Origin of the sequence: Microbacterium sp. MMO-56, assembly GCF_037146215.1 — a bacterium.
Classification (GTDB): domain Bacteria; phylum Actinomycetota; class Actinomycetes; order Actinomycetales; family Microbacteriaceae; genus Microbacterium.
The window spans coordinates 229,544-274,407 of the sequence record NZ_JBBCVW010000004.1; the positions used below are offsets into that span (position 1 = coordinate 229,544).

General features: G+C 70.7%; 42 protein-coding genes (1 of these 42 cut by a window edge). 35 read left to right on the forward strand and 7 right to left on the reverse strand.

What is annotated here, in order from left to right; all coding sequences use genetic code 11:
* On the forward strand, positions 1-558 hold the 3' portion of the coding sequence (locus tag WFI00_RS05750; protein WP_336630518.1) for a PaaX family transcriptional regulator. It extends 339 nt beyond the left edge of the window; only the last 558 of its 897 coding nucleotides appear in the window; its start codon lies beyond the left edge, outside the window; it ends in the stop codon at positions 556-558.
* A gap of 275 nt (positions 559-833) precedes the next feature.
* On the opposite strand, the gene WFI00_RS05755 is transcribed toward WFI00_RS05750, so the two are convergent.
* Together WFI00_RS05755 and WFI00_RS05760 are read right to left on the reverse strand one after the other, a co-directional pair.
* Positions 834-2,024, reverse strand: a complete 1,191-nt coding sequence (locus WFI00_RS05755) for a 4-hydroxybenzoate 3-monooxygenase (protein ID WP_336630519.1) — start codon at positions 2,022-2,024, stop codon at positions 834-836.
* 76 nt (positions 2,025-2,100) lie between these two features.
* Positions 2,101-2,859 carry an IclR family transcriptional regulator gene (locus WFI00_RS05760; RefSeq protein WP_336630520.1) on the reverse strand — a complete coding sequence of 253 codons (759 nt, stop codon included), beginning with the start codon at positions 2,857-2,859 and terminating at the stop codon, positions 2,101-2,103.
* A 44-nt stretch (positions 2,860-2,903) separates the two neighbouring features.
* Here WFI00_RS05760 and WFI00_RS05765 point away from each other — a divergent pair, with 44 nt between their 5' ends.
* A complete protein-coding gene (locus WFI00_RS05765) occupies positions 2,904-3,344 on the forward strand; it encodes a DUF3054 domain-containing protein (RefSeq protein WP_336630521.1) in 441 nt (146 codons plus the stop codon).
* 23 nt (positions 3,345-3,367) lie between these two features.
* Positions 3,368-4,021: a nucleotidyltransferase domain-containing protein gene (locus WFI00_RS05770; protein ID WP_336630522.1), complete on the forward strand. Its 654-nt coding sequence runs from the start codon at positions 3,368-3,370 to the stop codon at positions 4,019-4,021.
* A 33-nt stretch (positions 4,022-4,054) separates the two neighbouring features.
* Here WFI00_RS05770 and WFI00_RS05775 read toward each other — a convergent pair whose 3' ends face one another.
* Both WFI00_RS05775 and WFI00_RS05780 read right to left on the reverse strand, forming a co-directional pair.
* The gene (locus tag WFI00_RS05775) at positions 4,055-5,224 is read right to left on the reverse strand and encodes an MFS transporter (protein ID WP_336630523.1); all 1,170 of its coding nucleotides are present in this window, start codon (positions 5,222-5,224) and stop codon (positions 4,055-4,057) included.
* A gap of 231 nt (positions 5,225-5,455) precedes the next feature.
* On the reverse strand, positions 5,456-6,373 hold the full coding sequence (locus tag WFI00_RS05780) for a LysR family transcriptional regulator (RefSeq protein ID WP_336630524.1): 918 nt from the start codon (positions 6,371-6,373) through the stop codon (positions 5,456-5,458).
* A gap of 134 nt (positions 6,374-6,507) precedes the next feature.
* Here WFI00_RS05780 and WFI00_RS05785 point away from each other — a divergent pair, with 134 nt between their 5' ends.
* The 8 genes from WFI00_RS05785 (at position 6,508) to WFI00_RS05820 (ending at position 14,796) form a co-directional block, all read left to right on the forward strand.
* Positions 6,508-7,536, forward strand: a complete 1,029-nt coding sequence (locus tag WFI00_RS05785) for an amidohydrolase family protein (protein ID WP_336630525.1) — start codon at positions 6,508-6,510, stop codon at positions 7,534-7,536.
* A 22-nt stretch (positions 7,537-7,558) separates the two neighbouring features.
* The gene (gene ligK / locus WFI00_RS05790; protein ID WP_336630526.1) at positions 7,559-8,266 is read left to right on the forward strand and encodes a 4-carboxy-4-hydroxy-2-oxoadipate aldolase/oxaloacetate decarboxylase; all 708 of its coding nucleotides are present in this window, start codon (positions 7,559-7,561) and stop codon (positions 8,264-8,266) included.
* 1 nt (position 8,267) lies between these two features.
* A complete protein-coding gene (locus tag WFI00_RS05795) occupies positions 8,268-9,257 on the forward strand; it encodes an amidohydrolase family protein (protein WP_336630527.1) in 990 nt (329 codons plus the stop codon).
* A 2-nt stretch (positions 9,258-9,259) separates the two neighbouring features.
* Complete coding sequence (locus WFI00_RS05800) at positions 9,260-10,663, forward strand: protocatechuate 4,5-dioxygenase subunit alpha/beta (RefSeq protein WP_336630528.1); 1,404 nt, start codon at positions 9,260-9,262, stop codon at positions 10,661-10,663.
* Positions 10,660-11,625 carry a Gfo/Idh/MocA family oxidoreductase gene (locus WFI00_RS05805; RefSeq protein WP_336630529.1) on the forward strand — a complete coding sequence of 322 codons (966 nt, stop codon included), beginning with the start codon at positions 10,660-10,662 and terminating at the stop codon, positions 11,623-11,625. The genes WFI00_RS05800 and WFI00_RS05805 overlap by 4 nt, the downstream gene beginning before the upstream one ends.
* Positions 11,622-12,611 carry an aldo/keto reductase gene (locus WFI00_RS05810; RefSeq protein ID WP_336630530.1) on the forward strand — a complete coding sequence of 330 codons (990 nt, stop codon included), beginning with the start codon at positions 11,622-11,624 and terminating at the stop codon, positions 12,609-12,611. Before WFI00_RS05805 ends, WFI00_RS05810 begins: the two co-directional genes overlap by 4 nt.
* Positions 12,608-13,324, forward strand: a complete 717-nt coding sequence (locus tag WFI00_RS05815) for a substrate-binding domain-containing protein (RefSeq protein WP_336630531.1) — start codon at positions 12,608-12,610, stop codon at positions 13,322-13,324. The genes WFI00_RS05810 and WFI00_RS05815 overlap by 4 nt, the downstream gene beginning before the upstream one ends.
* 164 nt (positions 13,325-13,488) lie before the next feature.
* Positions 13,489-14,796 carry a C-glycoside deglycosidase beta subunit domain-containing protein gene (locus tag WFI00_RS05820; protein WP_336630532.1) on the forward strand — a complete coding sequence of 436 codons (1,308 nt, stop codon included), beginning with the start codon at positions 13,489-13,491 and terminating at the stop codon, positions 14,794-14,796.
* A gap of 20 nt (positions 14,797-14,816) precedes the next feature.
* On the opposite strand, the gene WFI00_RS05825 is transcribed toward WFI00_RS05820, so the two are convergent.
* On the reverse strand, positions 14,817-15,758 hold the full coding sequence (locus tag WFI00_RS05825; RefSeq protein WP_336630828.1) for a LysR family transcriptional regulator: 942 nt from the start codon (positions 15,756-15,758) through the stop codon (positions 14,817-14,819).
* Positions 15,759-15,980: 222 nt separating this feature from the next.
* On the opposite strand from WFI00_RS05825, the gene WFI00_RS05830 reads away from it, so the two are divergent.
* The 12 genes from WFI00_RS05830 to WFI00_RS05885 all read left to right on the forward strand — a co-directional run bounded on the left by WFI00_RS05830 (position 15,981) and on the right by WFI00_RS05885 (position 27,641).
* Entirely contained in the window at positions 15,981-17,282 is a 1,302-nt protein-coding gene (locus tag WFI00_RS05830) for an ABC transporter substrate-binding protein (protein ID WP_336630533.1), read from the forward strand.
* Positions 17,283-17,366: 84 nt separating this feature from the next.
* Complete coding sequence (locus WFI00_RS05835) at positions 17,367-18,326, forward strand: carbohydrate ABC transporter permease (RefSeq protein ID WP_336630534.1); 960 nt, start codon at positions 17,367-17,369, stop codon at positions 18,324-18,326.
* A 1-nt stretch (position 18,327) separates the two neighbouring features.
* Entirely contained in the window at positions 18,328-19,164 is an 837-nt protein-coding gene (locus WFI00_RS05840; protein WP_336630535.1) for a carbohydrate ABC transporter permease, read from the forward strand.
* Between the two features lie 55 nt (positions 19,165-19,219).
* Positions 19,220-20,014 carry a TIM barrel protein gene (locus tag WFI00_RS05845; RefSeq protein ID WP_336630536.1) on the forward strand — a complete coding sequence of 265 codons (795 nt, stop codon included), beginning with the start codon at positions 19,220-19,222 and terminating at the stop codon, positions 20,012-20,014.
* Positions 20,011-21,540 (forward strand): GMC oxidoreductase, encoded by a 1,530-nt coding sequence (locus tag WFI00_RS05850; RefSeq protein ID WP_336630537.1) that lies wholly within the window; start codon positions 20,011-20,013, stop codon positions 21,538-21,540. The genes WFI00_RS05845 and WFI00_RS05850 overlap by 4 nt, the downstream gene beginning before the upstream one ends.
* A gap of 96 nt (positions 21,541-21,636) precedes the next feature.
* Complete coding sequence (locus WFI00_RS05855; protein ID WP_336630538.1) at positions 21,637-22,047, forward strand: C-glycoside deglycosidase beta subunit domain-containing protein; 411 nt, start codon at positions 21,637-21,639, stop codon at positions 22,045-22,047.
* On the forward strand, positions 22,044-23,144 hold the full coding sequence (locus WFI00_RS05860) for a sugar phosphate isomerase/epimerase family protein (protein ID WP_336630539.1): 1,101 nt from the start codon (positions 22,044-22,046) through the stop codon (positions 23,142-23,144). The genes WFI00_RS05855 and WFI00_RS05860 overlap by 4 nt, the downstream gene beginning before the upstream one ends.
* 11 nt (positions 23,145-23,155) lie before the next feature.
* The gene (locus WFI00_RS05865) at positions 23,156-24,190 is read left to right on the forward strand and encodes a sugar phosphate isomerase/epimerase family protein (RefSeq protein ID WP_336630540.1); all 1,035 of its coding nucleotides are present in this window, start codon (positions 23,156-23,158) and stop codon (positions 24,188-24,190) included.
* Between the two features lie 23 nt (positions 24,191-24,213).
* The gene (locus tag WFI00_RS05870) at positions 24,214-24,996 is read left to right on the forward strand and encodes a nuclear transport factor 2 family protein (protein ID WP_336630541.1); all 783 of its coding nucleotides are present in this window, start codon (positions 24,214-24,216) and stop codon (positions 24,994-24,996) included.
* 9 nt (positions 24,997-25,005) lie between these two features.
* Complete coding sequence (locus tag WFI00_RS05875) at positions 25,006-25,422, forward strand: C-glycoside deglycosidase beta subunit domain-containing protein (protein WP_336630542.1); 417 nt, start codon at positions 25,006-25,008, stop codon at positions 25,420-25,422.
* A gap of 26 nt (positions 25,423-25,448) precedes the next feature.
* Positions 25,449-26,609 carry a Gfo/Idh/MocA family protein gene (locus tag WFI00_RS05880; protein WP_336630829.1) on the forward strand — a complete coding sequence of 387 codons (1,161 nt, stop codon included), beginning with the start codon at positions 25,449-25,451 and terminating at the stop codon, positions 26,607-26,609.
* A gap of 27 nt (positions 26,610-26,636) precedes the next feature.
* Entirely contained in the window at positions 26,637-27,641 is a 1,005-nt protein-coding gene (locus WFI00_RS05885; protein ID WP_336630543.1) for a sugar phosphate isomerase/epimerase family protein, read from the forward strand.
* A 62-nt stretch (positions 27,642-27,703) separates the two neighbouring features.
* Here the strand turns inward: WFI00_RS05885 and WFI00_RS05890 are convergent, their stop codons facing one another.
* Both WFI00_RS05890 and WFI00_RS05895 read right to left on the reverse strand, forming a co-directional pair.
* Positions 27,704-29,113 (reverse strand): hypothetical protein, encoded by a 1,410-nt coding sequence (locus WFI00_RS05890; protein ID WP_336630544.1) that lies wholly within the window; start codon positions 29,111-29,113, stop codon positions 27,704-27,706.
* A 19-nt stretch (positions 29,114-29,132) separates the two neighbouring features.
* On the reverse strand, positions 29,133-30,413 hold the full coding sequence (locus WFI00_RS05895; protein ID WP_336630545.1) for an ROK family protein: 1,281 nt from the start codon (positions 30,411-30,413) through the stop codon (positions 29,133-29,135).
* A 101-nt stretch (positions 30,414-30,514) separates the two neighbouring features.
* On the opposite strand from WFI00_RS05895, the gene WFI00_RS05900 reads away from it, so the two are divergent.
* The 12 genes from WFI00_RS05900 (at position 30,515) to ilvD (ending at position 44,215) form a co-directional block, all read left to right on the forward strand.
* Positions 30,515-31,552 (forward strand): Gfo/Idh/MocA family protein, encoded by a 1,038-nt coding sequence (locus WFI00_RS05900; protein ID WP_336630546.1) that lies wholly within the window; start codon positions 30,515-30,517, stop codon positions 31,550-31,552.
* A complete protein-coding gene (locus WFI00_RS05905; protein ID WP_336630547.1) occupies positions 31,549-32,310 on the forward strand; it encodes a hypothetical protein in 762 nt (253 codons plus the stop codon). The genes WFI00_RS05900 and WFI00_RS05905 overlap by 4 nt, the downstream gene beginning before the upstream one ends.
* Before the next feature lie 76 nt (positions 32,311-32,386).
* Entirely contained in the window at positions 32,387-33,364 is a 978-nt protein-coding gene (locus WFI00_RS05910) for a fumarylacetoacetate hydrolase family protein (RefSeq protein WP_336630548.1), read from the forward strand.
* Complete coding sequence (locus WFI00_RS05915) at positions 33,361-34,350, forward strand: cyclase family protein (RefSeq protein WP_442928297.1); 990 nt, start codon at positions 33,361-33,363, stop codon at positions 34,348-34,350. Before WFI00_RS05910 ends, WFI00_RS05915 begins: the two co-directional genes overlap by 4 nt.
* Positions 34,351-34,386: 36 nt before the next feature.
* A complete protein-coding gene (locus WFI00_RS05920; RefSeq protein ID WP_336630549.1) occupies positions 34,387-35,520 on the forward strand; it encodes an FAD-dependent monooxygenase in 1,134 nt (377 codons plus the stop codon).
* Positions 35,517-36,524 (forward strand): amidohydrolase family protein, encoded by a 1,008-nt coding sequence (locus WFI00_RS05925; RefSeq protein ID WP_336630550.1) that lies wholly within the window; start codon positions 35,517-35,519, stop codon positions 36,522-36,524. The genes WFI00_RS05920 and WFI00_RS05925 overlap by 4 nt, the downstream gene beginning before the upstream one ends.
* Positions 36,521-37,507 carry a fumarylacetoacetate hydrolase family protein gene (locus WFI00_RS05930; RefSeq protein ID WP_336630551.1) on the forward strand — a complete coding sequence of 329 codons (987 nt, stop codon included), beginning with the start codon at positions 36,521-36,523 and terminating at the stop codon, positions 37,505-37,507. The genes WFI00_RS05925 and WFI00_RS05930 overlap by 4 nt, the downstream gene beginning before the upstream one ends.
* 16 nt (positions 37,508-37,523) lie before the next feature.
* On the forward strand, positions 37,524-38,459 hold the full coding sequence (locus tag WFI00_RS05935; RefSeq protein ID WP_336630552.1) for a VOC family protein: 936 nt from the start codon (positions 37,524-37,526) through the stop codon (positions 38,457-38,459).
* A gap of 40 nt (positions 38,460-38,499) precedes the next feature.
* Positions 38,500-39,018, forward strand: a complete 519-nt coding sequence (locus WFI00_RS05940) for an RpiB/LacA/LacB family sugar-phosphate isomerase (RefSeq protein WP_336630553.1) — start codon at positions 38,500-38,502, stop codon at positions 39,016-39,018.
* 141 nt (positions 39,019-39,159) lie between these two features.
* Positions 39,160-40,662 carry an MFS transporter gene (locus WFI00_RS05945; protein ID WP_336630554.1) on the forward strand — a complete coding sequence of 501 codons (1,503 nt, stop codon included), beginning with the start codon at positions 39,160-39,162 and terminating at the stop codon, positions 40,660-40,662.
* A 42-nt stretch (positions 40,663-40,704) separates the two neighbouring features.
* Entirely contained in the window at positions 40,705-42,309 is a 1,605-nt protein-coding gene (locus tag WFI00_RS05950) for a GMC oxidoreductase (RefSeq protein WP_336630555.1), read from the forward strand.
* Positions 42,310-42,313: 4 nt separating this feature from the next.
* Entirely contained in the window at positions 42,314-44,215 is a 1,902-nt protein-coding gene (gene ilvD / locus WFI00_RS05955; protein ID WP_336630556.1) for a dihydroxy-acid dehydratase, read from the forward strand.
* Positions 44,216-44,864: the final 649 nt, after the last annotated feature.

A 44,864-nucleotide genomic window follows, 5' to 3' on the forward strand; every position in this document is an offset into this window, starting at 1 on the left:
ATCTTCTTCTCCATCCCCGAGACCGAGCGGCCGCTGCGCCACGCCGCACGCACCCGCCTGCGGTGGCTCGGGTACGCCCCCCTCTACGACGGCGTGTGGATCTCGCCGTTCGACACGGCGGACGAGGCACGTGCGGCGCTGGCCGAGCTCGGCGTGTTCGACGCGTCCTCGCTGCGCGGACCGCTGCGGATCGCCTCGGGCGATGCCCCGACGCGTGCGTGGGACCTCGGGCCGGTCCGGGATGCGTACGACGAGCTCCTGGCCCGGCTGGCGAGCGACTCCGCCGCCGACCTCGAGGAGGAGGCGGCTCCGGATGCCGCCGCCCGCGCCTTCGCCCGCCGCATGTCGCTCATGCTCACGTGGCAGGCCTTCCGGCAGGGCGATCCCGGGCATCCCCTCGCGCTCCTGCCCGACGGATGGCCGCGCCCCGCCGCCCGCGCGGCGTTCGTCGCGGCGTACGACGCCCTGGGCCCCGCGGCCGAGGACCGGATGCGGGCGCACATCGCCGACATCAGCCCCGACCTCGCCCGTCGGGTGACCTCGCAGCGCCTCGGCTGACGCCCTCCGCGCCGGCCCCGCCCGTCGAGACCGCGTCCGCCCGTCGAGACCGCGTGCGCCCGTCGAGACCGCGTCCCGCCGTCGAGACCGCGGATTACGCACGGGGTTTCGACGCGTGGCGGCGGTCTCGACGCGTGAAGGGGGTCTCGGGGCGCGCGGGGTCTCGACAGGCGCGCGGGGTCTCGACAGGTGCGCGCGGTCTCGACGCGTGAGGGCGGTGTCGACGGGCGGGGCGGGTGGAGGCGACGCGGGCGGATGCTCGGACGCGGGCGGGCTCAGACGGCGGAGGTGGCGAAGGGCCAGCCCGTGTAGGCCTCGGCGAGGAAGGTGCGACCGGCCTCGGACTCGACGACGCTGCGCAGCTCGCCGGCCTGGCGGTGACGGTCGAAGTCGGTGGCGTCCGGGGCGGTGTGCAGCATGCTGGTCATCCACCACGAGAAGTGCTGTGCCTTCCAGATGCGCTGCAGGGCGAGGTCGGCGTAGCCGTCGAGGCGGCGCTCGTCGCCGCGGTTGAGCAGCGCGTCCAGAGCCTCGGCGAGCAGCACCACGTCGGCGACCGCCAGGTTCATGCCCTTCGCGCCGGTGGGCGGCACCGTGTGCGCCGCGTCGCCCACGAGCGCCGCACGTCCGCTGCGCAGCTCGCGCGCCACGAAGCTGCGGAACCGCAGCACGTCGCGCTGGAAGATCCGTCCCTCGGCGAGGGTCGTACCCGGCACGCGCGCCTGCAGGGTCTCCCAGATCTGCTCCTCGGAGAGCGCGTTCGGGTCGGTCTCCGGGTCGCACTGGAAGTACATGCGCTGCACTTCGGGGCTGCGCTGGCTGATGAGGGCGAATCCCTCGGCGGAGTTGCTGTAGATGAGCTCCTCGGCGCTCGGGGGCGCCTCGCACAGGATGCCGAACCACGCGAACGGGTACTCCCGGAAGTAGCCGGCGTTCGAGGCTCCCGCGACGACGGGGCGCACGACCGACCGCGATCCGTCGGCGCCGACGACGAAGTCGGCCTCGATCTCGAGCGGCGCGCCCTGCGCATCCTCCGCGACGATGCGCGGCCGATCCGTGTCGGCCCCCTCGACGCGGTGCGCGGTGACGCCGAAGCGGAGGTCCTGCCCGGCGCCGAGACGGAGCGAGAGGAGGTCCTTCAGCGCCTCGTGCTGCGGGTACAGCCAGACGCTCCGGCCGACGAGGCCCGGGAAGTCGATGCGGTGCGGCTCGCCGTGGACCCTCAGCTCGACGCCGTCGTGACGCTGGCCGACCGTGTGCACACGCGTGTTCGGATCGATCGCGGTCAGCAGGTCGACCGTGCCCTGCTCGAGGATGCCGGCGCGGATCGTGGACTCGATCTCGTCGCGGGTGCGCTGGTCGATGATGATCGAGTCGATGCCCGCGTCGGCGAGCAGGTGCGACAGGATCAGGCCCGCGGGGCCGGCGCCGACGATGGCGACCTGTGTGCGGACGGTGGTGCTCATGACGTCTCCTTCGACGGGTGATGCGGCTGGCGACCAGTGTGCCCGGCGGCTCGCAATCCGGCCGGAAATATCCCGTTCAACGGGATGTCGTGGCGGCGCGCAGGTCCGTCTCGATAGCGCTCGCCGCGTCGCGCAGGGCGCGCAGGGCGTCCTCCACCGGCGCGGGCCGGGGCAGGACCACCGACAGCGCGGCGATCACCTCTCCGCGATCGCGCACGGGGACGGCCACCCCGGTCGACACGGTCTCGATCGACCCCGGCGCCACGACGTGACCCGTGCGGCGGATGCCCGCGAGCAGCGCCCGCAGCGCCACGGGGTCGGTCACGGTCTCGCGCGACAGTGCGCGCAGGGGCCCCGCGAGCACCCGCTCGCGCAGCGCCGGGTCGGCGTGCGCGAGGAGCACGAGGCCGGACGAGGAGGCGTGCAGGGGGAGTCTCCCGGCGATCCGGGTGATGTTCGCCCCGGCATCCGGATGCGAGAGCCGCTCGAGGAACAGCGCCTCGTCGTGCTCGAGCACCGCGAGCTGCGTGTGCTCGCGGATCGCCGTCTGCACGCGCGCCATGTGCGGCAGGGCGGCCTGTCGCAGCCGCAGCGCCCGCGAGCCGCGCAGAGCGAGCTCCCACAGGCGCATGCCCAGGCGGATGCGACCGTCCTCGTCGCGGTCGAGCAGTCCCGCCTCGGTCAGCTCGGCGACGATGCGGTGCGCGGTGGAGGACGGAAGCTCCGCGCGACGGGCGATCTCGCTCGCCGTCTGCACCGTGCGGTCGGTGTCGAACGTGTCGAGCACGCGCACGATCCGCTCGGTCATCGAGTCGCCGGAGCGGGAGTTCGCCACGGGGGTAGCCTCTCACGCGGTGGCGCCGACCGTACGCTGGATGCATGACCGCGCAGCCGTCCTCCACAGCCCGCCCCGTGCCCGGCGATCCGGGCGGACCCGGTGCCTCCCACGCGCCCGTCGCCGTGCGCGCCGTCGTCGTCTCCGCGGTGATCGACGCCGCCCTCGTCGTCGTCTTCGCCGCCATCGGGCGTGCGAGCCACGGCGAGGACGTGCTCGGGGGCCTCGTGATCACCGCCTGGCCGTTCCTCGCCGCGCTGGCCCTCGGCTGGCTGATCGCGCTCGCCTGGCGGGCGCCGGATGCCCCGGTGCGCACGGGCCTGCCGGTGTGGGCGGTGACCGTGGCCGGCGGGATGCTGCTGCGTGCCGCGAGCGGTCAGGGTGTGCAGGTCGCCTTCGTCGTGGTCGCGGCGATCGTCCTGCTGCTGTTCCTCGTCGGCCGCCGAGCGGTCGCGCGCCTCATCCGCCGCGCGCGCCGCCCCTGACCGCCGCGCGGTAGCCTCGTCGCATGTCCACCCCCGCCCCCGCCTCCGACGCGGAGAACTGGCGTCCGCTCGACGTCGCCGGCGTCGTCCGACTGCTGCAGGACGCGCCCGTGCGCTGGTGGCTGTCGGGGGGAGCGGCCCTCGATCGGTGGCTCGGGCATCCGATCCGGCCGCGCACCAACATCGACGTCAGCGTCACCGCGGGAGATCTCGCGGGTCTCGTCGCCGCGCTGCCGAGCGGGGTGTCGGCCTGGGCGACCGTCGGCGACGATCTGGTTCCGTACGCCGACGCGCCGGGCGACGCCGATCTGCAGCCCGTGCTCGTGCGCGACGAGGCGGACGGCGGATGGATCCTGCAGGTGAACGTCGAGGACGGCGCGCCGCGCGCCTGGGTCTACAAGCGGGATCCGCGCCTGCAGCTGCCGTGGGCCGACGCGGTGCTCGACCTCGACGGGGTGCCGACCGGCGCGCCCCAGGTGCAGCTCGTCTGGAAGGCGCTGCGCCCGCGCCCCGACGACGACCTCGACAAGGATGCCGTGCTGCCGACCCTCACGCCCGAGGCGGTCGCCTTCTACGAGACGGCGCTCCTGCGCATCCACCCGCACTCGACGTGGTCGATCCACGTGCGCAGCCCGTTCGCGCCCGCCAAGGCGAGCTGGAACAGGCCGCGCGCGTAGGGTCCGGCCTCGAGACCGGGCCCGACGCGTCCCCTACTCGCCCGTGTCGACGGCGTGCGGCACGAACGCCAGGGCGATGACGGCCAGCACGCCCGCGACGGCGAACACGTAGAACCCGGCGGGGTAGGCGATGCCGGTGGCGACGAGCGTGCCGGTGACGGCGGGGCCGACGATGGCGCCGATGCGCCCGATGCCCGCCGCGAACCCGAGGGCCGTCCCGCGCAGGCGCGCCGGGAACAGCTGGCTGACCCACGCGTACACGAGCACCTGCGCGCTGAAGACGAACACGCCCGTGACGAACACCGCCGCGTTCAGCAGGAGCGGGTTCGGGATCTGGATGCTCAGCACACCGAGCAGCACCGCAGACGCACCGAACCACAGCAGGACGATGCGCTTGGCACCGTGCTTGTCGGCCAGGAAGCCGGCGAGGAAGAGCCCGGCGACGGCGCCGAGGTTGAGCACGAGCAGCAGCGTCAGGCCCGTGCTGACGGGGTAGCCCGCGGCGGACATGAGCTGCGGGAGCCACGTGTTCAAGCCGTACACGAGCAGCAGGCCCATGAACGAGGCCACGCCGATGCACAGCGCGATCAGCGGATAGGGCTTGCGCGTCAGGTCGCGGAACCGTGCCCGGGGTGCGGCGACCGGAGCGTCCGCGCCGGCTGCCGGTGCGCCGCCGCGTGCGGCACCGGGGAGGGATTCGGGCAGCTTCGCCCACAGCAGCGGCAGGAGCGCGAACCCGGCGAGCCCGCCGACGACGAACATGAGGCGCCAGTTCGGGACGATGGCGATCGCGAGCAGAGCCGTGGCGACGGCTCCGACGTGGTACCCCGTCATCGTGCGGGTCGTCGAGGTTCCGGCGGTGCCGGCCCGGGCGTAGTCGTTCATGTAGGCCAGGGCGGCGGGCAGGCACGCGCCCAGGCCCAACCCCGCGAGGAGGCGCAGGAGCGAGAACACCGCGACGTTCGGCGCGATCGCGATCGCGAGGGTGAACAGCGAGAACCCCGCGACGCAGGCGATCAGCAGTCTGCGGCGCCCGAACGTGTCGGACAGCGGGGCGATGAACAGGGCCCCGAGGCCGACGCCGACGAGCGAGATCGTCGCGGCGAAGGTGGCGCCGACGGCGTCGAACCCGAGCTCGCCCGTCGAGATGAGGGTCGGGATGACCGTGCCGAGCACGACCAGGTCGAATCCGTCGAGGACCATGGCGAACCAGCAGAGCCAGACGGGCCACCGGGAGCGGCTCGCGCCGGACGGGGCGGACGGGGTGGACGGGGATGACAACGATGACATGAGGACCTCGGCACTTCGTCGTGGGGAGTCCGAGCCGCTGCTGCGGCCGGTCGGGAAGTAGTATTCACGGCCCATCCGAGACTGAGCGATCATTCCCGTTGAACGGAAAGGCTCAGGATGCCCCGGAGGGCGGGCGCGGGAGGCTCAGGCGTCGTCGCCGCGCCGGTACTCGCCCGCCGCCACCGCGTCGAGCACGAGTCCCCGGAACCACCGCTGCACGGGCGACAGCCCCGCCTCCCGCCGCGAGTAGAGCGAGACCGGCGCGCTCTGGCCCGGCCACGGCAGCTCGGCGATCCGGAGGGCGGGGAACCAGCCGCAGAAGACCTCGGCGACGTGCCGGGGGAGGAGGACGACGAGATCCGTGGCCTGCAGCACGGCGGGGACCGTCGCGTACTCCTCCACGGTCAGCGTCACCTGCGGCATGAGCCCGTGCTCCGTCAGCGCCTGCAGCGGGAAGACGTGTCCTCCGCGCGCGGATACCCGCACGAAGTGGCGTCCGCGGAACATGTCCGGCGACACGGCGGGCAGGGGATGCTCCTCGGACGAGAGCGCGACGTACTCGACGGCCCGCACGCGCGTGCGCCAGACCCGGGGGCTGTCGATCAGCGACACGGTCATCGCGAGGTCGACGTCGCCGCGGATGAGGCCGTCCTCGACCTGGTCCGAGTCGAGTCTCTCGACCTGCAGGTGCGGCCGGGCGCTCTCCTGCGCGAGGGCGGCCATGATGGGCGGCAGGAAGGTCTGCTCCCCGATCGAGGTCAGCCCCATCCGGATCTCGCCGGTGAATGCGGCGGGCTCGAACGCGTCGGGGTCGGTGACCGTGCGCTCGATCTGCGCGAGCGCATCGTGCAGCGGGCCGAACAGCTGGGTCGCCTTCGCGGTGGGGACCATGTCGTGCCCCTCCCGGCGGAACAGGTCGTCCCCGAACCGATCGCGCAGGCGCCGGAGCGTGTAGCTGACGGTCGGCTGGGTCACGTGCAGTGACTCGGCGGCCGCGGTGACGCTGCGCAGCTCGTAGAGGACCACGAAGGTGCGCAGCTGGTTGAGGTCCGCGATCGCCATCCATCGATCCCATCTATGAGCGGAGCGAGCAACATCTATTGGACTGTATACACCGTGCGACCTAGAGTCGAGCACATCACCGGGCCGACGACAGGCCCCCCAGTGACCACCCCGTGACGAGGAAGCCACACACGTTGATCATCGACATCCACGGCCACTACACGACCGCCCCCGCCCAGCTCGGGGCGTGGCGGGACCTCCAGATCGCCTTCGCGAACGGATCCGGCGAGAAGCCCGATCCCGCCGTCCTGCGGATCGGCGACGACGAGATCCGCGAGACGATCGAGGCCAATCAGCTCCGCCTGATGGACGAGCGCGGCAGCGACGTGACGGTCTTCAGCCCGCGGGCCTCCTTCATGGCCCACCACATCGGCGACCTCGAGGTCAGCGAGACCTGGGCCCGCATCTGCAACGACCTCTGCGCCCGCGTGAGCGAGCTGTTCCCGGACCGGTTCATCCCCGGCGCGATGCTGCCGCAGTCGCCCGGCGTCGACCCGGCGACCACGGTCGCCGAGCTGACCCGCGCCGTCGAGGAGCTCGGTGCCGTCGCGGTGAACCTCAACCCCGACCCCTCGGGCGGCCTGTGGACCGCGCCCGCCCTCACCGACCGGTCCTGGTACCCGGTCTACGAGAAGCTCGTCGAGTACCAGATCCCCGCCATGGTGCACGTCTCGACCTCGTGCAAGAGCGTGTTCCACACGACCGGCGACCACTACCTGAACGCGGACACGACCGCCTTCATGCAGCTGCTCAAGGGCGACCTGTTCCGCGACTTCCCCGACCTGAAGCTCGTCATCCCGCACGGCGGCGGCGCCGTGCCGTACCACTGGGGTCGCTTCCGCGGTCTCGCGATGGCGCTCGGCAAGCCGGAGCTCGAGGAGCACCTGCTGCAGAACGTCTTCTTCGACACCTGCGTCTACCACCAGCCCGGCATCGACCTGCTGACCCAGGTGATCCCCACCGAGAACATCCTGTTCGCGAGCGAGATGATCGGCGCCGTGCGCGACATCGATCCGCGCACCGGCCACTACTTCGACGACACGAAGCGGTACGTGGACACCACGCCGAATCTGTCGGACGACGAGCGCGCCCAGGTGTTCGAAGGCAACGCCCGCCGCGTCTACCCCCGCCTCGACCGCGCGCTCGCCGCCCGCGGCCTCTGATCGGATCCGGAGAAGAACCGCCATGACCACGACACCGCAGCGACTGAACGATCTGGGGATCGTCCGCACGAACATCACCCGTCCCGACCCCGACGACGTCGCCCGGCTCTCGCAGTTCGGCGTCGCCACCGTCCACGAGGCGATGGGCCGCGTCGGGCTCCTGCGTCCCTACATCCGCCCCGCGTACTCCGGCGCCGCGCTGTGCGGGCCCGTCGTCACCGTCCTGCTGCAGCCCGGCGACAACTGGATGTTCCACGTGGCCGCCGAGCAGGTGCAGCCGGGCGACGTGCTCGTCGCCGGGTGCACGACCGAGAGCGAGGACGGCTTCTTCGGCGAACTGCTCGCCACGTCGCTGACGGCGCGCGGCTGCGCCGGTCTCGTCATCGACGGCGGTGTCCGCGACGTCGCCGACCTCGAGAAGATGGACTTCCCCGTGTTCTCCCGCGCGATCAACGCGAAGGGCACCGTGAAGGCGACCCTCGGGTCGGTGAACATCCCGGTCGTCGTCGCGAACGCCCTCGTGAACCCGGGCGACGTCGTCGTCGCCGACGTCGACGGTGTCGTCGTCGTGCCCCGTGACCTCGTCGGGGCCGTCGCGGACGCCTCCGCCGCCCGCGAGGCCAACGAGGAGTCCAAGCGGCAGAAGTTCCGCGAGGGCGTCCTCGGTCTCGACCTGTACGGCATGCGCGCGCCGCTCGAGGCCGCCGGCCTGACCTACGTGGAGGACTGACATGGCGCGCGGAGAGGTGACGGGCGGCTTCGAGAAGACCCCCGGATGGCTCGACTGGTACGACGGCCCCTCGACGCCGACGTTCCGTCTGCCGGAGGGTGCGGTGGACGCCCACTGTCACGTGTTCGGCCCGGGCGCCGAGTTCCCCTACGCCCCGGAGCGCAAGTACACGCCGTGCGACGCATCGGCGGACGAGCTGTTCGCTCTGCGGGACCAGCTCGGCTTCGCCGGCAACGTCATCGTGCAGGCGACGTGCCACGGCGCCGACAACAGCGCCCTCGTCGATGCCCTCGAGCGCGCCGGCGAGCGCGCCCGCGGGGTCGCCACGGTCCGCCGCGACGTCACCGAAGAGGAGCTGGCGGCGCTCCACGCCGCCGGCGTCCGCGGCGTGCGCTTCAACTTCGTGAAGCGGCTCGTCGACCGCGTGCCGACGGATGCCCTCGAGGAGATCGTCGCGAAGATCGCGCCCCTCGGCTGGCACGTCGTCATCTACTTCGAGGCGGAGGACCTGCCGGACCTCTACGACTTCTTCTCCGCCATCCCGACGGACGTCGTCGTGGACCACATGGGCCGCCCCGACGTCACGAAGGATCCGGAGGGGCCGGAGTTCGGCCTGTTCCTGCGGTTCCTCCGCGAGAACCCCAACGTGTGGACCAAGGTGACCTGCCCCGAACGGCTGAGCGTCACCGGCCCGCGCGCCCTCCCCGGCGACCTCGCCGGGGCGTCCGATGGCGAGCAGCACGCGTATCGCGACGTCGTGCCGTTCGCCCGTCGCGTGGTCGAGGAGTTCCCCGACCGCGTGCTGTGGGGCACCGACTGGCCCCACCCCAACCTCAAGGACCACATGCCCGACGACGGCCTGCTCGTCGACGGGATCCCGCAGATCGCCCGCACTCCGGAGCTGCAGCGCAAGCTCCTCGTGGACAATCCGCGGCGGCTGTACTGGCCCGGTGTCCCGTTCGACACCGGCACATCATCCGAAGGAGCATGATCATGGCACTCGACAAGCCCTACAAGAACGTCCCCGGCACCATCATCTTCGATGCCGATCAGGCCCGGAAGGGCTTCCACCTCAACCAGTTCTCGATGTCGCTGATGAAGCCGGAGAATCGGGAGCGCTATCTCGCTGACCGCGAGGGGTACCTCGACGAGTGGCCCCTGTCGCCGGCGCAGCGCCAGGCGGTGCTCGACCTCGACCTCAACGCGATGATGGCCGAGGGCGGCAACATCTACTTCCTGTCGAAGATCGGCGCGACCCACGGCATGAGCTTCCAGCAGATGGCGGGCTCGATGACGGGGATGAGTGAGGCTGCGTATCGGGACATGATGATCGGTGGTGGTCGCCGTCCCGAGGGTGTGCGCCTCAAGGACCTCGACGGGTGGACGCCGCCGTCGAACGAGAAGTCCGAGGTGATGCGTCCGGATGCTCCGGCGCGGTTCACGTCGGCGCTGTTCACGTCGCATGTGCCGGCGATCGGTGCGGCGATGGATCTCGGCAAGACCGAGGAGCCGTATTGGAAGAAGGTGTTCTCGGGGTATGAGTGGACGCGGACGTGGGCGAAGGAGAACACGCCGGATGTCATCATCCTCGTGTACAACGACCACGCGACGGCGTTCGATTCGAACATCATCCCGACGTTCGTGCTCGGGACGGGGTCGCACTATCCCGTCGCGGATGAGGGGTACGGCCCCCGGCCCGTGCCGGATGTGAAGGGGTACCCGGAGCTCGCCGCGCACATCGCGCAGTCGGTGATTCAGGACGACTTCGATCTGACCTTGGTGAACGAGATGGTGGTGGACCACGGGTTGACGGTGCCGTTGTCGCTCGTGTTCGGGGATGTGGAGGAGTGGCCGTGCCGCGTCATCCCGCTGCCGGTGAACGTGGTGCAGTATCCGGTGCCGTCGGGGCGTCGGTGCTACGAGCTGGGCAAGGCGATCCGCCGTGCGCTGGACAAGTGGGACGGTGAGCCGCTGAACGTGCAGATCTGGGGCACGGGTGGGATGAGTCACCAGCTGCAGGGGCCGCGCGCGGGCCTGATCAACGAGGAGTGGGACAACGCGTTCCTCGACCACCTGATCAACGACCCGCTGGGTCTGACGGAGTGGCCGCACATGGAGTACGTCGACGAGGCGGGCTCGGAGGGCATCGAGCTGGTCGACTGGCTGATCGCGCGCGGCGCGATGGATGACCAGTTCGGCGGCGGCGCGCCCGAGGTGAACCACCGGTTCTACCACGTCCCGGCATCCAACACCGCCGTCGGCCACCTCGTCCTCGCCAACCCCACCGCCGTCGTCGACACGGCCGCCGCCGACGCGGTCGAGGTTGCCGTCGAGGAGCGCACCGACGAAGCTGAGATCACCCCCGAGCAGGCCCGAGAAGCGGAGGTCCCCGCGTGAGTGACAGAGTCCGAGTCGCCGTCGTCGGCGCCGCCGGAGCGTTCGGCATGAAGCACCTGGACGGTCTGGCGAACATCCCCGACGCCGAGGTCACGGTCGTCAGCGGCACCCGACCGGAGCCGACCGAGGCCGTCGCCGCCCAGTACGGCGTGCCGCACGCGGTCGTGGGGCTCGACGCCGTGCTCGAGCGCGACGACGTGGACGCCGTCATCCTCGCGACCCCGACGGGACTCCACGCGAGCCAGACGCAGCAGGTGCTCGCCGCCGGCAAGCACGTGCAGGTGGAGATCCCGCTCGCCGACTCGCTCGCGGACGCCGAGGCGACCCTCGCCGCCGCCGAGGCATCCGACCGCATCGCGATGGTGGGGCACACCCGGCGGTTCAACCCGTCGCACCAGCTCGTGCACCAGCGCATCGAGGCGGGCGAGTTCGCCGTGCAGCAGATGGACGTGCAGACGTACTTCTTCCGCCGCTCCAACACGAACGCGAAGGGCGAGCCCCGCACCTGGACAGACCACCTGCTGTGGCACCACGCGGCGCACACCGTCGACCTGTTCGCGTATCAGGCGGGGCGGATCGTGCAGGCGAACGCGATCCAGGGGCCGATCCACCCTGAGCTCGGCATCGCGATGGACATGTCGGTGCAGCTCAAGAGCGAGACCGGCGCGATCTGCACCCTGTCGCTGTCGTTCAACAACGAGGGTCCGTTCGGCACCTTCTTCCGCTACATCGGTGACACGGCGACCTACATCGCCCGCTACGACGACCTGTACACCGGCAAGGACGAGCAGATCGACGTGTCGCACGTCGCCGTCAGCATGAACGGCATCGAGCTGCAGGACCGCGAGTTCGTCGCGGCGATCCGCGAGGGCCGCGAGCCCAACTCGTCCCTGCGCCAGGTCATCGACTGCTACCGCGTGCTGGGCGCTCTCGAGGAGCAGCTGGAGGGATCGCCCGCGTGACGTTCCCCCCGATCGGTCTGGGGTGCATGAACCTCAGCCACGCCTACGGTGTCCCGCCCAGCGAGGAGGACGGGCTCGCCCTCCTCCGCACGGCGCTCGACGAGGGCGTCCGGATGTTCGACACCGCGACGCTCTACGGCGCGGGCCGCAACGAGGAGCTCGTCGGGCGGGCGCTCGCGGGTCGGCGCGACGAGGTGCTGCTCGCCAGCAAGGGCGGCATGGCGATGGTGGACGGGGTGAAGGTCATCGACGGGCGCCCCGAGACGCTGCGCGCGCAGGTGGATGCCTCGCTCCGGCGCCTCGGCGTCGACCACATCGACCTGTACTACCTGCACCGCTGGGACAAGACCGTGCCGATCGGAGACAGCGTCGGCGCCCTCGCCGAGGCCGTCGCCGCCGGCAAGATCGGCGCGATCGAGCTCTCCGAGGTGTCGGTCGCGCGGCTGCGCGAGGCGCTTCGCGTCGCGCCCATCGCCGCGGTGCAGAACGAGTACTCCCTGTGGAGCCGGAACCCCGAGCTCGGGATGCTCGAGGAGACCCAGCGATCCGGAGTGGCGCTCGTGGCGTTCTCGCCGGTCGGGCGCGGCTTCCTCGCGGACGGCGTCGGTGACCCGGAGCTCCTGGCCGAGAAGGACATCCGCCGCGGGATGCCGCGCTTCCAGGGTGAGCACTGGGCGGCCAACGCGGCGCTGCTGCCCGCCTGGCGCTCGCTCGCCGCCGAGGCCGGCGTCGCGCCCGCGCAGCTGGCGCTTGTGTGGCTCCGCACGCGCGGGCCGCACGTCGTGCCGATCCCCGGGACGACGAGCATCGCGCACCTGCGGGAGAACGAGGCCGCCGCCGCGCTCACGGTCGACGCGGACATCCTCGCGCGGGCCGGAGCGCTCATCGACACCGCGACCGTCTCGGGACCGCGCTACGCGCCCGCGGCCGCCGCCGAGGTCGACGCCGAGAGCGTAGACGGCGCGCCGACAGGCGGCCGCGCGTGAGGGCGATCTCGTCGATGGCGACCCGCGGCGTCCTGTCCGCCCTCGCCGACGCCGCGGCGGACGCCGGGCTCGGCCCGCTCGAGATCGAGTCGGTCGGCGGGGTCGACGCCGCCGACCGGGTGGCGGCGGGCGAGTCGTTCGACCTCGTCTTCCTCGCGTCGGGAGCGCTCGCCCGGCTCGCGGAGGCCGGCGCGCTGGACGCCGCGACGGTGACCCCGTTGCTGCTGTCGCAGACCGCGGCCGCGGTGCCGGGGCGCGGCGTCACGTCGGCCGCCGCTCCCGTCGGCCCCGACGGCGAGGTCGAGACGGCCTTCGCAGACGCGGCCGCGACGCGCGAGGCTCTCCGCTCCGCCGCGCGGATCGGCTACTCGACGGGGCCGAGCGGGACGGCCCTCGTGCAACTCGTCGAGGAGTGGGGTCTCTCGTCCGAGCTGGCCGACCGCCTCGTGCGGGCAAAGCCCGGCATCCCCGTCGCCCGCTCGCTCGCCGAGGGCGACGTCGACCTCGGGTTCCAGCAGCTGAGCGAGCTCGTCGGGGCCGACGGTGTGCGCATCCTGGGCGTCCTCCCCGAGGACTGCGCGATCGACACCGTGTTCGGCGGGGCGGTCGCGTCCACGGCGACCGATCCGGCGGCCGCGGCGGACGTCCTCGCGTTGTTCGCGCGTGCCGCGGCGGAGGGGATCGCGGGCGCGCACAGCTTCCGGGCGGTGTAGCGGCGGGTCGCTGCGGGCATCAGTCTTCGATATGCGCGCATCGCGCCTTCTTATGTAGCAAACAAACCTAACGGCATACGATGAGGGTGGGTCCGCCGATTCCGTCGGGACCTCGCGTCGACGTCGCCGTCGCGTCGGTTCGCACATATGGAAGAGAGCACCGGATGCTTCTGGAACGAGACATCCTGCAGTCCCGGGGGTTTCGCAACGTCTACGAGGACGGCGTCGCCGTCGGATTCCAGCTCGCGCTGCGAATGCCGTCGTACCGCGGTATGGCCGCTTCGCTGATCGACGGCGTCGCCGTGCGCGTCGGCGGCCTCGTGGACGTCGGACCGGACGTGCCGCTGTGGACTCTGCAGGGCGCGACCTACACGCTCTCGCAGCTCTGGGACTCGGAGGGCGTGCGCTGGCCGCTCGAGGACGCCGCGATCGTCACCGTCCCCTTCCCCGGAGGGCTGCCCGACGGCGCCCACGAGGTGTCGATCGACCTGCGTCTGCGGATGTCCTACATACCCATCGAGCACCAGCCGTCCACCTACCGGGAGACGCGCGTCATCACCCTCTCCCCAGAACGCGACGGAGCAGGAGGGCCTTTCCGCTACGGCGTGAGCCTGTACAGCTTCATGCACGACTTCGGCACGGTCATGGACCTCGAGACGGCGCTCGCGCACGTCGCGGACGTCGGCGCGACCGGCGTCGAGATCCTCGGAGAGGGGCACGTGGCGGCGTATCCGGAGCCGTCGACGGCGTGGATCGACACCTGGTTCGAGATGCTCGAGCGGTATCGGCTCGAGCCGACGAACTACGGCTCGTGGATCGACAGCCGTCTGCACTCGAGCGGTCCGGGGGCCCGCGAGTTCACCGCCGCCGAGGGTGCAGCGATGCTCCAGCGAGACCTGAGAATCGCGAAACTGCTGGGGTTCCGCTTCGTGCGCCCCAAGATCGGCGTCGTGTCGAGCGATCTCGTCCCGCATCCCGCGTGGACCGGATCGGTCGAGCGGAGCCTCGACCTCGCCGCCGAGCTCGACGTCGTCATCTGCCCCGAGATCCATTCCCCGACACCGATCAGGCACGAGGTCGTCGACGACTACATCGACCTCATCCAGCGCACCGGGACGTCGCACTTCGGGCTGCTCCTGGACACCGGCATCTTCCAGGACCGACCTCTGCCGCTCCGCCCGGGCGAGCTGCCGGGGCGCCGCCCCGCCTTCCTGGACGGGATCGCCGTCGACCCCGCGCACATCGCCGACATCGCCGAATACATCGTGTTCATCCAGGCGAAGTTCCACGACATCGACGACGGGCTCGTCGATCAGCAGATCCCGTGGGAGCCGGTGCTGAAGGCTCTGAAGGATGCCGGCTACTCCGGCTACCTGTCGAGCGAGTACGAGGGCGAGCGGGCTCCGTGGCGCGCGATCGAGCAGGTCCGGCGCCAGCACTCACTCCTGCGCCGCATCGCCGCGTCGCTCTGATCGGGCGACGCCGTGCGCGGTCAGCGCGCGGTCGCGGTCTCGCGTTGGAGGATACGTCCCGCATCCTGCAGCCGGTCGCGCATCCACGTGTGCTCAGGGTCGCGGGTGTGGGACGGGTGCCACCACAGCGCGTTGACGAGATGGGTCGGCACGAACGGCAGCCCGACCTCCCTCAGCCCGCCCATGCGCCGCAGATGCGGTGCGAGTGAGGCCTGGACGAGGCCGATGCGGTCGGTGCCGCTGAGGAAGTGACCGACGGAGAGGAAGCTCTCGACGACGACCTCGATGCGGGTCTCGATCCCCAGCTGCTGGACCTGGCGTGCCGCAGAGGTGAACGCGGAGCGGGATTGATAGGTCATCACCCAGGGGAGGCGCGCCATGTCCTCCATCGAGAGGGTCTCCCCGACGCCGGCGTTCTCCTCCGACACGACAGCGACCCACTCGTCGTGCCAGAGGTCCTGGAACGGCAGATCCGAGACGTGGCCGTGCGGCAGCACCATCCCGTCCGCCGAGCGCAGTCGGTTCGCCGCGTCCTCGACGATCGCCGGGTTGTGGAGGCTGAAACGGAAGCGCACGCCGGGCGCCCGCTCTGCGGCGAGCCTCGACACGATCGTGCCCAGCGTGACGAACGCGTAATCCGATCCGTAGATCGAGAACTCGCGCGTCGACTCGGCGGGACTCCAGGCGGCTTGGCTGTCGAACACGCGTCGCGCGGCCTCGAGCGCGGTCGTGGTGTGCTCGGTGAGGCGGAGCGCGAAGGGCGTGAGTTCGTACGTGTTGCCGCGGCGGGCCAGGATCTGATCGCCGAAATGGGTCCGCAGCCGGCTGAGTGACGAGCTCAGCGCGGGTTGGCTCAGGTGCAGACGCTCGGCGGCGCGCGTGACGCTCCGCTCCGTCAACAGGGCGTCCAGCGCGACGAGGAGGTTGAGGTCGAGTCGGGACAGCTGGGCGTGATCGGTCACCACGTCGTGATCCTTCGGGCCGGGGGTTTCGGGGGCGCCAGTGTATCAACGACGTCTATATCGACGCTGAGTGTCATGCGTGAGGCGGATGCCGCAGCCGCCGAAACGTCTTATGTACCGCATCCACATAACTTATGTGCAAATGTGGCGCATGTCTCCGATACTGGTCACACAGCAGGTGCCCAACGCCGGGCGCCGACAACGACGTCAGAAAGGCTGCACATGTCTCAGCACCGTCAGACGGCTCTCCGACGGGGCGCGCTGGTCGCGATCCCCGCCGTGGCCGCACTTCTCCTCGCCGGTTGCTCCGGTTCCGGCAGTGGAACCGAGACGCAGAGCGGCGACGACTCGGCCTCCTTCTCCTTCACCTTCGCCACCTCGAACAACCTCGAGAGCCCGTACGAGACGCTCTCGAAGGAGTACATGGAGGCGAACCCCGGCGTCACCATCACCACGAACCCGACGCCGAACGACAAGTACGGCGAGACCATCCGCACGCAGCTGCAGGCCGGCAACGCCTCGGATGTCATCCAGACCACGCCCGGTTCCGGCGACGCCCGCGGACTCATCGGTCTCGCCGATGCGGGCTTCCTCGAGCCGCTCGGCAAGACCGCTGCCGACCTCGTGCCCGCCGACGGTATGTCGCTGTTCCAGATCGACGGCAAGACGTACGGCCAGCCGCTCGACTTCACGATCGGCGCGATCGTCGCGAGCCTCGGCACCGCGAAGATGAACGGCATCGACGAGTTCCCCACCACGATGGACGACCTCTACGCGGACTGCACGGCGCTGCAGGGGGCGGGCAAGTCCCTGATCGCACTCGCCGGCGCGGCGGGGCCGAACGCCGGTCTGACGGCCCAGGCCATCTCCGCCACCCGCGTCTACGCGCAGGACCCCGACTGGAACCAGCAGCGCGCCGACGGAAAGACGACCTTCGCCGCCAGCGCGGGCTGGAAGGACACCCTCCAGACGATCCTCGACCTCAACAAGGGCGGTTGTTTCCAGCCCGGCGCCGAGGGCGGTGGATTCGACGCGATCACCAACGGCCTGGCACAGGGCACCTCGGTCGGCAGCTTCATCCCGTCCGGCGCCGCAGTCGAGATCGCGAAGGCCGCGCCCGCCGAGGCGGCGTTCGCCGTCGAACCCTTCCCCGCGGCGAAGGGGGGCACACCGTACATCCTGGCGAGCTCCAACTACACGCTGTCGATCAATGCGGCGTCGAAGAACAAGGCGGCCGCTGCGGCGTTCCTGGACTGGATGGCCTCGGAGCAGGCGCAGACGCGGTACTACGAGCTCTCCGGGGAGCTGCCGATCTCGGCGTACGACAAGCTCGACCTGAGCGGCACGATCTACGCCCCCATCGTCGACCTCATCACGGCGGGCAAGTTCGCCACGCTGCCCAACAACGTCTGGCCCAACCCCTCCGTCTACGAGGCGCTCCAGGTGGGCGTACAGGGTCTGCTGACCGGGCAGAAGACCATCGATCAGGTGCTCCAGGCCATGGACGCCGCCTGGGAGGGCTGACGCCCTGGGGCCGACCGGGCGCGCCCGGCGCTGGGTCGGCCCTATCCACCGTCCGCACGATGACGTACGAAGACGAGGCATGAGATGACCATGACGCAGAACCGCTCCGAGACCGAGGTGGTGATCGTCCCGCGCGCGAAGCGCCGCCGTCGGCGCGACATCGTCGACCGGCGCCCGGGTCTGCTCCAGTTCGGTCACTGGTGGTGGGCGCTCCCGGGCATCCTCCTCGTCCTGGCGATCCACTACGGCGCGACCACGGTGGGCGGCTTCTTCGCCTTCACCGACTGGTCGGGGATCGGGACCTTCCGCTGGATCGGACTCGAGAACTTCGTCAAGATCTTCCGCGACGAGACGCAGGTCCTCGCGCTCGGGAACACGCTGTTCCTGGCGTTCGGGTCGGTGATCCTGAGCAACGCCGCCGGCCTGACGCTCGCGGTCGCGCTGAACCGGACGCTGAAGACCCGCTACGTGTTGCGCGTGCTGTTCTTCATGCCTGTCGTGCTCAGCCCGCTCGCCGTGTCGTACGTGTGGAAGTTCATCTTCGACTACAACGGGCCCATCAACGTCGCACTGCGCGCGCTCGGGCTGGGCGAGCTCGCGAAGGCGTGGGTGGCCGACCCGACGTGGGCGATCTGGACCATCCTCGTGGTCGTCGTGTGGCAGAACACCGGGTTCGCGATGGTGATCTACATGGCCGGTCTCGCATCGGTGCCCGTCGAGATCGAAGAGGCCGCCGCGATCGACGGCGCCGGTCTCTGGCAGCGCTTCTGGCACGTGACGATCCCGTCCATCCGCCCCGCCATCGCGATCGCGACAACTCTCGGCCTCGTCAACGGGCTGCGCATCTTCGACCAGATCATGGCGATGACCGGCGGAGGCCCGGCCGGGGCGACCGAGACGCTGGCGACGCAGGTGTACAAGGAGTCGTTCGCGCTCGGCAACTTCGGCTACGGCGCAGCGCTCGCGCTCGTGCTGACGGTCATCATCCTGGTCTTCGCGGTCGTCCAGCAGCGCGTGGCCAACGGACGCCCCGAGGAGGCGTGACATGTTCCGGTACACAAAGCTCACCGCCCTGCGCGAAGTGCTTGTCTGGGTCCTCGCGATCGTCTTCCTCGCGCCCTTCTACTTTCTGATCACGACGGCGCTCAAGAGCGATCAGGAGGTCATCACCTCCTCGAACCTCGCGCTGCCGACCTCCTTCGACCTGAGCAACTTCGCGCAGGTGCTCACTGCACGCGGCAACTCGAACGTGATCCTCGGCCTCGTGAACAGCCTCGTGATCACCGGCGGAGCGATCCTCTGCCTCGTCGTGCTGGGCGCACTCACGGGGTACGTGATCTCGCGCAGTACCGCGCGGTGGAGCCGCGGCGTCTTCTATCTGTTCCTCATCGCGATCGTGCTGCCCACGCAGCTGGGCACCGTGCCGCTCTACATCGGCGCTCGGACGATCGGCCTCACGGGGTCGCTGTGGGGGATGATCATCCTGTACACCGGCATGCTGCTGCCGCTGTCGATCTTCTTGTACGCGGGCTTCTTCCGCAGTCTCGGGACGGAGTACGAGGAAGCCGCGGCGATCGACGGAGCGACGCGCACGCAGATCTTCGTTCGGATCGTCTTCCCGCTGATGGCGCCCGCGACCGGCACGGTGGCGATCCTCGCGGGTCTCATCGTGTGGAACGACTTCTTCACGTCGCTGATCTTCCTCGGCGGCTCCGCGAACCAAACGCTCCCGGTCGCGATGTACTACTACATTGGCTCGCTCGTCTCGTCGTGGAACAAGATCTTCGCGATCGTCATCGTCTCGATGATCCCGATCCTCGCCTTCTACCTCTTCGCCCAGAAGCGCTTCATCCAAGGCTTCGCCGGCGGCCTCAAGGGCTGACGGCGCTTCCCTTCCGCCACGGCGGAGCATCGATCCTCGGACACCTAGGAGACCCATGTATCAGCTCGCCCCCAACATCGAACTCCTCTTCACGGAGGCCGGGGACTACCACGACCGGGTCCGCGCCGCGGCGGCCGCAGGCTTCGACGCCGTCGAGATGTGGGGTCCGACCGGCGTCGACGCGCCCGCGCAGCCGAAGGACATCCCCGCACTGCGCGCCGCCCTCGACGAGACCGGGGTCCAGCTCACCGCGCAACTCGCCGAACCGCGCACGCAGTTCATGATCCCGCCGTGGGATCACTCGGAGTTCTTCCGCAAGCTCGACGAGGGAGTGTCGATCGCCCGGGATCTCGGGTGCCCGCGCATCGTCGTCGGCAGCGGGACGGGGTTCGGTGGGTGGAAGCGCCAAGTGCAGCTGGACAAGCTCATCGAGATCTATCGGACGGCCGTGGCGCAGATCGACGGTTCCGGCATCGCACTGGTCCTCGAGCCGGTCAACGTGCGCGTCGATCATCCCGGCTCCCTCTTGGACCGCACCGCGGAGGCCGTCTACGTGGCCCGCGGCGTCGACTCGCCGGTCTTCGGAGTGCTCTACGACATCTACCACTCCGCCGTGGAGGGCGAGGACATGGCCGCCGAGCTCGCGAACGCGGGCGACCTCGTGACGTATGTGCAGCTGGCGGACGCTCCCGGTCGCGGGGAGCCGGGAACCGGGGCACTCGACTGGCCCGAGCGGCTCCGCATCCTCCGTGCGTCCGGCTACGACGGACCCATCGGCCTCGAGTACTACCCGCAGACGGTGACCGAGGAGTCGGTGCGCCTCATCCGCGACGTGGCGGCGCAGGCGTGACCGGGCGGTACCCGGACGACGTCGACGTCGCGATCGTCGGGAGCGGCCCCGCCGGAGCGGCGTACGCGCGGATCCTGAGCGAGCGGGCGCCGAACGCGTCGATCGCTCTCTTCGAGGTCGGCCCGACGATCACCGACCCGCCCGGAGCGCACGTCAAGAACATCGCCGACCCGGCGGTGCGGGCACAGGCGCAGACCCGATCCGAGGGCCCCCACGCGACCGCCAGCGCGGACCGCGTCGGCGGCATCGTCAAGACGACGCAGCGGCGGGCGCGCCCCGGAACCTTCCTCCTCGAGGACGGCTACCGGGTCGAGGGTGAGGACGGCCTGCCCGTCGCCGCCATGTCGAGCAACGTGGGCGGGATGGCCGCGCACTGGACCGGTGCCTGCCCGCGACCCCGCGAGAGTGAGCGGATCGCCGTCCTCGACGCCGACGGAACCCTCGACGAGCTGCTCGCCGAGGGCGAGCGCCTCCTCGGCGTGACGACCGACGCGTTCGAGAGCTCGCCCTACGGCTCTCTCGTCCGGGATCGGCTGGCCGCGGCGGAGGACGCCGGACGGGCGGATTCTGCACGCGTGCAACGGATGCCTCTGGCCGTGCACCGCCGCGCGGACGGCAACCTGGTCTGGTCCGGCTCGGACGTGGTCTTCGGCGACGTCACGCGCGACAACCCCCGGTTCACGCTCTTCGACGACTCCCTCGTCACGCGGGTCCTCCTGGAGGACGGCCGGGCCGCGGGGGTCACGGTGACCGATCGGCGGACGGGGGTGGAAGCACGCGTGCGCGCGCGATTCGTGGTGGTCGCCGCCGACGCTCTGCGTACCCCGCAGCTCCTGTGGGCCTCCGGCATCCGCCCGACGGCGCTCGGGCGCTACCTCAACGATCAGGCGCAGATCGTGTTCGCCGTACGGATCCGCGACGTGGTCGCCGTGGACGACGGCGACGGTGCCGACGTTACGGGGCTCAGCGAGTACAGCGGAGTGACCTGGGTGCCGTTCACCGACGACATGCCGTTCCATGGCCAGGTCATGCAGTTGGACGCCTCGCCGGTGAAACTCGCGGACGACGACCCCGCCGCGCCCGGCTCGATCGTGGGACTGGGGCTCTTCTGCGCGAAGGACGTGCAGTCCGCCGATCGCGTGGAGTTCTCCGACGCGGACCTCGACGGTTACGGAATGCCGGCGATGACGATCCACTACCGGCTCACCCCGCGCGATACGGACGTGATCGCTCGGGCCGAGGAGGAGGTGGTGCGTCTCGGGAAGGCGGTGGGAGAGCCGCTCGACGACCGGCCGTTCCGCATGCCTCTCGGCGCCTCGCTGCACTACCAGGGCACGACGCGTCTCGGTGCGGAAGGCGACGGGACGAGCGTGTGCTCGCCCCGGGGTGAGGTGTGGGGCGTTCCCGGACTCTTCGTCGCCGGCAACGGAGTCATCCCCACCGCCACGGCGTGCAACCCCACCCTCACCGGGGTGGCCCTCGCCGTGCACGGCGCCCGCACGATCGCCGCGGCGCTCGCGGAGTGACGACCTCATCCTTGCTTATGTCGGTTTGAGACGTTAGAGTGAAGAAATCATGACAAAGAAGTCAGCGGCACCCGCCGCGACGACAAGGAGGTCATCGTGATCCCCGACCGCATCATCGAGCAGGGCACGCTCACGGTCGCGAACGGCCGAGCGGCCGTCGAGGTCCGTCTGCCGTGGTATCGGGCACTTCCCGGCTCCTGCATCGCCGGTGCCGCCCTCACCGTCGACGGCGTCGCGGCGCCGGCCGATTCGCTCCGCTGGGAGATGAACGGGCGAGAGTTCACGTTCGCGCAGCTCGTCACCGCGACGGACGAATGGTGGTTCCCGCTGGACTCGGCGGTGCTCTCCGGTGCTCTCGACGTCGCGAGGGACGCCTCGCACGAGGTTCGCGTCGACCTGACGCTCTACATCCCGTACATCATCATCTCCGACACCGAAACGCTCCACATCGAGGAGCACGACGTGAAGACGATGACCGCGCGTCAGACCGAGGAGGCCCGCGCATGAGCACGCTCGGCACACCCATCCAGGGCGTCACGCTCTACAGCTTCACCCGTGCCTTCCACGGCCGCGAGTACGACCTGGAGGGCCTCATCCGGAAGGTCGCCGCCGACGGCTACGGACCGGGGCTCGAGATCATCGGCTTCTCCAGCTTCCGCGGCTTCCCCGACATCGACGACGCCTACGCCGGCTGGTTCCGGGACCTCGTGGCGGAGACCGGGCTCGCGACCACCTCGCTCGCCGTCAACGCGGACATCGGCATCCACCGTGACCGGCTGCTCACGCAGGACGAGCTCATCGCCTACATGACCCGTCAGATCGAGGCCGCGGCCGCGCTCGGCTTCCCGATCGCACGTGTCCAGATCTCGATCACGCCGGACTCGATGGAGGCGCTCGCGCCGATCGCCGAGAAGCACGGCGTCACCCTCGCCCTCGAGGTGCACGCCGACCAGTACGCCTCGCACCCGCGCATCCTCGCGCTGCGGGACCGCTTCGAGAAGGTCGGCTCGCCCTTCCTCGGCTTCACGATGGACTGGGGTGCGACCGTCAGCGGATTCGCACCGTCCCTCATCGAGGCGTATCGCCGTCGCGGTGCGTCGGAGGAGCTCCTCGGCAAGGTCGTCGAGCTGTGGGACCGCTACTACGAGCAGGGCCCGCCGGCCGACCAGACCGAGCACGGTGCGCGCTTCGGCTCCTTCATCGGTCTCGCCGCCCAGAACGGACGACCCGACCTCGGCATCGACTTCGGCATCAACGGCACGGGCCTGTTCGGCCCGGCGCGCGTCGAGGACTGGCTGGAGATCGTGCCGTGGATCCGCCACGTGCACGGCAAGTTCTTCGGCATCGACGAGAACGGGGAGGAGCCCTCCGTCCCGGTGCGTGACCTCATCCGGCTCCTCGTCGACAACGGATACTCCGGCGCCGTCTCGAGCGAGTACGAGGGCTGGCACTGGAACTCCTGGCAGAGCCCGTTCGAGATGATCGCGGCCGAGCAGGCCGTGCAGCGCTCGGCCGCTCAGGACGCGGGCTCTCGCATGATCACGGATGCCGCGGAAGCCCGCCGCGCGCTCGACACCCACCTCGCGCACGCCGTGCGCCGCTGAAAGGACACCTCATGAGCGACGGCATCGCCGGAACCGGCATCAAGCTCGGCACGACCCTGTACTCCATGACGAGCGAGTTCGCCGCCGGGCTGTACACCCCAGAGACACTCATCCGGGCTGTCCACGACGAGGGGATCGGGCCCGGCGTCGAGTTCAACATCGCCCAGCTGCTGCGCACGTACCCCGATGTCGACGCCGACTTCGTTCGTCTGTGGTTCGACTCTCTCGAGAAGTACGGGCTCGAAGCGAGCGCCATCGGCACGAACCTCGACATGGGCCGGCGCAAGGACCGCGACATGACGCCCGACGAGGAGCACGACTTCCTCGCGCGTCAGCTGAAGACGGCGCACACGCTCGGCTTCACCAAGGTCGTGATCCGCTCGCACGGCAAGGAACTGCTGCGCAGCCTCCTGCCCCTCGCCGAGAAGTACGACCAGAAGCTCGGGTACGAGATCCACGCGCCGTCGGGTCCGAACGACCCCAAGGTACTGGAGATGCGCGAGATGTACGAGGAGCTCCAGTCCGATCGGCTCGGCTTCACCGCGGACTTCTCGTCCACGATGCACTCGCTCTCGCCGACACTGCTGCGCACCCTCCGCCAGATGGGCATGGACGAGAAGCACTTCCCGGTGATGGAGGAGATCTGGCACGAGCCGACCCCCATGCACGTGCGCAACCAGAAGTTCGAGGACTACCTCTCGGGCGAGGGCGTGGACTTCCTGCGTTTCGGGCCCTTCACCCGGCTCGCCTTCAACATGCACGGTCTGGTCCCGCCGGAGGAGTGGCTCGACATCATGCCGCAGATCTTCCACGTCCACGCGAAGTTCTACGACATCGGTCCCAACGGCGAGGAGCCGGCCATGGACATCCCGAGGATCGTCAAGCAGTTCGTCCTCGGCGGGTACGAGGGCTACCTCTCCAGCGAATGGGAAGGCCACGCCTTCTCCGATCTCGGTGAGAGCGACCCCATCGATCTCGTCAAGAAGCAGCATGCGCTCATGCGCCGCGCCATCGAGGACACCGTCGCCGAGCGTCAGACGGCATGAGTCCCGGATCGGAGCACACGGTCATGTCCGAGACCCCGCCCCCTTCTGACCTCGCCGGACTCGCCGCGGAGGTCGCGTACCTTCGCGCCGAGGTCGAGACCACGCGCGCGCTCGCACAGCGCGCCGAGGATCGCGGCCGGGTCGAGAACCTCTTCAGCCGGTACATGTACCTGCACAACGCCTTCCAGGACGAGCAGATCATCCCGCTGTGGGTGCGCGAGGGCACACCGGGCATCCGTGCGCGCTACACCAACGCCGGCCAGTACACGTCGTGGGAGAGTGTCACCCGCTATCACCGGGGTCGGCCGTCGCCCGAAGGCAAGCTGATCCTGCACGCGACGACCACGCCCGTGATCGAGGTCGCCGGCGACGGTGAGACCGCCAAGGGGGTCTGGCTCATGGCCGGCACCGAGTCCGGGCTCACCGACCCCGAGGTCGCGAAGGCGTTCCCCGACATGTACTCGCCGGACGAGGTGCTCGGCAAGAGGGTGTGGGCGCACTGGGTGTGGTGCACCTACGCGATCGACTTCCTCAAGCAGGACGGCGAGTGGAAGTTCTGGAAGTTCCGCTGCTACGAGCTCGCCCGCGCCCCCTTCGAGGAGAACTGGGTCAGCTTCGGGCTGAAGAACCAAGGCGCCTTCGACCTCGACCTCATGTACTTCGGCGATGACGGCAAGCCCGTCTTCATGCCCCCCGCCGAAGAAGCCGTACCGGACGAGAACCACCCCTACAGTCCTGTCACGGTGCGCACGCTGGAACCCGTCCCGCCCGTCCCGTACGACACGTTCGAGGACACCTTCATCTAAGGAGCCGACATGGCCACCCACAACTCCCTGTTCTCCGAGAAGGACGTGCGCCGCACGGACCGAGGTCTCGCCGTCTCCGTGCAGCTGCCCTGGTATCGCAGCCTGTGGCTGTCCGCCGTCGACGGCGTCGGAGCGAGCGTCGACGGCGAGCAGATCCCGACCGACCGACTGCGCTTCGTGCTCGAGGGGCGCGAGTACCGCATCGAGGAGCTGCCCGAGCAGTCCGAGACCCTCTGGTTCGTCGCCGACAGGCCCGACGTCCTCATCGATCTGGGGCGCGCCCCGGAGGCCGGAGAGAAGCACACCGTCGAGGTCGTGCTGACCATGCGCCTGCTGTACATGCAGATCGCACCCGGCGCGGAGGGCGGACCGGGGCGCTACGTGACCAACCGCGTCCCCGCCTCGCGGGATCTGGTGCTCGCGTGACGACGCCCCGCCCGCTGCGCGTGGCCATGATCGGCTACGGCTTCATGGGCTCGGCCCATTCCGTGGGCTGGCGCCAAGCGCCGCGGATGTTCGACCTGCCGACGGACGTCGAGATGGCGGTCGTCGTCGGACGCAACGCCTCCGCCGTGGCGGACGCTGCGACGCGGTGGGGCTGGGCGGAGTCGGCGACCGACTGGCGCGACGTGATCGCCCGCGACGACATCGACATCGTCGACATCGTGACTCCGGGGGACTCGCACGCCGAGATCGCGATCGCCGCGCTCGAGGCGGGGAAGCACGTCCTGTGCGAGAAGCCGCTCGCGAACACCACCGTCGAAGCCGAGGCGATGGCGCAGGCGGCCCAGCGTGCGGCGAGCCGCGGGGTCGTCGCCACCGTCGGCTTCACGTATCGTCGCGTCCCCGCGGTGACACTCCTCCGCGACCTCGTCGCTGCGGGACGGATCGGCCGCGTCCAGCAGGTGCGTACGGCCTACCGGCAGGACTGGCTCGTCGATCCCGAGATGCCGCTCGCGTGGCGTCTGCAGAAGGAGCACGCGGGTTCGGGGGCGCTCGGCGACATCGGCGCGCACATCATCGACATGACCCGGTTCGTCACGGGCGAGGACATCGTGAGCGTCAGTGGGACCCTCGACACGATCGTGCGGCAGCGCCCGCTCAGTGCATCCGGGTCGGGGCTGTCCGCCACGGCCGCGGGCGGCGTCGGGGAGGTCACCGTCGACGATGTCGCGATCTTCACCGGGCGTCTGGCGGGCGGCGCCCTGGCATCCTTCGAGGCGACGCGTTTCGCGACGGGACGCAAGAACGCCCTCACGATCGAGGTCTCCGGCGACCGCGGCGCGCTCGCCTTCGACCTGGAGCGTCTCAACGAGCTCCAGTTCTACGATCGCTCGGCGCCGGAGAGTCTGCAGGGCTTCACCACGATCCTCGTCACGGAGAGCACGCACCCGTATGTGTCGGCGTGGTGGCCCGCCGGGCACATGCTGGGGTACGAGCATGGATTCGTGCACCAGGCAAAGGATTTCGTCGAGGGCATCCACGCCGGCGTCGATGTCCACCCCACGTTCGCCGAAGGACTCGGTGTGCAGCGCGTGCTCGACGCCGTCGAGCGCAGCGCGGCACACGACGCCGCCTGGACCCGCAGCGTCGCGGACGTCCCCGCGGTCTGACCGCACACCACCCGAGAGGAGTACGCGATGTCGCGTCCGATCACCCTGTTCACCGGCCAGTGGGCCGACCTGCCGTTCGAGGAGGTGGCGCGACTCGCGGGCGAGTGGGGCTACGACGGCCTCGAGATCGCCTGCTGGGGCGACCACCTCGACGTCTCGCGGTGGGACGACGAGGAGTACGTGCAGTCGCGGCGCGACATCCTCGAACGCCACGGGCTGAAGGTGTGGGCGATCGCCAACCATCTCACCGGGCAGGCGGTGTGCGACGATCCGATCGACGAGCGTCACCGCGACATCCTCTCCGACCGCGTGTGGGGCGACGGCGACCCCGAGGGAGTCCGTCGTCGTGCGGCGGAGGACCTCAAGGACACGGCGCGCTTCGCGGCGCGGCTCGGCGTGCGGACCGTGACCGGCTTCACCGGCTCCTCGATCTGGAAGTACGTGGCGATGTTCCCGCCCGCCACCGAGGAGATGGTCGCCGCCGGGTACCGCGACTTCGCCGATCGCTGGAACCCGATCCTCGACGTGTTCGAGGAGGAGGGTGTGCGGTTCGCCCTCGAGGTGCACCCGTCCGAGATCGCCTACGACTACTGGACGGCGCGCGCGACGCTCGACGCGATCGGGCGCCCCGAAGTCTTCGGCTTCAACGTCGATCCCTCGCACTTCATCTGGCAGCAGCTCGACCCGGTCGCCTTCGTGCTGGACTACGCCGAGCACGTCTTCCACGTGCACGTGAAGGAGTCGATCACGCACCTCGACGGCCGTAACGGCGTGCTCGGCTCGCACCTCCCCTGGGCGCATCCGCGGCGCGGCTGGACGTTCGTCTCGACCGGCCACGGCGCCGTCCAGTGGAACCCCCTCTTCCGTGCGCTCAACGCCATCGGGTACGACGGGCCCACCAGCGTCGAGTGGGAGGACGCCGGCATGGATCGCCTCGTCGGGGCGAAGCAGGCGATCGCCTTCGTGCGCGACCTCGCCGAGATCACGCCGCCGCACGCGGCCTTCGACGCCGCCTTCTCGACCAAGGCCTGAGGGCTGACGATGCCCCACTGCCCGCGCGGACCCTGGCCCTGCTATCGCGGGGAGAGCTGAGGTCACCTCGCGGCGAGGAGCGGCCGTGCCAGGTCCAGGTGGGCGCGGGTCATGAGCTCGGGGTCGTCGTCGAGCCACTCATGACCGCCCCATTCGCTGCAGAGGGTGCCCGCGAATCCGGAAGCGCTCAGGGCGCGGCCGATGTCCCGGAGGGGGCGCGTCAGCCGTCCGTCGGCGTCGTCGAGGTCCCAGAACTTGAGGTGCACCGCACCCACGAGCGGCAGGATCTCGGCGACTTCCGCGATGTCCGACCGCCCGAACCGGACCACGAGGTTCATGAACAGCGTGTGCACGGGTGCCGGCACCCCGCCGGAACGCAACAGGTCCATGACCGCGGCGGAGGTCGTCGGGTCCTGCCACGCCGTCTCGAGCAGGTGCAGGGCATCCGCGGAGATGCCTGCGCGATGGAGGCGGTCGAGATAGGTGACGGGCAGGGCGGGCATCAGCATGCTGATGTCGAGCAGCACGCGGACGTGCGGATCGTCGAGTGCGGCGATCTCGTCGTACGCGCGAGCGTGGGACCGTGGAGTCTGGTGACCCTGGGCCTCTTCGAACAGGACGACGCCGAGATCGTGGAGTGTGGGCAGGAGCATCCGCCGAACGGGCTCTCCGACCTGCCCGAGCGGAACGCGAGCACCGAGCGCGCCCACCCGTGCGGCTGCGCGCAGCTGCGGCACGAGGAAAGCTGCTCTCTCCTCGTCGCTGCGCCGTCGGCCGTCCGGCGCCCAGTCATCGATGCTCGCGCCGACGATGGAGACACGCCCGCCGGCCCCCGCGAGTCGCTCGCGGAGCCGGTCGACCTCGTCGGTCGAGGGGTCGGGGAAGGTCCGCCAGACCTGCCCGGCCTCGATCTCGACGGCATCCGCGATCCCGGCCAGCACCGGAACGAGAGCGATCTCCTCCGCGGGACGTACGGCCCGAACGACGTCCGGAGTCCAGTTGAAGGCTGACGCGGTGAGAGACCAGCCGTCCGGGAGGGAGGTCTCCTCGCGTATCTCGGGGTGCGCGGAGCGGGCGCGAGTGCCCGGGTCGGCCGCGATCGGCCCCGGGTGCGAGCCTGCGGGATCGTCGACGTCGGGGCCGAGGTCGAGGCGCCGCGACACGCGGAAGGGCAGCAGGAGCGGCGCATCGGGGCCCGCGGCCAGGTAAGGCACGGCGAGCGTGAACTGCACCTCGATGTCGTGCGCTCCCGGGGCGAGTCGTCCGACCACGCGCAGGCGGGCACGATCCTGCAGATACCACCAGGGTCCGGGGATGTGCACCTCGACGTCCCGCTCGTACCCGTCGATCCGGACGATCAGGGAGCGCAGGCTCTCGGCGGGCAGCGACCGGATCCACGGAAGGCTCAGCCGCAGCTCGAATCCGTCGGGCGTGGAGCGCAGCGCATCGTCGCGCAGCATCACGAGAGTCATAGGACGCGAAGCTACCGTCTTATGTTGAAAAAGGGAAGAAGGCGTCATCACCCGACCGGACGGCCGCGATGGTCGGACGACCTTCGGCGAACCACCTCGGGAACGTCGCCTCGAACAGCTGTTCGCGGGCGAGTTCCGCACCGCCCCGCAGGGGCTCGGCTGGGTCGTCGAGCGACTGCACGATGGTGAGGTCTCGGGTCGCGAGGGGGATGGACAGCTCGTACACCCGCTGCCGGATCTCGGCCAGATAGATCTCTCCCGCAGAGGCGACGGCGCCGCCGATCACGACGGTGCCCGGATTGAACACGTTGACGAGGGTGGCTATCGACTCGCCCATGACGCGGGCCGAGCTCTGGATCAGCGAGATCGCCAACGCGTCGCCGTCCTCGGCGGCACGGGCCAGTGTCTCCGGGGTGAGCGTCCCCGGCTCGATGGACGCGAGCCGGCTCTCCGCGCCCTCGGCCAGGCGGCGCTCGGCGTCGCGGACCATCGCCCACCCGCCCGCGACGGCCTCCAGGCAACCGATCTTGCCGCAGCGGCACGCCGCGTCGGAATCGCGCACCCGCACGTGTCCGATGTCGCCCGCGGCTCCGTTCACGCCGCGGTGCAGATGGCCGGAGGAGAGAAGCCCGGTGCCGATTCCCGTGCCTACCTTGCAGTAGATCACGTCGGCGTGACCTCGGCCGCGGGCTCGCTCGCCGAGTGCGAGGAGGTTCACGTCGTTGTCGACCCACGTCGGGGCATCCAGGTGGTCTTCGAACCGTCCGCGGATGTCGAATCCGTTCCACCCCGGCATGATGGGCGGCGCGACCGGTTTGCCCGTCGCGAAGTCGACGGGACCGGGGATGCCCACGGCGACCGCCCAGACGGGCGCGTCGCCCGTCCGTCGCAGCAGGTCGTCGACCACGTGGAGAACGCGATCGAGTGTGTCGGCGGGGCCGCGCGCGATGTCCCAGTCCTCGTGCGACTGCTCGAGGAGCACGCCGTCGAGATCGGCCACGCCGATGTGGAAATGCAGACCTCCCAGCGCGCAGATCACGATCCGTCCGGCGTCCGCGCGGAAGCGCAGGGTTCGCGGGGCGCGTCCTCCGGAGGACGGCGCGAACTCGCCGTCCTCGAGGAATCCCATCGTGATCGCGCTGTCCACGCGTTGCGCGACGACGCCTCGCCCGAGTCCGGTGAGACGGCCGATCTCGGGGCGGGTGCTCGCCTCGCCGGTGCGGACCATGTTGACGATGCGCAGGAGGCTCGTGACCTCATCGGTGTGCGCGCCGAATCGGAGCGTGGACTCGTGTGCCATGCACGGATTTTCACACAGGATCCGGCGGTCGGGGGCATTTGTGCCGGAGAAACATCGATCTCCGCCGAACTTAGGTACTGTTCATGCATAAGTGACGGGAGGTGGCGGTGTTCGGAGTCGGGATCATCGGATCGGGGCCGGGGGTGGCCGCACTGCACCTGCCGACCGCAGCGCGTGTGGAAGAGGCGTTCCGCGTCGTCCACGTCGCGGACGGCGGAAGCGGGCGGGCCGTCGAACTCGCGAACCGGCTCGGAGCACGGTCCTCCACCGGCGTCGGCGACCTCCTCCTCGATGACGAGGTGGAGGTCGTCGTCGTCGCGGGGCCGCCGCACCTGCACGCCGAGCACGTGCGCGCGGCGGTCGAGGCCGGAAAGCGCGGGATACTCTGCGAGAAGCCCCTCGCCCTCACGCACGACGACGTGGACGCCGTCGTCGATGCCGCGGCGACCGCGGGAACGGTGCTCCTGGTGGGCACGAATCATCTCTTCGATCCGGCGTGGGGCTATGCGAAGCACCACGTCGCCGCGGGCGGGCGCATCCGGACGATCTCGATCACGGCGTCGCTGCCGCCGAACGGCCGGTACCACTCCCTCGTGTCCGAACCGGCGCCGGTCCTCCCGGTGCGCCCGCTGCCCGCCCTCGACGATCCCCGGGTCGCCGCCGCTGTCGTCCGTCAACTCGTGCTGGGTCTCGTCGTCCACGACCTGCCGCTCGTGCGAGACCTCGCGCCGGGTGAGCCGGAGGTCGTCTTCGCGCGGATCGTCCCGCCCGTCGGGTGCGCCATCGGGTTCCGGATGGGTGACGTGCTCGTACGGATCAGTGCGTCGCTGCAGCCGGACGGGGCGGACGCGCTGTGGCGGATGGCGGTGGACACCGCGACGGATTCCTTCGAGATCGACTTTCCGCCCTCGTTCGTCCACGGGGGGAGTGCGCGTGCGCGCTCCGTCGGCGAAGGTGGGACGCAGACGCTCCATCCGCGACGTCCCGACGACGGCTACGTGCTGGAGTGGCGCGCATGGGGTGACGCGCTGACGGGACAGTCCGCCATGGACCTCGACGACATCCGCGCCGACGCGCACTTCGCGGTCTCACTCGCGGACGGCGCGGCTGCGGCCGTCCTCGCGGGGGTCCGCGGATGAACACGCTCGCTACCCTGCTCGCGGGCTATCGCGTCGCCGCCGCCGAATTGGCGGGCAGTGTCCGCGCGACGGACGGCCCCGCGGAGATCGTGGCGGTCCACGGTGATCCGAGCGGCCTCGCCGAGGCGGCGCAGCGGATCTCGGCGGGCGCTCGAGTGGTGATCGTCGACCGGCCGCGCACCGATGACGGACTGGTCGAGGGACTGCTCGGATGTGCCCGCGCCGGAGCGGCTGTCCTCCTGGCCCGACCCGGGTTGCGCGCCGACGTCGCGGGCGACGCCGCGCCGTCGTCCGCATCCGCGGATGTCGCCGTGCAGGTACAGGCGCCCGCGCGTCAGCTGCTCGATGCTCTGGTCGACGCCGTCGGCTGGGCGCGTCTGTTCGGTGGCGGCGTGCTCGCCCTCCGTGCGGTCGCGCGCGTGGGCGGAGCTGTCCTGGCCGACCTCGCCGGCCCGGGTGCGGCAGCGTCCGTCCTGGCATCCGAGCGTCTCGGCGGCGCAGGAGAGGGCAGGCTGCGGGTGACGGCCGTCGGCGTCGACCGCGTCGAGGTCGTCTCCGCGGGCGATCACGCCGTCGTGACGCGCTCGACCCGGCAGGGTGACCTCGCCCTGCCGAGACGGTGGGAGTCCGTCGAGAGGCTCGCCCTGCGGCGCGCCCTCGCGTTTCTCTCCGGCGACCAGCACGTGGCGGATCTGGACGAATGGGCTCACGACGTCGACGTCGCCGCGCGGATCTCCGCCGCGCATCACGCAGGCTGATTCCCACTATTGCCAGGATCGACTTCCCTTATGTCGATTCTCGACAGATAGTGGGAGGGATCGGAAAGGACAGACGATGACGTCGACCGGGCCCGCAGCCCCTTACGCGCTGACGCGATTCCGCGTTGCCGATCCCGACGTCCCCGCCACGATCGGGTTGGTGACGGGGGAGCGTATTCGCGCGCTCACCGAGGCCGAGCTCGGTGCTCCGGATCTCAACGCGTTCCTCGCCGAACCCGACTGGGCGCGTCTGGACTCCCTCGCGGGCGACGACGCCGCCGACTGGACTCCGCTCGCGGACGTCGTCCTCCTCGCGCCCGTGCAGCCGCGCCAAGTGCTGCAGGCGGGGGCGAACTATCGTCAGCACGTCATCGAGCTCGTCGCCGCGGGCCTGACGAACACCTCGGGTCGCACGCCCGAAGAGGCGCGCGCCTTCGCCGCGGACCTCATGGACGAGCGCGCGAAGACCGGCGAGCCCTACTTCTTCATCGGACTCCCCGCCTGCGTGGTGGGAGACGATGCGCCCCTGGTGCTTCCCGCCTACAGCGCCGTGCACGACTGGGAGCTCGAGCTCGCCGTGGTCATCGGACGGGAGGCGTTCCGGGTGGGCCGCGACGACGCCCTCGACCACGTCGCCGGCTACACGATCGTCAACGACATCACGACCCGAGATCTCGTGTTCCGCGCCGACATGAAAGAGATCGGCACGGACTGGTACCGGGCCAAGAACGCGCCGGGGTTCCTTCCGACGGGACCGTTTCTCGTGCCGGCGCCGTTCGTCGACCCGGCGGCGCTGCGGGTCACCCTCGACCTGAACGGGCGGACCATGCAGGACGGCCGCACCGACGACCTCCTGTTCGACGTACCCGCGCTCGTCTCGGCGGCATCCCAGACGATGCCGCTTCTGCCCGGAGACCTCCTGCTCACCGGGAGCCCCGCCGGCAACGGCCAGCACTGGAAGCGCTTCCTGCAGGACGGCGACGTCATGACCGGCGCGATCACGGGTCTCGGCGCGCAGGTGGTGCGGTGCATCGCCGAGGAGCGTGTGCCGTGATCCCGTCGGAGGACCCCGCCCGCATCGACCGCTCCGACCCCGACGCCGAGATCCGTGCGCGCGCCACGGCGTTCCGCAACTGGGGGCGCTGGGGGGAGGACGACGTCCTCGGCACGCTCAACTTCATCGACGAGGCTAAGCGGGTGGCTGCCGCCGCCCTCGTCCGCACCGGACGAGTCGTCTCGCTCGCGCAGGCCTTCGACACCGACGGGCCGCAGAAGGGGTGGCGGAGGCGCACCAATCCCGTCCACACCATGACCGACACCGGGACGGATGCCGAGCGCGGCACCCAGGGATTCCCGCACGGCATCGGCGGCGCCGACGACGTCATCGCGATGCCCCTCCAGTGCTCGACGCAGTGGGACGGCCTCGGGCACATCTTCGACCAGGGATTCGCCTGGAACGGCCGGCGTGCCGGCGACGTCGTGACGAGCGACGGCGATCTCGTGACAGGCATCGAGCACGCCGCCGCGGCGGTCGTCTCACGGGGCGTCCTCCTCGACGTCGGACGTCACCTCTCGCCGGCATCGGGCGAGCTCGAGGACGGATACGCCATCACCGCCGCGGACCTCGACGGCACCGCGGCGGCACAGGGCGTCGTCGTCGAGCGCGGAGACATCGTGCTCGTCCGCACCGGCCAGTACGGCCGGACCCGCCGCGACGGGTGGGGCGACTACGCAGGCGGCCCGGCTCCGGGCCTCTCGCTCACGACGGCCGGCTGGCTGCACCGTTCCGAGATCGCCGCGATCGCGACCGACACCTGGGGGTTCGAGGTGCGGCCGAACGAGTTCGACGTGCCGTCGTTCCAGCCGCTGCACCAGGTCGTCATCCCCAACCTCGGGCTCACGATCGGCGAGATGTGGAATCTCGAGGAGCTCGGCGAGGCGTGTCGGGAGCGTCGCCGCTGGGACTTCCTCCTCGCCGCCCCGCCGCTTCCGATCACCGGCGCCGTCGGCTCCCCGATCAACCCCGTCGCCGTGCTGTGAGCACGACCCCGAACGAGAGAACAGAGAGGTTCTGACATGACCGCCGTGACCAAGGTCGCCGTCGTCGGCAGCGGTGCCGCCGGACTCGCATCCGCCATCCAGCTCGCGAAGGCCGGCGTCGCCGTCGACGTGTTCGAGGCGAAGCCCGCCCTCAGTGCGCTCGGGTCGGGCATCACGCTGCAGGGGAACGCATTGCGCGCCTTCGGCGAGCTGGGCATCTGGCCCCAGGTGGAAGAGCAGGGCTACTTCTTCGAGGGCCTGAACCTGCGCGCACCCGGCCCCGGTGCCCCGATCGTCGCGCAGCTGCCCGACGTGCAGACCGGCGGGCCCGACTACCCGGCCTGCGGCGGGATGTACCGCCCGGATCTCGCCGCCATCATGGTCGCCCGTGCCGAGGAGGCCGGGGCGACGGTGCGTTTCGGTGCGCGAGTGACCGGCCTCGTGCCCTCCGCCGACGCGGTCGAGCTCGTCGTCGACGGCGCCTCCGCGGGCGACTACGACCTGGTGATCGGTGCGGACGGTCTCAACTCCACGGTGCGGGACCTGATCGGGATCGCGACGAAGCCGGAGCCGTTCGGCATGGGGATCTGGCGCGCCTTCGTGGCGCGACCCGCCGAGGTCACGACGAGCGAGCTGTACTACGGCGGTCCGGTCTACATCGCCGGCTACACCCCCACCGGGGAGGACACGATGTACGCGTTCCTCGTCGAGGACGCGCAGGACCGCGTCGGCATCGCAGACGACGAGGCGACCCGGATCATGATCGAGCAGTCGATGGCCTATCACGGCCCGTGGGAGTCGATCCGGGAGAGCCTCGCGCAGGGCGCCCAGGTCAACTACACGTGGTTCACGCGGCACATCGTCGCCGAGCCGTGGAATCGGGGGCGCGTGGTCATCATCGGCGACGCCGCCCACAGCTGCCCGCCCACGATCGCCCAGGGAGCGGCGCAGGCGCTCGAGGACGCGCTCGTCCTCACGGAACTGCTCGTGTCCTCCGACGCGATCGACGAGGCGATGTGGGATGCCTTCCACGCCCGGCGCGTCCCGCGCGCGACCGCCGTCGTCGAGGCATCCGCCCAGCTCGGCCGGTGGCAGCTCGAGCACGACCGCGACGCGGATGCCGGTGGGCTCATCTTCGGGATCGCCCAGCGGATGGCCCAGCCCGCATGACCACCGACGTCCACGCCCACCTGCTTCTGCCCGGGATGCAGGACGAAGTGCAGCGCCGCGATCCGGACGGGTTCGCGGCCGCCGCCGCCCTCGAACGCCGCCGCAACGGGGACGCGAGCCTCGCGGTGTCGGGGCCGATGGTCGGTGCGCGCATCCCGCGCCTGACCGACGTGTCGGTGCGCTTGGCCGAGATGGATCGCCAGGGTGTCGACCGGCAGTGGGTCTCGGTGTCGCCGAGCCACTTCTACCCCTGGGCGGACCAGGAGCTCGCCCTCTGGGTCGCGCGCGAGACGAACCGGCTCGTCGCCGCGCACGTCGCGCTGGCGCCCGACCGGCTCACCGGTCTCGGCGTGATCCCGCTGCAGCATCCGACGCTCTCCGTCGAGGCGCTCGAGGATGCCGTGCTCGGCCACGGCCTCGCGGGCGTCGAGATCTCGTCGTTCGCGGGCGACGTCGAGCTGTCCGACGAACGGCTCGAGCCGTTCTGGGCGCGCGCCGCGGCACTCGGGGCCGTCGTCTTCCTGCATCCGTTCGGCTGCTCGCTCGACGAGCGCCTCGATCGCTTCTATCTGTCGAACACCGTCGGTCAACCCGCCGAGAATGCCGTCGCGCTGTCGCATCTGATCTTCTCGGGCGTGCTCGACCGGCATCCCGACCTCGTGCTCGTGGCCGCCCACGGCGGGGGATACCTGCCCACCGCGATCGGGCGGAGCGACCACGCCTGGCGGGTGCGCCCGGACGCGCGCGGCTGCGCGCACGAGCCGTCGTCGTACCTGTCGCGGATCTGGTTCGACACCGTCGTCCACGACGCGGTCGCGCTGCGTCGCCTCGTCGAGACGGCCGGTGCCGAGCGGGTCGTGCTCGGCAGCGACTATCCGTTCGACATGGGCCTCGACGATCCGGTCGCGTTCGTGCGGTCGGCGGGACTGCCCGACGACGTCGTGACGGGCATCCTCTCGCGCACCGCCGACGCGCTCGTCCGCCCCCGGGTGGTGTCCTCATGAGGATCGCCCGGTGGCGCTACGGCGACGTCGTCGGGGAGGGCCTCGTCGAGCGCGACGCCGTCGTCCCGTTCCCCGACGGTCTCACCGTCGCCGACGTGCTGGCCCGCGGTCTCGACGCGGCGATCGCGCTGCGCGAGCACGCGCTCCGCGAGGGGGAGGGCACGGCGCGTCCGCTCCGTTCGGTGACGCTCCTCGCGCCGCTCGTGCCCGCCTCCGTCCGCGACTTCGTCGCGTTCGAGGAGCACGTGGAGGGGGTATCGGCGAGCGTCGACGGGCGGAGCGAGGTCGTGCCGGAGTGGTACGAGGCGCCGACCTTCTACTTCACGAACCCGCACACGATCCTGGGCCCCGGCGAGCCGGTCGCGCCTCCGATGACCGAACGTCTCGACTTCGAGCTCGAGGTCGCCGCCGTGGTCGGGGGCGTGTCGGGCTCGGACGGACGGAACCTGGACGCCGCGCGCGCCGCATCCCACATCTTCGGCTACACGATCATGAACGACTGGTCCGCTCGCGATCTGCAGAGCCGGGAGATGAAGGTGCGCCTGGGCCCCGCGAAGGGCAAGGACTTCGGCACGTCGCTCGGACCCTGGATCGTCACCGCCGACGAGCTCGCGGGGTTCCTCGACGCCGACGGCTTCCTGGCGGTGCGTGCCGAGGTGCGCGTCAACGGCGAGCTCATCGGCGAGGACCTCGTCTCCCACATGGGCTGGCCCTTCTCCGTTCTCGTGGCCTACGCCTCGCGGAACTCCCGCGTCGTCCCCGGTGACGTGCTCGGTTCGGGCACCGTCGGCGGCGGGGGATGCCTCGGCGAGCTGTGGGGGCGGGCGGGCGCCCTCACCCCGCCGCCGCTGCGCGAGGGCGACGAGGTCGCCCTCGCCGTCGAGGGCATCGGCGAGCTCGTCGCCCGGGTCGGGCCGTGCGTTCCCGCGCCGTCCCTTCCGCCCGCGGTGGCCCGTCCCCGCACCCGACACCGAACCATCTGAGAGAGAGGAGTCGACGATGACCCGACGACTCGTGTCCCACCTCCGCTACGCGGCCCTCGCGGTGCCCGACTTCGCCACCGAGCGCGACTTCTTCCGTGACTTCTGGGGGCTCACCGAGGTCCATGCCGAAGACGGGCTCAGCTACCTGGCGGCCGAGGGGTCGACGGAGCCGTACATCCTGCGCTTGCGTGCGGGGGAGAAGCGCATCGACCTCGTCGGCTTCGCGGTCGCGACCGGCGACGACCTGACGTCGCTCGCCGACAAGCTGCGTGCCGAGGGCGTGGAGTTCGTGCACGAGATCCGCGAGCTCGATGCGTTCGACGGCGGGCGGGGCTTCCGCGTCTTCGACGGCGACGGACGCGTGCTGGAGTTCTCGGTCGGCTACCGGACGCGGCAGGCGAGGAAGATCCGTGAGCGCGAGCCCATCCCGGCGAAGCTCTCGCACGTCGTGTTCAACTCCGCGAACCTGCAGCGGTCGGCGGATTGGTACATCGAACACCTCGACTTCGACATCTCCGACTCGCTCGTGCGCCCCGACGGTGGCCCGATGATGCACTTCCTCCGGTGCAATCCGACGCACCACTCGCTCGCGATCGCGCAGGGGCCGCACCACTCGCTCCACCACCTCTCGTTCGAGATGCGGGGGATCGAGGAGTGGATGCGCGGCGCCGGCAAGATCCTGCGCTCGGGCGCACGGATGATCTGGGGGCCCGGCCGGCACAACGCCGGCGACAACACGTTCGCCTACTTCCTCAGTCCCGCCGGCAACACGATCGAGTACACGACAGAGCTCGCCGTCCTCGACGAGGAGACCTGGGAGCCGCACCGCCTCGACATGACGCAGGTGTCCAGTCAGGACCAGTGGGGCACGGCGCAGGCGATGAGCGAGCTCATCGCGCGCGAATCGTTCAACGACATCGACAAGGGGCTGTTCGTCGCACCTCCGGTGTGACGCGCGGCCCGGCATCCGACCCATCCGAGGGGGACACACCATGACACGCATCCATGTCGCCGCCGATCACGGCGGGTACGAGCTCGGCCGGGCCCTCGAGGCGCGGGCCCGCGCGGCGGGGCACGAGGTCGTCTGGCACGGAGCGGACGAGCTCGATCCCGGCGACGACTACCCGGTGTTCGCGATACGCGTGGGCACGGCGGTCGTGACCGATCAGGACGCCGGGGTCGACGCGTTCGGCCTGCTCGTCGTCGACGAGGGGGCGGCCGGGATCGTCGCGGCGAACAAGGTCAACGGCGCGCGTGCCGTCGGATCCGCCTCGCCGCGCTCGGCGGCGCAGGCGCGGGAGGTCGTCGATGCGAACGTTCTGGTGGTGGAGGGCATCGCGTTCGAGGAGAACGCGTGGCTGACGCTCGCCGCGTTCGTCACCGCCCGCCTGCCGCACGATGTCGACCGGGGCCGCCGGATCCTGCAGATCGAAGAGTACGAGAACTCCGGCACGATCGAGGGCTGGGCCGTGCAGCTGGAGACACGCCAGATCCTCGTCTCGCACGAGTGACGTACTTTGGTTGCTTTCACGCCTAAGTCTGACTAGAGTGAAGGGGACGTCGGGGTTCGCGCGCGAACCCGTTCCGCCGCGGACAGAGCCGCGCCGGGCACACACCGTCGCGTCGACGGCCCGATCTCTCGGGTGACGCACATGCATCTTTCTCCGCTCCGTCTCCGCATCCTCGTCGGCTCGCTCCTGACGGTCTCGTTCCTCGGCGCCCTCGACCACACCGTCGTCTCCACATCGCTCGCGACCGTCGCCGGCGAACTCGGCGCACTCGAGCACATGGCCTGGGTCGTCGTCGGCTTCACCCTCGCCGCGACGGTCGTGCTCCCCGTCATCGGCAAGCTCGGCGACGTCGTCGGACCGCGGCAGGTGTTCCTCATCGCGCTCGCCGTCTTCGTCGTCGCCTCCCTTGCCTGCGGCTTCGCGCAGGACATGACGCAGCTGATCGCGGCGCGCGTGCTCCAGGGCATGAGCTCGGCGGGGCTTCAGCTCATGTCGCAGACGATCGTCGCCTACGTCGCACCCCCGCGGGATCGCCCTCGGCTGCTCGCCATGATCGGTGCCGCCTTCCCGCTGGCGATCGTCGTGGGGCCCGTCCTGGGCGGTCTCATCACCGACTACTGGGGATGGCCGTGGGTGTTCTGGATCAACGTCCCGGTCGGCCTCGCGGCGTTCGCGCTCGCCGCCTACGCCGTTCCCCACGTCGTCCCCAGCGCGCGCCGGCGGGTCGACGTCGCCGGTGCCGCCGTGTTCGCCGTGGCCATGGTCGCCCTCGTCCTCGGCGTCACGTGGGCGGCCGACCCGCGCGCATCCCTCGCCGCCCTGTTCGTGCTCGTGCTCGCCGGCGTGTCCTTCGCGGTCTTCCTGGTGATCGAGTTCCGTTCGGCCGAGCCGATCGTGCCGGTCAGGTCGCTCGCGAACCGGACGATCGCCTGTGCGGTCGCACTGTCCGCGATCATCGGCGTGGGGCTGTTCTCCGTCGTGTCCTACCTGCCGACGTACGTTCAGCTCGCCTACGGCACCTCGGCGACCGTGTCGGGCATCGTCCCGATCGCCACGGTGTTCGGCATGCTCGCCGCCAACCTCGTGACGGGCTCTCGGGCGAGCCGGACCGGCCGCTATCGCGTGTATCCGATCGTCGGGACCTCTCTCGGTGCGGCGGCTCTGTGCGTCATGGGGCTGCTGCCACCGGGTCTCCCGCTGGGGGTCCCCGCGGTCGTCATGGGCGTGGTGGGGCTCGGCACCGGGAGCTTCATGAGCCTGATCCTCGCGATCGCGCAGAGCGCCGCACCGCGCCGTGAGCTCGGCGCGATCACCGCCACGACCAACCTCGTCCGTCAGGTCGGCGCCACGGTGGCCACGGCGGTCATCGGCGGTGTCATCGGTGTCGGTGTCGCCGCGGCGCTCCCGGCGGCGGTGGACGCCTCCTCGCTGACGCCCGAGGCGGCTCGGGCGCTGCCCGCGGCGCTCCGCGCCGAGGTCGCGGTGATCTACCACGATGTGTTCGCGCCCGTCTTCCTGGTCCTCGCCGCCGTCAACCTGCTCGGTCTCGTCGTCGCGCTGCTCCTGCCCGCGGGCACGCTCTCCGAGCATCTTGATCCCGCATCGGTGGAGCAGACAGGCACCGCGCGTCCCGCAACGGTCTGACACCCATCCCCATTCCTCACACCACGTCTCGAAGGAGAGAACATGAGCACCCATCCCGTCGTCGCCGTCGTCGGCTCCGGTCCCATCGGCTCGGCATACGCGCGCGTCATCCTCGAAGGCTCTCCCGACGCACGCGTCGTGATGTTCGAGGCCGGACCTCAGCTGACCGCGATCCCGGGCGAGAGCGTGCGCAACATCGCGGACCCCGAGGCCAAGCGCGTGGCGCGGCAGATGTCGCAGGGACCGCAGTCGGGATCCCACCGGGAGACCCTCGGGATCCCCGCGGGCGTCGTCGTGGAGGGTATGTTCACAGCGCGCGAGGGCACGCACCTGCTCGACTTCGGGGGTGCCGGCTCCGCGCACGCACCGACATTCCCCGCGGCCGCCGCCGCGACCAACGTGGGCGGGCAGGGTGCGCACTGGACCTGCGCGACCCCCGCCCCCGCCTTCAGCGAGAAGCTGCCGTTCGTCGCCGACGACGAATGGGACGACCTCGTCGCGGAAGCCGGACGCCTGCTGCACGTCCAGAGCGCGGCCTTCGCGGACTCGGCCGTCGGCGACGCGATCCGCTCGCTGCTGGACGAGGAGTTCGGTGCCGAGCTGCCCGAGGGATACGGCGCCTCGACGCTTCCCGTCGCCGGCGACCCGCAGCCGGACGGGTCGATGCGCTGGGCCGGCGCCGACGTCGTCCTCGGGCCGCTCATCGATCCCGCATCGCCGCTGTCGCACAGGTTCGAGCTGCGCGACCTCTCGCTCGTGCGGCGCCTCGAGCGCGACGGCGACCGCGTGACCGGGGTCATCGTCGAGGATCTGCGTGCGCACAGCGAGTACGCCTTCGCCGCCGATGTCGTGGTCGTCGCGGCCGACGCGTTCCGGACGCCCCAACTGCTGTGGGCCTCGGGCATCCGCCCTGCGGCCCTGGGGCGGTTCCTCACCGAGCATCACGTCGTCATCTGCACGGTCGCTCTGGACGCCGAGCGGATGGGACGCTTCGCCACCGAGGACGACCTTCGCGCCGAGCTCGGTCGACGCTCGCACAACCCGATCGATCCGGTGGCCGCGGTCAATCGCATCCCGTTCTCGGAGCCCGAGCATCCGTTCTCGTTGCAGGTCATGTACGCCGAGAACCCGCCGTTCGCCCTCGATCCGGCCCACCCCCACGCGGGCAACGCGTGGGGCTACGTGAACATGGGGTACGGCGTGCGCAAGCATCCGCGGTGGGAGGACGGCGTCCGCTTCCATGATGACGAGACGGATTACCGGGGCCTGCCGAACATGACCATCGAGTACGCCCTGACCGACACCGAGGAGGCGGAGATCGCGGCCGCCACCGAGCATCTGCAGCGCGCGGGGAACGCGCTGGGAACGTTCGTCGCCCCGCCGCGTCTGCTGCCGAACGGCTCGAGCCTGCACTACATGGGAACGACCCGCCTCGGCGTCGCGGACGACGGCACCTCCGTCGCGGACCCCTTCTCACGGGTGTGGGGTGTTCAGGGGCTCGTCATCGGAGGCAACGGCACCATTCCGACCGCGAACACCATGAACCCGACCCTCATGAGCGTGGCGATCGCGGTGCGCGGCGCGCGCGCCGTCGTGGACGAGCTGTCGACGACGCGGACGGAGACGCTTCCGGGCAGGGCAGAATAAGGGGATGCCCGCCCTTCGCTCCCGCACCGTCACCCACGGCCGCAACATGGCCGGCGCCCGCGCACTGCTGCGCGCCGCCGGCGTCGACGCCGCCGACTTCGGCAAGCCGCTCATCGCGGTGGCCAACAGCTTCACCGAGTTCGTCCCCGGCCACACGCACCTCGCACCCGTCGGCCGGATCGTCTCCGAGGCGATCCACGCCGCGGGCGGCATCGCGCGCGAGTTCAACACGATCGCCGTCGACGACGGCATCGCGATGGGCCACGGCGGCATGCTGTACTCCCTGCCCTCGCGCGACCTCATCGCCGACTCGGTCGAGTACATGGTCAACGCGCACTGCGCCGACGCCCTGGTCTGCATCTCGAACTGCGACAAGATCACGCCCGGCATGCTCATGGCGGCCCTGCGGCTGAACATCCCGGTCGTGTTCGTCTCGGGTGGACCGATGGAGTCCGGCCGCGCCGTCCTCACCGACGGCTCGGTGCGCACGCTCGATCTCGTCGACGCGATCTCGGATGCCGTCAACGAGAACATCTCCGACGCCGACATCCAGCGCATCGAGGAGCAGGCCTGCCCCACCTGCGGATCGTGCTCGGGCATGTTCACCGCCAACTCGATGAACTGCCTCACCGAGGCGCTCGGGCTCTCGCTCCCCGGCAACGGGTCGGTGCTGGCGACCCACACGGCGCGCAAGGCCCTCTACGAGAAGGCCGGCGCCCTCGCGGTGCAGCTCGCCCACCGCTACTACGACGAGGACGACGCCTCGGTGCTGCCCCGCAGCATCGCGACCCCGGGCGCCTTCGCCAACGCGATGACCCTCGACATCGCGATGGGCGGGTCGACGAACACGATCCTGCACCTGCTCGCCGCCGCCCACGAGGCGGGCGTCGACTTCGGCCTCGACGAGATCGACGCGATCTCCCGCCGCGTCCCGTGCCTCGCGAAGGTCGCCCCCAACCCCGCCTACGGCCGCATGTACTACATGGAGGACGTCCACCGCGCCGGGGGCATCCCGGCCATCCTCGGCGAACTCCGCCGCGGCGGTCTCCTCGACGAGTCGGTGCACACGGTGCACGCGGACGGCCTCGACGCGTGGCTGGGGGAGTGGGACATCCGTGGCGGCAGCGCCTCGGAGGAGGCGCTCGATCTCTGGCACGCCGCCCCCGGCGGGCGTCGGTCCTCGACGGCGTTCTCGCAGTCGGAGCGCTGGACCGCGCTCGATGAGGATGCCGCGGAGGGCTGCATCCGCGACGTCGCCCACGCGTACTCGGCCGACGGGGGACTCGCGGTGCTCCGCGGCAACATCGCCGTCGACGGCGCGGTCGTCAAGACCGCGGGCGTAGACCCGTCGATCTGGACCTTCTCCGGCCCCGCCGTGGTGTGCGAGTCGCAGGACGAGGCGGTCGAGAAGATCCTCGCCAAGCAGGTGAAGGCCGGCGACGTCGTCGTCATCCGCTACGAGGGTCCCAAGGGCGGCCCCGGCATGCAGGAGATGCTCTACCCGACCTCGTTCCTGAAGGGCCGCGGCCTCGGCAAGCAGTGCGCGCTCATCACGGACGGGCGCTTCTCGGGTGGAACCTCGGGGCTCTCGATCGGGCACGTCTCGCCCGAGGCCGCGTCCGGCGGGGTCATCGCCCTCGTCGAGGACGGCGACATCGTCTCGATCGACATCCCGACGCGGGCGATCTCGCTCGAGGTCGACGCCGCCGTGCTGGACGAGCGCCGGGCGCGCCTGCTCGAGGACGGCGGCTACCGCCCCCGCTCGCGCGAGCGCGTCGTCTCGCCCGCGCTCCGGGCATACGCCGCGATGGCGCTCTCGGCCGACAAGGGCGCCGTGCGCGACGTCGATGCCGTCGAGCGCGCCATGGCCCGCGTCGCCCAGGACGAGGCCGCCCTCCGCGTCTGACCCCCGCGGCTCGCGCCTCCGCGCCGCCGCGGCTCGCGCCGCCCGGCGCAGGAGGATCGTCCGGGGCAGGACATTCGCCCGGCGAGGCGTCCTGCGTTCGCCGGTCCTCCTGTTCTCGCGCCGCGCGCGCCGCGGCCCGCGTCGTGCCCGCCTTCCCCGCTCGCGCCCGATCGTGCGTCGACGCACGGGGGTGCTGCGCCGCGCCCGCATGTGCCCGGTTTCCGCCCTCCCGCATCCGCCGAGTGTCCAGGACGCGCCGCCGGACGGGGTGTCGCGCCGCGCGTCGTGGACACTCGCCGGGGTGCGGCGGCCTCGCGGAGGTGTGGTGCCCCGGGGGTGCGTGGTGCCCCGGGCTGGAGCGTCCGCCCTCCTGCATCCGCCGAGTGTCCAGGACGCGCCGCCCGACGGGGTTGTCGCGCCGCGCGTCGTGGACACTCGCCGGGGTGCGGCGGCCCCGCGGAGGTGGGGTGCGCCCGGGGCGTGTGGAGCGCCGGGGTGGAGCGTCCGCCCTCCTGCATCCGCCGAGTGTCCAGGACGTGCCGCCGGACGGGGTTGTCGCGCCGCGCGTCGTGGACACTCGCCGGGGTGAGGCGGTCCCGTGGAGGTGTGGTGCCCCGGGGGTGCGTGGTGCGCCGGGCTGGGGCGTCCG

Bases quoted from the DNA above. Each gene is read 5' to 3' on its own strand.
- WFI00_RS05755 (WP_336630519.1), bottom strand. From the start codon at position 2,024: ATGAGCACCACCGTCCGCACACAGGTCGCCATCGTCGGCGCCGGCCCC.
- WFI00_RS05765 (WP_336630521.1), top strand. From the start codon at position 2,904: ATGACCGCGCAGCCGTCCTCCACAGCCCGCCCCGTGCCCGGCGATCCG.
- WFI00_RS05770 (WP_336630522.1), top strand. From the start codon at position 3,368: ATGTCCACCCCCGCCCCCGCCTCCGACGCGGAGAACTGGCGTCCGCTC.
- WFI00_RS05775 (WP_336630523.1), bottom strand. From the start codon at position 5,224: ATGGTCCTCGACGGATTCGACCTGGTCGTGCTCGGCACGGTCATCCCG.
- WFI00_RS05780 (WP_336630524.1), bottom strand. From the start codon at position 6,373: ATGGCGATCGCGGACCTCAACCAGCTGCGCACCTTCGTGGTCCTCTAC.
- ligK (WP_336630526.1), top strand. From the start codon at position 7,559: ATGACCACGACACCGCAGCGACTGAACGATCTGGGGATCGTCCGCACG.
- WFI00_RS05795 (WP_336630527.1), top strand. From the start codon at position 8,268: ATGGCGCGCGGAGAGGTGACGGGCGGCTTCGAGAAGACCCCCGGATGG.
- WFI00_RS05800 (WP_336630528.1), top strand. From the start codon at position 9,260: ATGGCACTCGACAAGCCCTACAAGAACGTCCCCGGCACCATCATCTTC.
- WFI00_RS05820 (WP_336630532.1), top strand. From the start codon at position 13,489: ATGCTTCTGGAACGAGACATCCTGCAGTCCCGGGGGTTTCGCAACGTC.
- WFI00_RS05830 (WP_336630533.1), top strand. From the start codon at position 15,981: ATGTCTCAGCACCGTCAGACGGCTCTCCGACGGGGCGCGCTGGTCGCG.
- WFI00_RS05835 (WP_336630534.1), top strand. From the start codon at position 17,367: ATGACCATGACGCAGAACCGCTCCGAGACCGAGGTGGTGATCGTCCCG.
- WFI00_RS05840 (WP_336630535.1), top strand. From the start codon at position 18,328: ATGTTCCGGTACACAAAGCTCACCGCCCTGCGCGAAGTGCTTGTCTGG.
- WFI00_RS05845 (WP_336630536.1), top strand. From the start codon at position 19,220: ATGTATCAGCTCGCCCCCAACATCGAACTCCTCTTCACGGAGGCCGGG.
- WFI00_RS05860 (WP_336630539.1), top strand. From the start codon at position 22,044: ATGAGCACGCTCGGCACACCCATCCAGGGCGTCACGCTCTACAGCTTC.
- WFI00_RS05865 (WP_336630540.1), top strand. From the start codon at position 23,156: ATGAGCGACGGCATCGCCGGAACCGGCATCAAGCTCGGCACGACCCTG.
- WFI00_RS05870 (WP_336630541.1), top strand. From the start codon at position 24,214: ATGTCCGAGACCCCGCCCCCTTCTGACCTCGCCGGACTCGCCGCGGAG.
- WFI00_RS05875 (WP_336630542.1), top strand. From the start codon at position 25,006: ATGGCCACCCACAACTCCCTGTTCTCCGAGAAGGACGTGCGCCGCACG.
- WFI00_RS05880 (WP_336630829.1), top strand. From the start codon at position 25,449: ATGATCGGCTACGGCTTCATGGGCTCGGCCCATTCCGTGGGCTGGCGC.
- WFI00_RS05885 (WP_336630543.1), top strand. From the start codon at position 26,637: ATGTCGCGTCCGATCACCCTGTTCACCGGCCAGTGGGCCGACCTGCCG.
- WFI00_RS05890 (WP_336630544.1), bottom strand. From the start codon at position 29,113: ATGACTCTCGTGATGCTGCGCGACGATGCGCTGCGCTCCACGCCCGAC.
- WFI00_RS05895 (WP_336630545.1), bottom strand. From the start codon at position 30,413: ATGGCACACGAGTCCACGCTCCGATTCGGCGCGCACACCGATGAGGTC.
- WFI00_RS05905 (WP_336630547.1), top strand. From the start codon at position 31,549: ATGAACACGCTCGCTACCCTGCTCGCGGGCTATCGCGTCGCCGCCGCC.
- WFI00_RS05910 (WP_336630548.1), top strand. From the start codon at position 32,387: ATGACGTCGACCGGGCCCGCAGCCCCTTACGCGCTGACGCGATTCCGC.
- WFI00_RS05920 (WP_336630549.1), top strand. From the start codon at position 34,387: ATGACCGCCGTGACCAAGGTCGCCGTCGTCGGCAGCGGTGCCGCCGGA.
- WFI00_RS05925 (WP_336630550.1), top strand. From the start codon at position 35,517: ATGACCACCGACGTCCACGCCCACCTGCTTCTGCCCGGGATGCAGGAC.
- WFI00_RS05930 (WP_336630551.1), top strand. From the start codon at position 36,521: ATGAGGATCGCCCGGTGGCGCTACGGCGACGTCGTCGGGGAGGGCCTC.
- WFI00_RS05935 (WP_336630552.1), top strand. From the start codon at position 37,524: ATGACCCGACGACTCGTGTCCCACCTCCGCTACGCGGCCCTCGCGGTG.
- WFI00_RS05940 (WP_336630553.1), top strand. From the start codon at position 38,500: ATGACACGCATCCATGTCGCCGCCGATCACGGCGGGTACGAGCTCGGC.
- WFI00_RS05945 (WP_336630554.1), top strand. From the start codon at position 39,160: ATGCATCTTTCTCCGCTCCGTCTCCGCATCCTCGTCGGCTCGCTCCTG.
- WFI00_RS05950 (WP_336630555.1), top strand. From the start codon at position 40,705: ATGAGCACCCATCCCGTCGTCGCCGTCGTCGGCTCCGGTCCCATCGGC.
- ilvD (WP_336630556.1), top strand. From the start codon at position 42,314: ATGCCCGCCCTTCGCTCCCGCACCGTCACCCACGGCCGCAACATGGCC.